Below are 54,452 nucleotides of genomic sequence, written 5' to 3'. Positions count from 1 at the left end.
CAACAGAACGGTCGCCACGAACGGATGCATCTGACCTTGAAGACGGAAACGACGCGACCGCCCGGCGCGAACATTCTGCAACAGCAGGCCCGCTTCGATGAATTCGTCAGCGAATTCAATCACGAACCTCCGCATGAAGCACTCGACATGAAGACGCCTGACGAGGTGTATCGTCCCTCTTCAAAAGCCTGTCACGGGCTGCCGGAGGTCGAATATCCCTTCCACGACCGCGATATCCTCGTCACCGCCTGCGGGCGGATCTGCATGCATAGAAAGAAGATCAATGTCTCCACCGTCATGGCCGGTCAGAGGCTCGGCATCAAGGAGATCGACGAAGGCATTTGGATCGTCAGCTTCATGAGCTACGATCTCGGATACATCGACCTGGAACAGAGAACCTTGCAGACCATCGACAATCCGTTCGGCACGAGATTGTCACCCATGTCTTAGGGACGTTCTGTTACCCATGTCTCCGGGTCGGACATGAATTTTGCTGGTCGGAGTGGCAGGATTCGAACCTGCGACCCCCTCGTCCCGAACGAGGTGCGCTACCAGGCTGCGCTACACTCCGTGACCTGCGGCGCGGTATATAACGGGGCCTTTCCCGGACCGCAAGCATGCGATGGCGATTCCTGCAAATTCCTCGCCTGCCGCGCCGCGGCGCGGCTCAAGCGCCGGCCTCGGCGGCCGCGGCGGCGTCTGCGCGCTGGCGGCACGTGGCGCAAAGGCCGGAAATCTCGAGCGTCGTCGTCCTGGTCAGAAAGCCTTCCGCCTCGGCCCAGGCGCTGAAGCGGTCCTCGATCTTCGAATCGGAGAATTCCCAGACCCCGCCGCAGCTCTCGCAGATCGCGAAGGCCACCATCTCCTCGCCGCCGTGTTGGTGAGGATGCGAGCAGGCGACGAAGGCCTTCAAGCTGTCGAGCCGGTGGACGAGGCCTGTCTCCAAGAGCTTGTCGAGAGCGCGATAGACCTGCAGCGGTGCGCGGAACCCCTCGCCTCGCAGGCGGTCGAGAATGGCATAGGCGCTGAGCGGCTCGACGGCGGCCGTGAGCGTCTGGAGCACCAGCGTCTGATTGCGGGTCAGCGTCGGCTTGGGGGTCATGGCGTCTGCTCCTCCGTCGCTCTGCGGCGCGGAAGTTTCGGCAGCGGCAGAAGGGCGAGCAGAAACAAGATCAAGGCGGCAACGACGATCGAGGGGCCGGACGGCGTATCGTAGCCGAGCGAGAGATAGAGCCCCCCCGTCGAGGCCATCGCGCCGACCAGCCCCGCGACCAGCGCCATCGTCTCCGGCGAGGCGGAGAAGCGCCGCGCCGTGGCGGCCGGAATGATCAGGAGCGCAGTGATCAGGAGGATGCCGACGATCTTCATGGCAATGGCGATGACGAAGGCGAGAAGCAGCATGAAGGCAGCGCGCGCGAGTTCCGGCGATTGCCCCTCGGCGCTCGCCAGTTCCGCGTTCACCGTGCCCGCCAGCAGCGGCCGCCACAGCAGGACGAGCGCCACACCGACGACGGCCGTGCCGCCCCAGATCGCCGCCAGATCGGCCCGCGTGACCGCCAGGATGTCGCCGAACAGATAGCCGAGGAGATCGACCCGCACCCAGGGCATGAAGGCGAGCGCCACGAGGCCGATCGCCAACGTCGAATGAGAAAGGATGCCGAGCAGCGAATCGGTCGAAAGCCCACCCCGTCGCTGCAGCAGAATCAGCGCCAGCGAGACCAAGGCCGCGATCAGGAAGACCGCCGGCAGCGTCGCCCATTCGAAAGCCAGCGCCAGCGCGATGCCAAGCAGCGCCGAATGCGCCATGGTGTCGCCGAAATAGGCCATCCGCCGCCAGACGACGAAGCAGCCGAGCGGGCCGGCGATGACCGCGATGCCGAGGCCGGCGAGAAGCGCGCGGGTGAAGAAGTCGTCAAGCATGATTGTGCTCCATGGAGCGGTCGCTGGTCTCGTCATCGCCGCCGGCCCGCCCGGCCTCGTCGGCCTGGTGCGGCCTTCCGTGCGCGTGGTCGCACGGTCCATCCCCGAGACGATGGTCGTGATGGTCGTGATGGTCGGAATAGCTGATCTCGCCGTCCGGCAGATGGGTGTGGTCGTGGCGGTGGCGATAGACGGCAAGAGCCTCCGCGGCGCGGTTGCCGAACAGCTGCCGATAGGCAGGCGAGGCTGCGACCGAACTCGGGCTGCCCTCGCAGCAGACATGACCATTGAGGCAGATCACCCGGTCGGTCTTGGCCATGACGACGTGAAGATCGTGGGAAATCAGCAGAACCGCGCAGCCCTCGCTGTCCCGGAGCTCCGAAATCAGTTCGTAAAGCGCGATCTCGCCGGAGAAGTCGACGCCCTGCACCGGCTCGTCGAGGACGAGGAGACCCGGCCGGCGCAGCATGGCGCGGGCCAGCAGCGCCCGCTGGAACTCGCCGCCCGACAGATCGTGCACCTGCGCCTTCGCCAGATGGGCGATCCCGACCTTATCGAGCGCCGCCTCGATGGTTCGGGCGGTGACCCGCGCCGTCAGCGTCATCATCCGCGCGACGCTCAGCGGCAGCGAACGGTCGACCGAAAGCTTCTGCGGAACGTAGCCGACGACGAGATCGCGGGCGCGAGCGACATGTCCTGCGTCAGGCTTCAGAATGCCGACGGCGGTCTTGGCCGTCGTCGTCTTGCCGGAGCCGTTCGGCCCGATCAGCGTGACGATCTCGCCCGGGCGGATCCCGAGATCGACGCCGCGCACCAGCCAGCGGCGCGAACGAAACACCCCGACGCCGCGCATGTCGATCAACGGGTCGGCGGGTCGGCGCGAGACTGAGTCTGTCATCTTCTTCAAATCGTCCGTTTCGGGGGTTGCTATGCCATATGTAATAGCATAACGCAAATTATGTAATGATATAACATTGGAGTCCAACTCGATGTCTCATCCTGGAAACCGCGTGGCGCCGCCATCCGGCCCTGCCGAATCCTCCGACCTGGAACCACACCGCCCACGAGCCTGGGTGCAGCGCAGCTTCCGAGGCCGCGGGTCGGGCCTGAAAGCGTCTGTACCCAACGCATCGGTGGGTGCGGGCGGTGGCTTTCTCGCCGCCAAGGCGCTCGTCGCTGCAATGATCGCCGGCATCGCCCTGGCCTCGGCCCCGGCCAAGGCAGACGAGGCGCCGAAGGTGGTCACCTCGATCAAGCCGGTGGATTCGCTCGTCTCGGCGGTGATGCAAGGGGTGGGCGAGCCCTATCTCATCGTCAAGGGCGCCGCCTCCCCACACACGGCGGCGCTGAAGCCATCCGATGCGAGCGCCCTTTCCGACGCGAAGGCGATCTTCTGGATCGGGCCACAGCTCGAGAGCTTCTTGGTCAAGCCGATCGGCTCGCTCGGCAGCGATGCCGAGATCGTCGCCCTTTGGGACGCCGAGGGTGTCGAGAAGCTCAACGCCCGGACGGGCGCGATGTTCGAGCCGGACGATGACGATCACGACCACGCCGCGGCAGAGGACGATCACGACCACGATCACGATCACGAGGAAGGTGCCGCTGACGACGACGACCACGACCATGGCCATGATCACGGCCAGACCGGCATCAACGAGCACGTCTGGCTCGACCCGGAAAACGCCGTCGCGATGACCAAGGCGATCGCCGCGACCCTGGAGAAAGTCGACCCGGCACATGCGGAAGCCTATCGCAACAATGCCGAGGCCTATGTCGCGCGCCTTGAGGCTCTGGAACGGGACGTGAGGGCGGAGCTGCAGGGCTCGCAGAAGAAGCCCTTCGTCGTTTTCCACGACGCCTACCAGTATTTCGAGCAGCGATTCGACGTGCCGGCCGCCGGTGCGATTACCGTCAGCCCCGACCGAGCCCCCGGCGCAGCGCGCATTCGGGAGATCAAGGACAAGCTTGCAGGCATCGGCGCCTCCTGCGTCTTCACCGAGCCGGAGTTCGAGCCGAGCATCGTCACGACGGTCACCGAGGGCACGGCCGCGAAGGTCGGGGTGCTCGATCCCCTGGGCGCCGATCTCCCGGACGGACCAGACCTCTACCCGACCCTCATCCGCAACATCGCCAAGGGGTTGAGCGACTGCTTCGGCAATGGCTGACCCTGCGGATCGGCGAGTTCCGCTGACGGAGGAACCGTTGCAAGAGTAACTCGCGCCATGAATTGCTGCGCTGCAAGAAGTATCCTTCGGCGCAGCAACATCCTGGCGTGACGTCGGTGCGATCAGGGTCTTTAGTCCAAAGTATTATAGCCTGAATTCATCCTCTCGTAGACGATAGGTAGGAATTCGTGGTGGTCCCGATACGGGAGGAGACGGCTCGTGGCCATCACTGTTCGATCTTCAATTCGGGAGGAGAAGCATGGCTATTGATACGTCGGCCTGGAGCCGCCGCAGACTTCTGAAGACGAGCGCTGCGCTCGGAGCCGGTCTGGCGACCCCGCACTTCTTCGTGCGCAACGCCTGGTCGCAGGATCAGGCGTTCTGCAACAATCCGACCGGCGGCAACGTCGTCCTCGGCTTCAACGTGCCGCAGTCCGGCCCCTATGCCGACGAAGGCGCCGACGAGTTGCGCGCCTTCCAGCTGGCGGTCCAGCATCTCAATGGCGAGGGCGACGGCGGGCTCGTCAAGACGCTGCAGCCTTCCAGCCTGAAGGGCAACGGCATCCTCGGCAAGAAGGTGGCCTTCGTCACCGGCGACACCCAGACCAAGTCGGACGCCGCCCGCGCTTCCGCCAAGCGCATGATCGAGGCCGACAAAGCGATCATGATTTCCGGCGGCTCGTCCTCGGGCGTCGCCGTCGCGGTGCAGTCGCTCTGCCAGGACATGGGCGTCATGTTCATGGCCGGTCTCACCCACTCCAACGACACCACCGGCAAGGACAAGCGGCGCTACGGCTTCCGCCACTTCTTCAACGCCTACATGTCCGGACAGGCGCTCGGCCCGGTCCTCGCCGAAGAATACGGCAAGGACCGCAAGGCCTATCACCTGACGGCGGATTACACCTGGGGTTGGACCCAGGAAGAGTCGATCAAGAACGCCACCGAGGCCCTCGGCTGGGAGACGGTCGAGGCCGTGCGCACGCCGCTCGGCGCGGGCGACTTCTCGCAGTATCTGACGCCGGTCCTGAACTCGGGCGCCGACGTCCTGATCCTGAACCATTACGGCGGCGACATGGTCAATTCGCTGCGCCAGGCCGTGACGCAGTTCGACATGAAGTCGAAGCAGGTCGGCGGCAAGCAGTTCGAGATCGTCGTGCCTTTGTTCTCCGAACTGATGGCCCAGGGCGCCGGCGAGGCGGTGAAGGGCATCCTCGGCACCGCCAACTGGGACTGGAAGCTCGACAACGAGCCGTCCAAGATCCTCGCCAAGTCGTTCGGCGAAGCCTACGGCTCGCCGCCCTCGCAGGCCGCCCAGACCTGCTACGTCCAGACGCTGCTCTATGCCAACGCCGCCGAAAAGGCCGGGACCTTCTATCCGCCGGAGCTGATCAAGGCGCTGGAAGACTTCGAGTTCGACGGCATGGGCAACGGCCCGACGCTCTACCGCGGGTCCGACCACCAGTGCTTCAAGGACGTGCTCGTGGTGCGCGGCAAGGAAAACCCGACCAACCAGTTCGATCTCATGGAGATCGTCAAGATCGTGCCGCGCGATCAGGTCACCTACGATGCGTCGATCTTCGGCGGTGATCTAGGCCCTTACGAAGTCAAGGGCTGCGCGGCCTGACGGCCGGTCGATGAGGCCTCGGGCGGGTGGCGGAAACGCCGCCCGCCCGATCGCTCGAAATCGGACGGGCGGTCTTGGTGCCAACGCTGACGCAAAGGTTAGCTGAGGCGCCGGCGCGCAAGGTGGCAGATACCTCTCTCGGAAAGCCGAACGGTGCTGACGATGCGGCACGGCGGTGCACCCGCATCTTTCAGACGTCGGCGGAAGGTTCACTGGTAGGCTCGATGGACGCCATCATACTTCAGATCCTCAACGGGCTCGATAAGGGCGGCGCCTATGCGCTGATCGCTCTCGGCCTGACGCTCATCTTCGGCACGCTCGGCGTGGTGAACTTCGCGCATGGCGCGCTGTTCATGCTCGGCGCCTTCTGCGCCGTGACATTTTCCAGGCTGCTGACGATCTCCGAGCGGGTCCGCGACGAGAGCGTGACCTTCTTCGAGGCCTACAAGGAAATCCCTTATCTGACGCTGTGGTACGGCGACACCGGCCAGGCGATCGTCGACTGGGCGGTGCCCCTGTCCATCCTGCTCGCCATTCCCGTCATGGTACTCATCGGCTTTGCAATGGAGCGCGGGCTGATCCGCTTCTTCTACAAGCGCAGCCATGCCGAGCAGATCCTCGTCACTTTCGGCCTCGCGATCGTCCTGCAGGAGATCGTCAAATACTTCTTCGGCGCCAACCCGATCCCGATGACGGCACCGCCCGCCCTCGCCGGCAGCGCCGACATCGGCGCCCTCGTCGGCGCCTCGAACATCAGCTACCCGATGTGGCGGATCGTCTACTTCCTGTTTTCGCTGGCCGTGATCAGCATGGTCTTCGCCTTCCTGCAGCTGACCACCTTCGGCATGGTGGTGCGAGCCGGCATGGCGGACCGGGAGACGGTCGGGCTCCTCGGCATCAATATCGGCCGCAAGTTCACCATCGTCTTCGGCATCGCATCCGCCGTCGCCGGCCTTGCCGGGGTGATGTACACGCCGATCCTCGCGCCGAACTACCATCTCGGCATGGATTTCCTCGTCCTATCCTTCGTCGTCGTCGTCGTCGGCGGCATGGGCTCGCTCCCCGGAGCGGTGCTCGCGGGCTTCCTGCTCGGTATCCTTCAGTCCCTCGCCTCGATGACCGAAATAAAGTCGATCGTCCCGGGGATCGACCAGATCATCATCTATCTCGTCGCTGTCGTGGTGCTTCTGGTTCGACCCCGCGGCTTGATGGGTCGCCGCGGCGTCATGGAGGCCTGATCGATGAGCGAAAGCGTCATGACCCGCGACAAGAACATGAGCAAGGGCATGGGCCGCAGCCCTGCCGAAAGCCACGCGCCGAAGGGCGAAGGCCTGCGCGGCTTCATGAGTTCGAGCCGCAGCGACTATCTCCTCCTGGCGATCTTCGCGCTCGCCATCCTCACCATGCCGATCTGGCTCGCGCCGATCGGCGCCGGCTATCCGGACATTCTGCAGAAGTTCGCGATCTTCGGGATCTTCGCCCTCGGCTTCAACATCCTGTTCGGCTTCTCCGGCTACCTTTCGTTCGGCCACGCCGCCTTTCTCGGGACCGGCTCCTACGCCGCCGTCTGGATGTTCAAACTGTTGTCGATGAATGCGCTGATCGCGCTCATCTTCGCCATCGCCGTCGCCGGCGTCTTCGCGCTCCTGATCGGCTATGTCAGCCTTCGTCGTTCGGGCATCTACTTCTCGATCCTGACCCTCGCCTTCGCGCAGATGTCCTACAATCTCGCCTATTCGGTGCTGACGCCGATCACCAACGGCGAGACCGGCCTGCAGGTCTCGGGCTCCGATCCGCGCATCCTCGACCACATGTTCGGGTCACCCTCGGGGCGCGGCACGCCGGACTTCTTCGGCATGGAACTACAGGGCTGGCCGGGCTTCTACTTCTGCGCGATCCTCTTGATCCTGGCTTTCTTCCTGACAATGCGCATCCGCAACTCGACCTTTGGGCTGATGCTCTTCGCTATCAAGTCGAACCAGAACCGGATGAACTACACCGGTTTCGCCACCCGGCCCTATCTGCTCGCGGCCTTCGTGATATCCGGCATGTATGCCGGGCTTGCCGGCGGTCTCCTGGCGGTGACCGATCCCCTCGCAGGCGCCGACCGCATGCAATGGACGGCCTCGGGCGAAGTGGTGCTGATGACCATTCTCGGCGGCGTCGGCACGCTGCTCGGCCCGGTGATCGGCGCTGCGGTGATGAAGTATCTCGAGCAGATCTTCTCGTCGTTCAACGAAGGGTTCCTGCACCGCGCTTTCGACTTTCTCCCCAGCGGCCTGCAGGACTTCATGGTGACGATCGTCTCGCCCTTCGTCGGCGAGGGCTGGCACCTGACCCTCGGCCTTATGTTCATGCTCGTGGTCATCTTCCTGCCCGGCGGGATCATGGAGGGCCTTCGCCGCGTGAGCGGTCGCTTCAAGGGCGATCGTGGCGCAGCTGATACCGCCGCCCATGCCGGCCACTGAGGACAGGAACGCCATGACCAGCGAAATTCTCTCGATCAAGGGCGTGTCGAAACGCTTCGGCGGCCTGCGCGCCCTCGACGACGTCAATCTCAACGTCCGCCAGGGCAGCGTCCACGCGATCATCGGGCCGAACGGGGCCGGCAAGTCGACGCTGCTCAACTGCCTCGTCGGGCGCATCATCCCCGACGAGGGTTCCGTCACCTTCGACGGCGGCTCCCTGCTCGGCCACAAGCCGCATCAGATCAACCAGGCCGGCATCGCCCGCGTCTTCCAGACGCCGGAAATCTTCGGCGAACTCTCCGTGATGGAGAACGTCATGATCCCGGCCTTCGCCCGCAAGGACGGGGCGTTCCGCATCAACGCCTGGAGCCGGGCGCGCGAGCGGGGCGCCGTGCGCGAGGAGGCCGAGCACATCCTCGACGACCTCAATCTGTGGGACCAGCGCGACCAGCTGGTCAATTCCATGTCGCGAGGCGACAAGCGGCGGCTGGAACTGGCCATGTGCCTCGTCCAGCATCCCAAGCTGCTGCTCCTCGACGAGCCGACCGCCGGCATGTCGCGCGCCGACACCAACAACACGGTGGACCTTCTGAAGAAGATCGCCGAGCGCGGCATTACCAAGGTGATCATCGAACACGACATGCACGTGGTCTTCTCGCTGGCCGACAAGGTCAGCGTGATGGCGCAGGGGACGGTGATCGCCGAGGGCACGCCCGAGGAGATCAAGGCGAGCCCGAAGGTCCAGGAAGCCTATCTCGGCGGAGCCCATCTATGAGCCAGACACTCGCCCGCCCATCCGGCGCGTCTGCCCCGTCGAACGACGCCGCGGGTCGGCCTTACTTCTCGGCGCGCAACATGCACGCCTATTACGGCGAGAGCTATATCGTCCAGGGCGTCTCCTTCGACGTCCGCCATGGCGAGATCCTCGCCCTCCTCGGCCGCAACGGCGCCGGCAAGACCTCGACGCTGCGGACCATCGCCCGGGCCGGTTCGCCGGAACTGAAGCAGGGCGAGATCTGGCTCGACGGCGAGGCTTTGCACGAGATGCAGTCCTACCAGGCGGCCAGAGCCGGCGTTCAGCTCGTGCCGGAGGACCGGCGGATCATCGCTGGCCTGACGGTGGAGGAAAACCTCAAGCTCGCCCGCATCGAGCCACCGGTCGGCTGGGACCTCGATCGCATCTACGGCCACTTCCCGCGGCTTGCCGAGCGGCGGAACCAGGAAGGCACCACCATGTCCGGCGGCGAGCAGCAGATGCTCGCGGTGGCGCGGGCGCTTGCTCGCGAGGTTAAGCTGCTGCTGCTCGACGAGCCCTACGAGGGCCTGGCGCCGGTCATCGTCAAGGAGATTGAGAAGATCCTCGAGGAGATTAAGGAGATCGGCATCACCACCATCCTCGTCGAGCAGAACGCCATCGCCGCCCTTCATCTCGCCGATCGCGCCATCATTCTCGACATGGGCGAGGTCGTCTTCGACGGGCTGGCGAAAGAGATCATCGACAACGAAGACCTCCGAATGGAGTATCTCGCCGTCTGATCTTGCATGCACCGATCGTCGGCGAGATATCGCCGGACATGACCGATGAGGTTGCGTGTCACGTTCTTGATCCCACACTTGCGCCGTCGCTGCCCGTGGTGGATGCTCGCCGCGACGTCAACGCAAGTCGGGGATCAAGGCGCCGATGCTTCCAAGCGACGATCCGGTTCGCCGCAGTCGCGGCCGGCCGGTCGAGGACAGCCTCCTCGAAGCGGCTTGGCTCTACTACGTCGAAGAATGGAACCAGAGTCGGATCGCCGATCGGCTCGCTGTTTCCCGCGCCACGATCGTCAACTACCTGCAGCAGGCCCGCGAACAGGGCTATGTCGAACTAAGGGTCGATCTGGCGGTGTTCAATCGCCAGCGTCTGTCGGTCGCCCTGCGCGAGCGCTTCGGTCTGGCCGCGGCGCTGGTCGTCCCGGGCCAGTCCGCCTCGCTTTCCTCCGTGGCGCTCGCCGCCGCCCGCTATTGCCCGGACTTCGTCGAGCCGGGAGACGTCCTCGGCGTCTCCTGGGGCGAGACCATCTACGAGATGGCCGAACGGATGCTGCCGCGGGTCATCGCCGATCTCACCGTCGTCCAGATGGTCGGCTCGATGCCGAGCCCCTACATCTTCACCTCCGAAGGCTGTTCGACCAACGTCGCCTTGAAGCTCTCCGGCCGGGTGATGAACCTTTATGCCCCGGCCGCCCTCTCCTCGCCCGAAGCGGCCGCGATCCTGCGCGACGAACCCTTGATCCGCCAGCATTTCACGCTGCTCGAAACGATGCGCAAGGCGATCTTCGCCGTCGGCTCAATGGATGCAGAGAGCCACGTCGTCAGAAGCGGCATCGCCACCCTGGAGGATGTCGAAGACTACGCCCGCAACGGCGCGGTCGGCGTCCTCTGCGGCCGCTTCATCGACGCCTCGGGCACGCATGTCGAAGGCGCGCTCGACGACCGGATGATCGGCGTGACGCCGGATCGACTGGCCGGACTTGCCGCCGGCATGCTGGTCGCCTCAGGCCCGGACCGCGCCCCGGCGATGCGCGGCGCCTTGGCGGCCGGCTACGTCACCCATCTCGTTACCGACGAGCCGACGGCCGAAGCCGTGCTCGAACTGGCGGATTGAAGTTCCAGCCTCGGCGGCGTCAGGCCCTTTTGCGTGCCAGCTCCGGAAACAGCGCGGCAAGGCCGGCTTCGCTGGCCTCGCAGACGCCGCGCTCGGTGATCAGGCCGGAGACGAGCCGGGCCGGCGTCACGTCGAAGGCGTAGTTGGCGACCGGTGTCCTCTCCGGGGCGATGCGCACCCGCTCGACCACGCCGCGATCGCTCATGCCGACGACATGCGAGACTTCCTCGCCGCCGCGCTGTTCGATCGGGATCTCGGCAACGCCGTCCCGCACCGTCCAGTCGACGGTCGAGACTGGCAGTGCGGCATAGAAGGGCACACCGTTGTCCCGGGCAGCAAGCGCCTTTAGATAGGTGCCGATCTTGTTGCAGACGTCGCCCTGAGCCGTCGTGCGGTCCGAGCCGACGATGCAGAGATCCACCATGCCGTGCTGCATCAGGTGCCCGCCGGCATTGTCGACGACGAGTGTGTGCGGCACGCCGTGATTGCCGAGCTCGAAGGCGGTCAGTCCGGCCCCCTGATTGCGCGGCCGCGTCTCGTCGACATAGACGTGGACCGCGATCCCCTTGTCGTGGGCGAGATAGATCGGCGCCGTCGCCGTGCCCCAGTCGACGGTTGCCAGCCAGCCGGCATTGCAGTGGGTAAGGACGTTGACCGGTTCGCCCGCCGGCTTTTGCCGGGCAATCGCCTCGATGAGCGCGAGCCCGTTCTCACCGATCTGCCGGTTAGTCGCAGCATCTTCGTCGCAGATTTCCGCGGCGAGGTGCCAGGCAGCCTGCGCCCTCTCCCGTGGTGGCAGCCTGCCGATCGCGAGGCGCACGCGGTCGAGCGCCCAGCGCAGGTTGATCGCCGTCGGCCGCGTGGCGTGGAGCCTCTCGTAGGCATGTCCCAGCCCGGCGTCGGAGGGATCTTGCCGCAATGCCAGCGCCATGCCGTAGGCCGCCGTCGCGCCGATCAGCGGAGCGCCGCGCACCCACATGTCTGCGATCGCCTTCGCCGCGTCGTCGAGCCCCGAAAGGGAAACGATTTCGAGGGCGTGGGGCAGTTTCGTCTGGTCAATGATCCGGACGCTCTCGCCGTCTCCGCCGGGCCAGATCGAACGGAAGTCGCGGTCGCCGATTCTCATAGAAGGTTCCTTTCGCGGCGGACCGCCCGGGCAAGGCAGCTGAGGCCGTAGATGTCGCCGAATGTCGTGCGGTTGACGAGAAGCTCCCGGCCCATGAGCAGCGCCTTCGCCTCGCAGGCGGCGCGCCTGTCCGGATCGCCGATCGATTCCATGTCCTCGACATGGGCGAGCCCGACGAGGCGGCGGACCATCTTGGCTCCGGCAAAGCCGACGGCATCCTCGAACACCCCTCCGAGGAACCGATGCAGACCGACCGTCGATCCGGTCTCGTCGCCGACATCCTCGAAGAGGGTTCTCGGATAGAGGATCCCTCTGCGCTCCTCGCGCCACAGCCTGGCAAATCTCTCGGCGAACACCGACCAGACGCTTTCCGCGGTCTCGAGCAGCCATTCGCCATAGGTATCGCGTTCGTCGGGATAGGACTCATGCCCGTCCTGCGCGAAGTAGGCCAGGAAGAGATTGGCGAAGAATGCGCCGACGTCGAAGCCCATCGGGCCGTAAAAGGCGAATTCCGGATCAATAATGCGCGTATCCGTCGCCGTGACCATGACGGATCCGGTGTGGAGATCGCCGTGGAGGAGCGCCTCGCTCTTCGTCGTGAAGCAACAGAGCATCTCCTGGACGCCGACCTTCACCGCCCTGTCGCTCTGCAGGGCGCGCGCCGGCCCGTCCATCTGCGGCCGGGTCCAACGGTTCAGCGGCGCGTCGAAATAGGGGTCGGTGAAGACCACATTTTCGGTGATCGCACACAGTTCGACATTGTCGGCGAACAGCGCCATGTCGGCCTTCTTCTTCGCCGTGTCGAGATAGAGGTCCGATCCGTGGAACAGCGTCTCGGCGAGGAAAACCCCGATGTGCTCGGCCAGATGGCCGAAGCGCTTGCCGGCGATCAGCTCTTTGCGGAGGATGATGTGCGGCGCCAGGTACTCCATGACCATGAGCGCGTTGAGCGCATCGAAATGGAAGAGCCGCGGCAGCCGATGGGCCTGGTGTGCCGCCTGGCGCGTCAGGGCGTTCCATTCGAAATAGGCGCGCTTGAGCGGAAGCGGCCAGCTGTCGCCGACCAGCCGCACATACGGGAGCGCCTGCTTGACCACCACGGCGCCGTTCGGCCCTTCGACGATGAAGACCAGGTTGAGATTGCCGTCACCGACTTCACGGGCGCGTATCTCGTCGGGTTTCGCCGTTCCAAGCCGCTCCGCGACCTCTTCTTGACCGACGACGTATTCCTTGACGCTGTCGACGTCGAAAGCCCTGTAACTGCGGTCTTGCGCCAGACGCCCTTCGCTCCTCGCGATCATTCGAACCCTCCCGCTTCCGCCCCGATGTGCAGCAGTCTATCAATACCTGCGGCAATCCGAGCGTCCATAGGCCTTACGTCCCATTTTGCGATTGTCAATTGCAGTTGACTTAAAACACGTTTGGCATACGGTCGCATCCGGGAGGACTGAAACGGAATGACCGAGGGAGAGACTGGCGCGCCGCCCGTGCTGGAAATCACCGGGCTAGAGCGGGCGTTCGGGCAGAACCGTGTCTTGAGAAACGTCGACCTCGCCGTTTCGCCGGGGGAAGTCCTCGTGCTGATGGGCGCGAACGGCGCCGGCAAGTCGACACTCGTCAAGATCATCGCGGGCGTCCTTTCGCCCGACGCCGGGCGCATGACACTCGCCGGGCGGCCGTATTTGCCGGCTCGTCCGATCGACGCCGTCGGGGCGGGGCTCTCTGTCGTCCACCAGCAGATCAACGACGCCGTGGCACCGGATCTTTCGGTCGCGCAGAATCTCCTTCTCGACCGGCTGTGCTCCGGCAGGACCGGCGCGATCTATTCGCCGCGCCGGGCGCGGCGTGAAGCGGAGACGATCCAGGCGATCCTCGGCCTGTCGCTGCCGCTCGATCGCGCCGTCAGCGAGATCCCGCTCGCCGACCGACAACTCGTCGCCATCTGCCGGGCGCTGGCCGAAGAGCCCAAGGTGCTCGTCCTCGACGAGCCGACCTCCTCGCTGTCGCAGCGCGAGGCCGAACGACTGTTCGGCATCGTCGAGATGCTGAAGGCCCGCGGCGTCGCCATCCTCTACATCACCCACCGGATGTCGGACATCCGCCGCCTCGCCGACCGGATCGTCACCTTGCGCGACGGCCGCATCACCGGCGAGTTCCGGCCACCGCTGGATTTCGAGGGCGCGGTGACGGCGATGCTCGGCGCCCCGATCCAGCGCGACGGCGAAGCGATCCGAACCGGAACGCGCCCCGTCCTGTCGCTGGAGAACGTTCGCCTGACGAGCTGGTCGCGGCCGTTTTCCTTCACCCTCGATGCCGGCGAGGTCACCGCGATCACCGGCCTCGTCGGCACCGGCAAGAGCCGGCTTGCCGAGATGATCTTCGGCCTCGGCCAGGCCGTATCGGGCCAGATGCGGCTGATGGGAAAGCCCTACACCCCACGCGACTGCGGCGCGGCGATCGAGGCAGGCGTCTTCATGGCCGGCAAGGATCGGGCGACGAGTTCGATCGTGCCGGGCTTCGACATCGCCCGGAACCTCTCTTTGCCCTTCCTCAGGCATCGCTCGCGGGCCGGCTTCGTCGACCGGTCGGGCGAGCGCCAAAAGGCGCGCCGGACCATCGCCGATCTCTCCATCGTCTGCCAAGGCGAAACCGACGACATGGCGACACTGTCGGGCGGCAACCAGCAGAAGGTCGTCGTCGGCCGCTGGCTGGCGGAAGCCTCAAAGCTCCTGATCCTCGACGAGCCGTTCCAGGGCGTCGACATCAAAGCCCGCGGCGACATCGCCCGACGGCTGCGCGAGACCGCCGGCGATCGCGCGACGCTGGTCCTCGTCTCCGAGATCGACGAGGCGCTCGAAGTCGCCGACCGGATCCTCGTGATGTCCGATCACACCATCGTCGGCGACCACCGGACGGGGCCAGGCTTCGACCTGTCGCGACTTCTCGCCGAGGTCGCCGGCGACCTCGGCGCCGCTCCCGTCCATTCGGAAAACCGTCTCGAAAGTGCCGCTGGATGACGCTCGCCGTCCGTGACCTCTCCATCCGCTACGGGTTCTTCGTCCTCCTCGTCGCCCTGGCGCTGTTCTTCTACGCGGCGCAGCCGGCATTCATGTCGGTGCGCTCCCTGGTCTTCGTCTTCCAGTCGGTGGCGATCACCGCGATCCTCGCCCTCGGCGTGACGGGGACGCTGGTCGTCGGCGGCTTCGACCTGTCGATCGGCTCGGTCGCCGCCTCGTCGATGATGGCAGCCTCCTACGCCATGGTGATCTGGGGCTGGGGGACCACCGAGACGGTCCTTCTATGCATCGCCTTCGGCCTCCTCGCGGGCCTCCTCAATGGCCTCATCATCGTCTACGGCCGGGTTCCCGATCTCCTGGCGACACTCGGCACGATGTTTCTCCTGCTCGGCCTGCAGCTGGTGCCGACCGCCGGCCGCTCGATCGCCCGCGGCATGACGCTGCCCGACAGCACGACCGCCACCGGCAGCTTCGATCCGAGCTTCCTCGCCCTCGGGCGGGCCCGGCTGTTCGACGTCCTCCCCGTCTCGGTCGTCGTCATGCTGGCGCTCGCCGTGGCGATCTTCGTCTTTCTCGAATTCACCCGCTGGGGCCGGGTCATGTACGCCATCGGCTCCAACGAGCAGGCGAGCCGCCTCGCCGGCGCGCCGGTCGCCCGCTACAAGATCGCCGCCTACATGATCTCCGGCGCCTTCGCCTCCATCGGCGGCATCCTTCTCGCCGCACGGGTCGGGCGCGGCGACGTCTCTTCCGGCAACAACCTTCTACTCGACGCAGTCGCGGCGGCGCTGATCGGCTTCGCCGTGCTCGGCGCGGCCAAACCGAACGCGTTCGGCACGCTGATCGGCGCGCTCTTCGTCGGCATGCTGCTGCAGGGGCTGACGATGATGAACGCCCCCTACTACACGCAGGACGCGGTGAAGGGCGGCGTTCTCGTCGTCGCGCTGCTTTTCACCTTTTCGCTGACACGGCGCGCCGGGCGCTGAAGCCAGACAGTCAAAGGACCCGGCGGCCACGGCCGGGCCGTATCGGGAGGAAATGAAGATGGATTTGACGAACGTCACGCGACGCCGGTTCACCCGGCTCGTCATCGGCGGCGCCACGGCGCTGCTTCTCGGCGGTCAGCCCGCCATCGCCCAGGATCGGCCGGCGCCCTTCGACAAGCCGGAGAACGTCTCGATCGCCCTGGTACGCTATCTGTCGACCGGCGACTTCTTCCAAGCCTATCTCACCGGTGCCCAGGAACAGGCCAAGGCCCTCGGCGTCGAGCTTCGCGTCCTCGATTCCCGCCAGGATGCCGCGTTGCAGGCCGACATGGTGGACCAGGCGATCGCCCTTGGCGTCGACGGGATCATCGTCCAGCACGGTCTGACGGAATCGATGACGGCTGCCGTCCAGCGCGCCGTCGATGCCGGCATCAAGGTCGTCGCCTTCGACGTCGACGTCGAGAACGACCAGGTCCCGCAGATCGAGCAGAGCGACCGCGATCTCGCCCGCCTCGCCCTCGAACAGGCGGTGAAGGACAACGGCGAGAGCTTCGAGGCGGCCTATGTCTACGTGCCGGGCATCGCCCCGCTCGACCGTCGCGACGAGACCTGGAAGAAGTTCAAGGACCAATATGCCGGCATCAAGGAGGTCGCCCAGTTCGGCACCCTCGACAACCCGATCGCCAATTCCGTCGCCAACCAGGCCTCGGCCGTGCTGCGGGCCAATCCCGGCGTCACCGTCGTCTTCGCGCCCTATGACGAGTTCGCCAAGGGCGTGAAGATCGCCGTCGACGAGGCCGGGCTTTCCTCCGACATCAAGATCTACAGCGCCGACATCTCCACCGCCGACATCCAGGCGATGCGCGAGGAGCCGAGCGCGTGGGTGGCGACGGCCGCGACCAATCCGCAACTGATCGGCGAGGTCTCGGTTCGGGCTCTGGCCATGTTGCTCGCCGGCGAAGATCCGGGCCACAACGTCGTCGTGCCGCCGACGCTGGTGACGCGCGACATGCTTTTGGAAAATGACGTCAACAACATGGAGCAGCTTTCTCAGAAACTGCCTCAGTTTGCATCAACCGACGTCGCCAAGCCTGAATGGATGCCGACGGTCGGCAAGTAGCCTGCGAGTGCCCGCGCCGCTCGCGTTGTCGAGTGGCGAGGGTCTGCCGATCGCACCGCCGGACAGAGGTCGGGCACCCGGCCTCTGGAGCGCCGAACTAGTCCGGCTGCTGGCGCCCGCGCCTGATGCGCATCTTGTAGGTCATTTCCCCGGCGATGTGCCAATTGAAGGAGGCGATCAGAATGGCGCCAGCAGTGACGTATCGGCGCAGGAGCTGCAGCGACGCGGCACCCGCTGGCAGGCCGAGCTGACGCGCGATGGCGAGCGGCATCTCGACCGCCCTGATCTCCTGCTGCACCTCCTCGATCGCTGCTCCCGACCGGCGCTCCAGAAGATCGAAGAACGGTCCCCGGTGCTCGGCAAACTGCTGCACCAGCGCCTCGAAGCGCTCGGGGACATAGCTCTGGATGTAACAGATCGGCCGTCCGCCCGGAGCGGTCCATCGTACCCCGTCGATGCGTATCCAGCGCTCGCCGGCTCGGCCGCCGACCCGTTCGGCGAGTTCTCCGTCGAGGACCACCGGCTGGTCGCCGAGCACCACCATGGTGGTATCCACCGCCACCTGAAAGAGCTCCTGCAGCGATTCGAAGGATTGATGGTAGCGCCGCTGCGGCCTCAGTGAGATCACCCGGGTCCCCATGCCCTGCCGACGCTCGACGTAACCGTCCTCCGTCAGGCAGCGCAGCGCCTCGCGGACGGTAAAGCGACTGGTGGCGAATTCCTCGCCGAGATCGCTTTCGGTCGGCATCAGCGAACCGACCGGATAGGCGCCGCTCTCGATGCGCCCGGCCAGCATGCGCTGGATGCGCAGATACCGAGGCCCGGTGTTTGCCGCGGCGGCACTGGTCTTAGAGGCCGTTCCCGTATCGCGGGTCATTCCCATCCCTCTCCTGCCCCGAGGCAGTCCGGCCTCATCGCGCCATGTCGCCATCTGCCGAAATGTGTCTGGACAAATCCGAGCCCGACATGGCAATTGATGCTTATCAATCTCCGGCTCCGGGACCAAGGCCAGGAGGCCGGCAGCCTTCGACCCTGTCCCGAACTCGGCCAAACGAGCCGCCAGCGGGGGCGAGTGTGTCGTGACATGCGGCCTTTTCTCGGCCGGAGTAACGTGCCGATGCCGGAACGAACGTGCAGTAAAGAGGACCACCGACATGGCCGATCCAGCCCTGAAAAAAGCCCTCGTCTCCGGCGAATTCATCACGGCACCCGGCGTATTCGAACTGATCTCGGCGATGATTGCCGATAGGCTCGGCTTCAAGGCCCTTTACGTCACCGGCTATGGCACCGTCGCGTCCGCTCTCGGCCTACCGGATGCCGGGCTCGCCACCTACACCGACATGCTCGGTCGTATCGCGACGATCGTCGAGCGCACGAAGACCCCAGTCATCGCCGATGCAGACACCGGCTATGGCGGTCTGCTCAACGTCCGTCACACGGTGCGGGGCTACGAGCAGGCGGGCGTTTCGGCGATCCAGCTGGAAGACCAGGAATTCCCCAAGAAGTGCGGCCATACGCCGAACCGGCGGGTGATTCCGCTGGCCGACATGCTGCAGAAGATCGAGGTCGCGGTCGACAGTCGCAAGAGCGACGACTTCCTGATCATCGCCCGCACGGATGCGCGCACCGCCCACGGCATCGACGAGGCGATCCGCCGCGGCCGGGCCTTCGCGAAGGCCGGTGCCGACGTCGTTTTCGTCGAATCCCCGGAAAGCGAGGAGGAGATGCGGCGCGTCTGCGAGGAGATCGATGCGCCGCTCTTGGCCAACATGGTCAATGGCGGCCGCACGCCACTCCTTCCGGCCGACCGGCTTCAAGAGCTCGGCTATGCGATCGGCATCCATCCCGCCGTAGGCTTCCTGTCGATGGGCGCAGCCTTGCAAAGGGCCTATGCCGACCTTCAGACCAATGGCGAGACTACCGACGCCGTCGACCTCTACGACTTCTCCAGGTTCAGCGAGCTTCTCGGCTTTGCGGACGTCTGGGAGTTCGAGAAACGTTATGCTCGGCCCGATACGACGGCCGCAGAGTGAGCCGTCGGAACACCAGGGCCTTCCCCTAAAACAGACGACGGTCTCGAACGTGGGCTGCCGCTCCGCCTCCGATCATTCCACGGCGCAGGCCATCCCGATCGAGCCTCCGTCTGCTATGATCCAGATGTGACGACATGAGGGATCTCCCGATGGGCCGCGGTCTCGACAGCTTCGATCGGTTCGACTGGCCAAGTCTTCTTGCGGGCCGGGACATCCTCCTCTGCGCGGCGCGCCACGCGGAAGCCTTGAAGATCGCCGACGGCCTCGAAGCGGCGGGCGCGCGCGTGACGATCGTCGAAGATCAGACGATGGTGCCGGATCGCCTGGCGCGGGGCAGATTTTCGAGCGTCATCGTCGCACTCGACGGCGACGCCGGACCGTCAATGCAGCTCTGCGCTGCCGTTCGAGGTGTCAGCGCAAGGCTGGTTCTGCTTGCGCCTGTCGGAAGACACGCGGCGCTTCGCACTGCCTGTGCCGAAGTCGAACTCGCGGAGCGGACGATTTCCGAGCGGGCTCTGGTTCTCTTCCTCGTAGGAACGCCCGACGAGTAGCGCAGCTGCCGTCCGCGAAGCGCGGGACGTCGGTTGACGCAAGGCCGCCGCCATCAGGGGCGGAAGACACCGTTCACTGCAGGCAGAGCGCCAGGGACTCGCCGATCTCGTCAGACGTGTAGGGCTTCTGGAGAATCGGCACGCTGGTCCAGCGCCGATCGACGCCGTCTCGCCCGTAGCCCGTCGCGAAGATGAACGGAATTCCCATTTCCGCGAGGCGTTCGGCAATGGGATAGACCATCTCGCCGCAGACGTTGACGTCAAGCACCGCACAATCGATGCCGACGCCGGAATCGAGGAGTTCGCCCGCCGCGCGAAGGCGCATCGCCGGTCCCACGACCAGGCAGCCCAGATCCAGCAACATGTCCTCGAGTTGCAGCGCCACCAAGCTCTCGTCCTCGACGACGAGGACACGCATACCCTCGATCCGCACCCCCATTTGCGCCACCTCAACCTGCAAAGCCCGCGGCCTCCGTCAATCCCACCTCGAATGTGCAAATGAGACCGGCTTCAGTAAGTTCAATAGCCAAGCTGCCCCCAAGCTCACCTTCGACGATGCTTCTCAGAATACGCAGCCCCATACCCGGGCGCAGCGAGGTGTCGAATTTCCTCGACCGAACTTCGCGCCAGGTCATCGCCAGCCTGTCCGGCGCCGCGCGATCGAAGACCCAGCCGATCTCGACACGACCGTCGGCGTCACACAATGCCCCGTACCGACGGGCATTGGCGAACAGCTCATGGCTGACGATGGCCAAGGCGACGCCGGTCTTCGGCGAAAGCAGCAACTCCTCGCCGCGGCACTCGATCCTGGCGGGGTCGATCCCCTGCACGTTGTCGCAGAACAGGGCCGTCAGTGGAACGGCTTCCCAGCGCCGGTCGGCGAGAACGTTGTGGACCCGGCTGAGAGCCATGATCCGCGCCTCGAAAGCATAGCGCGCGTTGTCGAGATCGCCTGGATCGCGAAAGCTCTGCCGGGCCATCGACTGAATCGTGGCCAGGGTATTCTTCACACGGTGATTGAGCTCGTCCATCAGCATGCGCTGATGATGCACCGCCCGCATCGCCTCCGTCCGGTCGACGCCCTGGACGAAGACCCCATAGATCATCCCGTCCGCGTCGCGGACGGGATTGCAGAAAAAGTCGACGTAGGACGTCTCCTCCAGATTGTCGGAGACGCGACGAATGCGGATCGCCAGTCCCTCGCGGGTCACGCTCGCGCCCGCCTCGATCGCCTCCGTCAGCATGGCCACGAACTCCTGGCCGGCGAGTTCCGGAACGGCTTCGAGCAACGGCCTTGCGACGATCGGGCGCTGGCCGACGAAGCGGGAGAACGTATCGCTGACGAAGGTCGCCAGCATCTCCCGCCCTTCGAACACCGCGATCATGCCAGGCGCCTGGCTGAACAGACGGTGAAACTCCTCGTTCTCCGCGAGGGTCTGCTGATAGGCCTCCTCGACGGCCTCGGCGTTTCGCCAGAGCGCCAATTCCGCCGTCGCGGGATGACCAGCGACGTGGCCAGACGGTCGCATCTTGGCGATCTCGGTCACGTCATTGGTATTCTGAATCACGTGGACGACGCGGCCGTTGGAATCGAGAAGCGGCGTGTGCGTCGCGCTCCAATAGCGCAATTCCCGTCCGCCGCCTTGGGCGGCCGGCCGATCGAGTTCGTAGGGAATGAGCGCGATCGTGTCCGGCTCGCCTGTCTCGAACGCCGTCACGATCGAGGCGTTCAGCCGGTCCTGCGCTTCGCTGCGCTCCGGGAACATGTCGAACAGCTTGTTACCGATCAGCTCTTCCCGAGACCGCATCGTCACTTTTTCGTAGGCGCGATTGACCGCCACGAAGCGAAGCTCGCGGTCGAGTATCATGTGCGGCGACGTGCTGAGATCGAACACGCGAAAGAAGTCCACTGCCGAACCATGGTCGATGGCGGCGTTCGATCGGCCGCCCACCCTTGCATCCGGCGTTCTTGCATCAGTCATTCGATGAACTCTTTCCGCACGGTCGCAGCCCAATCTTCGGTGCTGCGCCGCCGCGGCGTATGAGAGACATGCTTCTGTACGCCCATCAGGAGCATCGGGCGAAAGCGCTCCTGCAAGCAACTGCATCGGCGAAGACAACGACGGGCCATCGAAACGGAGCGTTCTCGTTGATCTGCATGTGTTTTGTGGCCACTCGAAGGAAGGGTTGCGCGCCTCCCACTCGGGGAGCACGCGGCGCGACCATGACCGGCTTGAAAACAACTGACATCGTCGGCATCGGCCGCCCGCCCTCGGCACATGAAAATCTCCGCTCCCTTCCATCCCAAAGGCGTCTGGCGTCGCGTCGCCTTTGCGTCCGGTCGAAGCTTCGCACGACACGAAACCTACCCGGCATTCGGAGTGATCGGACAATATGGAAGGCATAGTCAATCCGACTATCCCATTGCAAACGTTCGCGAGAATTTCGACGAAGATGGTTCACGAGACCGCAGTGCGCAAGCGCCCTCGCAGGACGGCGAATCCCGTTTGAAAAGAATGCGCTAGGGTGATGCGTAGGGTTCCGTCAGTCGGTCTCGCCCGGTGAGGTCGTCGAAGGTTTCGACTGTCGGCCGTAACTCGCAAAGCCCTTTAGCACCTCGCCGATCTCGGCATCCGACAGGATCACCGGGCCACCCTCGATTTGCAGGCTGTGATGATATTGCTTTGCCAGGGTCTCGAGTTCCACGGCCCGCCACATCGCCTGATCGAGATCGCCGCCGAGTGCTACCATGCCGTGGTTGGCCATCAGGCAGGCGCTTCGGTCCGAAAGCGCCTCGAGCACCCGCGCCGAGAGCTCCGCCGTGCCGTATCGGGCATAGCCGCAGCACTTCACGTCGTTACCGCCGAAGGCCGCGACCATGTAGTGGCATGCCGGGATCGAGCGGCGGGTGATCGCGATCGTCGTCGCAAACGTCGAGTGGGCATGGACGATCGCGCCTGCGTCCGGCCGTGCCCGCAGGATGTCGCGGTGGAATCGCCACTCGGTCGACGGCTTCAACGGGCCGGACCAATCGCCGTCTTCGCCGTCGAGCGGCATCCGGACGATCATCTCCGGCGTCATCTGGTCATAAGGCGTGGCGCTCGGCGTCAGAAGCATCGCGTCGCCGACACGCGCCGAAATGTTGCCCGAGGTGCCCTGGTTGAGGCCAGAGCGGTTCATCTCCAGGCAAAGATCGATGATCTCCTGGCGCAGTGCGCTCTCGCCTCGCATGTCTTCGCTCCCCCTTGCCTCGCACGCATCTTATTAGCCGGCGGCGGCGCGTTGGCAAACCGCAGTTTTCATCAGAGCGAACCGTCCGAAAACGAGCAGCCACTCCGCGCGGCGCGCCCCGCGAGGTGGCTGGAAGACCCCGATTGCAGCGAGTGAACAGATGTCATAAAACTGTCATGCTTGGCCACAGCGACGCCGTTTTGCCTCTCCGGCAGCGGCGTCATCAAACTGTTGCACGGCCTCGCCAATAAGCGGACACCGCAAGCGCAATAGAGGAAACCCCAATGTCCATCCGCAGCCTGATTCTGTCCGGCGTTCTCGCCGCGACCACGGCCCTGCCCGCCTTCGCGCAGACCGAGATCCAGTGGTGGCACGCCATGACCGGTGCCAACAATGAGGTTGTCGACACCCTCGCCAAGGAATTCAACGACAGCCAGGCCGACTACAAGATCGTCCCGGTGTTCAAGGGAACCTATCCCGAGACCCTGAATGCCGGCATCGCCGCCTTCCGTGCCAAGCAGACCCCCGGCATCATCCAGGTCTTCGACGTCGGCACCGGCGTAATGATGGGCGCCGAGGGCGCAGTGAAGCCGGTCGCTGAAGTGCTCGAGGCCGCCGGCGAGACGTTCGACAAGTCGAAATATCTGCCGGGCATCGTCGCCTACTATTCCAAGCCCGACGGCACCATGCTGTCCTTCCCCTACAACTCCTCCTCGCCGATCCTCTATTACAACAAGGACATCTTCGAGAAGGCCGGGCTCGACACCGCCAATCCGCCGAAGACCTGGCAGGAAGTGTTCGAGACCGCCCGCAAGATCAAGCAGTCCGGCGCAGCCGACTGCGGCTACACCTCGACCTGGCTGACCTGGATCCATCTCGAGAACTTCGCCGCCTGGAACAACGTGCCGTACGGCACCGAGGAGAACGGCCTCGCCGGCACCGACGTGAAGCTCGAATTGAACGCGCCGATCTATGTCGAGCACTTCAAGGAGCTCGCCTCGCTCGCCAAGGACGGCGTGTTCCGCTATGGCGGCCGCACCTCCGAGGCCAAGCAGCTGTTCCTCTCCGGCGAATGCGCGATCCTGACGGAATCCTCCGGCGGTCTCGGCGACGTGGTCAAGTCCGGCATCAACTACGGCATCGGCCAGCTACCTTATGACGAGACCGCCGAGGGCGCGCCGCAGAACACCATTCCCGGCGGCGCCAGCCTGTGGGTCTTCGGCGGCAAATCCGACGAAGAGTACAAGGGCATCGGCGAGTTCTTCAAGTTCCTCTCGCAGACCGACGTGCAGCAGCGGCTGCACGAGAAGTCCGGCTACCTTCCCGTCACCGAGGCGGCCTACGAGGCGACCAAGAAGTCGGGCTTCTACGAGAAGAACCCCGGCCGCGAGACGCCGATCACCCAGATGATGGGCAAGGAGCCGACGGAGAACTCGAAGGGCGTGCGTCTGCCCAACCTGCCGCAGATCCGCGACATCGAGAACGAGCAGTTCGAGGCGCTTCTCGCCGGCAAGCAGGACGCCCAGACGACGATGGACAACATCGTCCGGCTCGGCAACGAGGCGATCGCCGAAGCGCAGTAAGCCGCCTCGGACGACGATGCGGCGTCGCCTTTTGGCGGCGCCTGCCTCATTCACCCGCCGGTTCGATCCTTCTCGCACCCTTGCGCGAGAAGGCTCCGGCGGCCCCGCCCCTTCAGCCTGCCCTCCACCCCGCAAGGCCGCGCGTTGCAAAAAGCCGTCTTTCCGAACAAGCTCCTCCCCTATCTGCTGCTCGCGCCGCAGGTGGCGATCACGCTGGTGTTCTTCTACTGGCCGGCGAGCCAGGCGCTCTACCAGTCGATGCTGAAGGAGGACCCCTTTGGCCTGAAGAGCAAGTTCGTCGGCCTTCAGAACTTTGCCCAGGTGCTGGGAAATCCCGACTACCTGAACTCCGTCAGGGTGACGGTGGTCTTCTCCGTCTCGACGGCAGTGCTGGCGATGGCACTCGCCCTCTTCCTCGCGACCGCCGCCGAAAAGGTGGTCCGAGGCAAGGGCTTCTACCGCACCATGCTGATCTGGCCCTATGCCGTGGCGCCCGCGGTGGCGGGGCTTCTATGGCTGTTCATGTTCAACCCGTCGATGGGCACCTTCGCCTATCTCCTGCGCGATGCCGGCTATCGCTGGAACCCGCTGCTCGACGGCGATCAGGCCATGCTGCTGGTGGTGGTCGCCGCGGCCTGGAAGCAGATCAGCTACAATTTCCTGTTCTTCGTCGCCGCGCTGCAGTCGGTTCCCCGCTCGCTGATCGAGGCCGCCGCGATCGACGGCGCGTCCTCGACCAAGCGCTTCTGGACGATCGTCTTTCCGCTGATCGCCCCGACCACCTTCTTCCTCCTGGTCGTCAACACCGTCTATGCCTTCTTCGACACCTTCGGCATCATCGACGCTGTCACCGGCGGCGGCCCGGCACAGGCGACGCAGACGCTGGTCTACAAGGTCTACAACGACGGCTTCGTCAATCTCGACCTCGGCGGCTCGGCGGCCCAGTCGGTGATCCTGATGGCGATCGTCATCGCGCTCACGGCGATCCAGTTCCGCTATGTCGAAAAGCGGGTGCACTATGCTTGAGAGAGCGTCCCGATGATCGAAAGACGCGGCCTCGGCCGCCCGATGGCCCACCTCGTCCTGATCGTCGGCCTCTTCATCGTCGCCTTCCCGATCTATTACACCTTCGTCGCCTCGACCCAGTCCCTGACGACGATCCTGCGTCCGCCGCTGCCGCTGACGCCGGGCGACCAGATCGGGGCGAATTACGGCGAGGCGCTGTTCGGCGGCATCGGGCGGATCGGCGGCGTCGCCGTGACGACGCTTCTGTTCAACACCCTCGTCATGGCGCTCGGCATCGCGCTCGGGAAGATCTTCATCTCGATCCTCTCCGCCTTCGCCGTCGTCTTCTTCCGCTTCCCGCTGCGGATGGTGTTCTTCTGGCTGATCTTCGTGACGCTGATGCTGCCCGTCGAGGTGCGCATCCTGCCGACCTACAAGGTGATGGTCGATCTCGGCATGATCGACACCTATGCAGGGCTGATCCTGCCCCTGATCGCCTCGGCGACGGCGACGCTCCTCTTCCGCCAGTTCTTCATGACCATCCCCGCCGAACTCGTCGAGGCCGCCCGCATCGACGGCGCGGGGCCCCTGCGGTTCTTGAAGGACATTCTCCTCCCGCTCTCCAAGACGAACATCGCGGCGCTGTTTGTCATCCTCTTCATCTACGGATGGACGCAATATCTCTGGCCGCTGCTGGTGACCAACGACAACCAGATGAACACGATCGTCATCGCCTTGAGGAAGATGGTTTCCTTCGCCGATGCCGACACGCCGTGGCACATGGTGATGGTCACCTCGATCCTCGCCATCCTGCCGCCGGTGCTGGTGGTGGTGCTGATGCAGCGCTGGTTCGTACGCGGCCTGGTCGAATCGGAAAAGTGACGTGGCGAAGATCGAACTGAAAGACGTCCGCAAGGTCTATGCTGGGAATGTCGAGGCGGTGAAAGGCGTCTCGCTGTCCGTCGAGGACGGCGCCTTCGTGGTGCTGGTCGGGCCGTCGGGCTGCGGAAAGTCCACCCTCTTGCGGATGGTCGCCGGGCTGGAATCGATCTCGTCGGGCACCGTCCAGATCGGCGACAGGGTGGTCAACGACCTGGAGCCGGCCGAGCGGGACATCGCGATGGTGTTCCAGAACTACGCGCTCTACCCGCACATGACGGTGCGCAAGAACCTCGAATACGGCCTGAAGAACCGCAAGATGGCTCCTGCCGAAATCGCCCGCCGGGTCGACGAGGCGGCGAAGATGCTGGAGATCGGCGCGCTTCTCGACCGTCGGCCCGGCCAGCTTTCCGGCGGCCAGCGCCAGCGCGTCGCCATGGGCCGGGCGCTGGTGCGCGAGCCCGCCGCCTTCCTGTTCGACGAGCCGCTGTCGAACCTCGACGCGAAGCTTCGTGTCCAGATGCGCGCCGAGATCCGCCGGCTGCAGCGCCGGCTGCGGACGACCAGCCTCTACGTGACCCACGACCAGTTGGAGGCGATGACGCTCGCCGACACGCTGGTTGTGCTGAACGCCGGCAGGATCGAACAGGCCGGCTCACCGATGGAGGTTTATGAGCGGCCGGCGAGCCTCTTCGTCGCCACCTTCATCGGATCGCCCGCGATGAACCTCCTGCCGCTCGGCGAACAGGGCATCCCTGGTCTGACGGCGCCGGAGGGTCTGTTCTCCAGGACGCGCCCGGCCGAGACGCTCGGCATACGTCCGGAGCACATGCGCGTCGTTGACGGCGAAGCACCGCGGCCGGAGGAAATGCGGTTCGACCTCACCGTCTCGGGTGTCGAAGTCGTCGGCGCCGAGAGCTTCGTCTACGGCACGCTTCCGAAGGGCGGGTCGGAAATCGCCGTGAGGGTGCCGGGCTACAGCCACGCCGAGCCCGGGACACCGCTCACGGCCGCCGCCGACACGTCGTACCTCCACCGCTTCGACCGCGAGACCGGCCGGCGGATCTGATCCGGCGGCGTCGGAACGTTGCAACAGATTGCCCGACTCGCTAAGCAGCCTGCGAGCGGCCGGGGGCGCGCGTTTCAGGCCCGCGCTGGCATTCTCAGCGGGCCGGGAAGCCGCCCGTCACGGCCGGATCTGCACGTCACAGGAGCTTTCCACCATGCGCATCGACGCCATCAAGCGCGGCATCAATCCGCCCGAGGACATCAACGTCATCATCGAAGTCCCGGTCGGCGGCCACCCGATCAAGTACGAGATGGACAAGGAAGCCGGCTGCCTCGTCGTCGACCGCTTTCTCTATACGCCGATGACCTATCCGGGAAACTACGGCTTCGTGCCGCACACCCTGTCCGACGACGGCGATCCGATCGACGTCCTGGTCTGCAACACCCGGCCGCTGTTTCCCGGCTGCGTCATCAATTGCCGGCCGATCGGTGTCCTCATCATGGAGGACAACAAGGGCCAGGACGAGAAGATCATCGCCGTTCCCTCGCCCGAGCTCACCCAGCGCTACGCCAAGGTGTTCGAGCCGACCGACATGCCGGAGATCACGCTGAAGCAGATCGAGCACTTCTTCGAGCACTACAAGGATCTTGAGCCCGGCAAGTGGGTGAAGATCGGCGACTGGGGCGGCTCGGACATGGCGCGCCAGCTGATCGTCGAAGCCGTCGCCCGCGCCGACGCGGAAAAGTCGAAGACCTGAGACCGGCGCAACGGACCGGCGCGCCCGCCGCGGGCGGAAGAACGTTTCGGTCGCCCCAGATGCAACCGTCGTTGGGCCGGGCATGGAGGGTGATTCTCCCTCCATGCCCGGCTTTGTTTTGCATGGAGCAGTCAGACCGTCGGCCGCGGCGGGCGATTCGTGCCCGGCGACCGCCTGATTCTCTGCTTGGATCGAAAAATCTGCCCCATTCCCGCTCACCACGCTGGCCAGCGTTTGTGCACCCACCAGTCTTGACGTCTGCACGCTGCTCGGATTTTATGCCTTTTATATCAATGCACTAGACGGAATTCAGCAAAGCCCGAGGGGCGCCGTCCACAGGCTGCTCGAAAATCTGTCGCCGAATTGCCCCGCCCCCCTTTTCATTCATCCATCTGTCGCATACATAGCGCTCACCGACGGCGCCGAGGGGCGACGTTGCTGACGCGGGGTGGAGCAGCCCGGTAGCTCGTCAGGCTCATAACCTGAAGGTCAGAGGTTCAAATCCTCTCCCCGCAACCAAAATTTGGTAGTTATGCCAGTGAGATAGCCCGCCTTGAGCGGGCTTTTTCATGCGCTATCGGCTATTGCACATGGTCACCGGCTATTCCCCAGCATTACCAGTGGGTTCCGTCCGCGTTGCGCCGGAGTGACAACCGCTTCCGGCTACTCCGCGTCACATGCTCGGCACATGCACCTGGCCTTTTGTTCGAGCTCTGTTCCAATCAAGCCAGGGAAGGATCATCGAGAGACCGCGTGTTCCTCGACTGCAATCGCCGATAATCGGGGCTCTCTTGCGTGAGTGAGCCGACACTGCGGGGAATCAGCATGGAAGACGCTTCGGGTCCCGCCCAAAGCGGCCCGGACCAAGGACGTCGAGTCGCGGCCAAGCTGCTAAGCATCAGGTTGCCGAGCAAGCCACAAGTCTCGACGCGTAGGTCTCGTGGATCGCCGTCGGTCCCGAAGCCGCACATCGAGGTTAGCACAGATCGCGTTCCGCTCGAGGAGGGCGTTGATCAAAAGAAATATGACTCTGACGGAACCCGCGTCTAATGGCGGGTGCAAAGGAAAGAGGCCGGCGGTCGACCTGTCCCTGGAATTCTCGACCGGCTGCCACCGGCAGCCCGTTACAGGGGCGATCGGCGTCCAAACGGGGCTCTGACTCATTGATGTTCGAGCGTGCCCTGAGGCGTATTTTCTCAGGAATCAGCCTAATGCATCACATTCTCAAGGCGACGTCGCTTGTCCCGGAGGGGCTGACCGTCGAGGCGGTCGGCGAAGATGACGATGCGGTGGTCATCACCCAAGGTCGTGGCGTGCGGCGAGACCGGCGTCAGGAATGAGGGCTCGAACGCCTATCAATGGGTGTTTCGCCCGGCCGACGCCGTTGTTCATCGTGCCGCCCTGACCAGAGGTGCCGTCGTCGTCCGGGAGACGATGGAAGGGCACCGGCCAGAAGTCTGGTGTTCGGATCGCTATTCGGCACAGCAGGGCCATGGCGAGGAGCATCAGACCTGCCTCGCCCATCTTGCCCGGGACGTCGCCTTAGGCCTACGAGGCGAGCGAGGACATCCCGCCATCGCGGCTGCGGCTTTTGCTGAGACGAGCCTTCGCCGAGGCCAGCGGCATCGATACCTTGGCGGCCTCGACGATCGCCGCCAAGCGCCGCGCCCTGGAGCGAAGTCTCGCCGATATCTTGTCGACGCCGACCGCCTGCGATCGGGCCCATAAGGTTCGGCAGAAATTTTCGCGTGTCCGCGACCAGTTGCTGACCTTCGCGGCCTATCCGGTCTCGTCGAGCCGACGAACAACGCCTGCGAACGCGCCCTTCGCCCGGCCGTCATCCAACGCAAGGTCACCAACGGCTACCGCGCCATGTGGGCCGCCGAGGGCGAGGCCGACGTCCGCACCGTCGTCGACACGGCGAGACTGCATCCTCGAACCGACACCTTCCAGACCATCCTCAAAACCGTTAGCGCCTGACCCCTACGCCGAAAAATGGGGGTGGGCAATTACAGCGGACAGCACCTTACGACGACGTTGCGCCGGTGCGGCCGGATCGAGCGGAAATAGATCGTTCAATATTTACAAATTTACTCAAGTCGACAGATCTGCATTCGCTTGCGCATGTTCGGTTAAATATAATGAAAAAAATGCCGTTGCAGGGGACTAGACTTTGGAAGAAGCTCGCCCCACCTTGTCGGCATCGGTCGCAATTCCGTGGCCGACGATAGGTTTCGTCGCAGGCGTCCGCTCTGAGCGGTCGCCGGCGGGATTGCAGTCCCACCAGCGACCTGACCACACTGACCTGTTAGAGAGGATCAGCATGGCTACGTGCCTTTTGGCGCGCACGGACGACCCGTGCAAGCGCAATTTCCCCAACAATTCCGATATCAACGGCCCGCACTCGAGTGCCAAGACCGCGGTTCCCGCGATGATTTCCGGGACCCTGGTCGATCCGTTCTTGCCCACCGGTGGCGACGCGTCGGCCTCCAACACGTGCCACCCGGTTTCCGGCGATCTCGCAAGCGCTCTCCAGAGCGGCTCGCAGCTCCAGCCCGGTTGGCCGTCGCTCGGCGTGCGTGTTGTGGCAGGCCGGCCCTACATCACGGGCTTCGGCCCGATCCGCCGCATCGACGAATTCGACGACGTTCCAGACGAGATCAAGCAGCGGATGATGCACCGGACCCCGGCTGCGGGCGGCGTGAACCACACCTCCGACGCCGACGACAATGCCTCGCTTCTAGGGGGCAGGCGGACCGAGACCGAACTCTCCGCAAAGGGGAAGTCCTTCCCCATTGATCCGTGCTCCCTCGAAGGCCGAGCGCCGGTGGCAGAGCCGCGCCCGGCCGAACCCGTGCAGTCCGCTGCTTCCAGCGTGCCGGCGGCCGCTTACGGTCCGGTCTTTTCGCCTGAAGAAATGCGCGACAGCCGGCGAATTCTGCGCCGCCTCGATCGGTCGCAGACCCGTGACGCCGCGGGGCATCGCATGCTCGATCTCGGCCAGACGCCGTGCCCCATGTGCGACGAGTACGTGGCCGCGGTCTGCGCCAAGCTTGCCGCGATCGGTCTGGTCGGTATTACCGAGAAGCCGTCCGGGCTGATCGTCATTCGGCTCCGCAGATAAGAGCGCTGCGTCAGGGATCGACCCACCACGCGATTTCGATCCCCAAGCTGCCTCACGGCCGGGCACGAAAGCGATCCCATTTTCGCTGACGCTGATCCGCGTTCTGCATGGACGCCTTTTCGGCGACCCGCGAGGTCGCCGCTTCCACCTTTGTGACAGACGCGGCTCCCGTACGGTCTCGATCGATCGTGCGAACGGACCCGGTCTCTTTCCCGCTAAAGCCCGGCGCCGCCGGCAGGAGTTTCACATGGTTCGTACGCCCAAGTCCCCGTCTCGCTCCCATCGTCATTTCGCCAGCCGTATCCGTCCCGAGGAGCAGGGCGGCGATCGTCCGGCGGAGTTTGGTCCGTTGGACGGCTCCGGTTCCCGCCGTGTCGATCGTCGTGATCGCTTCGACGCGGAGGCGTTCGGGCCGAGCGCTGCGCCCGGCACTCCCGGGATTGATGCGGTCACGGCTTTCGTCGATACGACGGCCGCCGAACTCGTCGACGCCACGATTGCGGCGGGTGAGAGCCTCGATCCGGACCCCATGCTCCGCGAGCTGTCGTCGCTTGCGAGCATGCTGCGCTCTGTCGTCGGTCGTGTCGGCACGGTGATTCCGGACGTGATCGCCGGGGCGTTGCGTCAGGATCCGGCGTTGACTGTGCTGCGCGAGTACCCCTTGCCGATGACGCGGAGCGCGACTGAGCTGGTCAGAGCAAACCGGAAGGACATCGTCGCCACGCTGCCGCACGATCAGCATGTTATCGCGACCTGGATGGCAGATCTCATCGTTATTGACGAGACCACCCGCCATGCGTCGATCCATGAAGTGAAGCGGGGGGGATCCGTTTTCTCGGGGGCACGCTGTGGGGACACGATCGATCGCCTGCGCATCGTCGCGCTCACTGCGCGGCGGGCACTCGATGCAGACGGCTATGACGTCGCGAGCGTCTCCGTGAGCGTGATCGACCGCTACGGTCGCGCGGGGCACGAGAAGAAGATGTCCGTCGGACCCGACGAACTCGACGACGTGTTCGGCATTCCTTGCCGGGCTTTTCTCGATCGTCTCGACGCAGCTGTTCGTGCGGCTTTGCTCGTGCGGATCGCTCCGGCAATCCGTGATCTCGCTGCGAAGCTCGCCGAGCTTGGCCTGATCAGCGACGTCAAAGACGATGGTGGAGCGGATGGCCAGGGCGGTCTCGCCGCCGAAGACGATCCGGAGATTATCGGACGTGGCCCCAAGGCTGCGGGACCTTCGGAGACCCCCATTGATTTGTCCCGGTTCATTGGCATCGCTGAGCGCCGGCGACAGACCGAGCCGCGCCGCATGAACTAGCAGCGCGCTCGAAGCGCCGGTACCCACCGGCGGCTTCGTACTCACCTGCTGCACCGCAAGCCGCCAGCCCGCTGCTAGGACCGCGAGGTCCGCCGGGTCGGGTCGGTCCGGCATTCGCTTCTTCGCGGAAATGCCGGACCGGCACCGGTCGCCGCGGTGCTGATTTCTCCCTCACTTCTCAAAGGATCACACGACATGACCAACAGACCCGATCATCAGGATGATCGCGAGCCGAGCAATATGCACGCCGCCGATCGTCAGACGCTTGTTCCGGAGGCGTTCAACGCAAGCTCCGACCACGATCACTTCACCGCACGGATCCTCCCGATCGACGCGGCGACACTGTTCGGCGCCGCGATCCGCCTCGGCCGTCTCGGCGTACTGTCCGAGACCGAGAACCTGCGGCTGATGCGACACGTCGCGGTTCACGCCGATGAAGGCGATCCGACTGCGCGTCTGGTGCTGGATTACTTGCGGGCCCGTGCGGACGAGATCTCGAATTCGCCCGACGCGGCCGGAAGGGAGGAGCTGTGATGCGCGCTCCTTATCATGCCCCCGGTATCTCCTTTGGTGGCGAAGCGGACGACCGGCGAACGCTGCAGAGCCTCATTGACGACCTCCGCCGGTACGCCGAAGGCGGCCCGACGTCCGCTGAGCTCGCCGCGGCGCCGCTGATCTCGGATGCGGTCTTCGTTGTCGACCCCGTGGCCATCAGACTCGCCGGCATTGTCACCGGACATCCGCGCGTCGGGCCAGGCGCCGCTGTGACGTCGCGGATCTACGCCATCGATCGGCGTTCTCGATGGGTGCGGACTTATTCGCGACTATGGCGCGTCGATGGGCCGCTTGTCGCTCCGTTCAGCGCTTCCGAAAGCGGCGGCCACTGATCCCGCTTCCACCCTGCATTCCTGCCACAGAACCCAGTGTCCCGCACGTCGCCACATGCGCCTTGTTCCTCAAGAGAGCGCATCAGGCGTTCAGTTAACAGAACACCCACCCCCGCATTGCCAACCGATCGCTGCTCCTCTTCGTCGCCGCCGGTTCGTCGACCGGCCGCGGCCTGGCACGGCCGATCCTGGCGAAGCCGATACCAAATCGACCAGGAGTCCTGACTTGAGCAAGTTTTCTCAACTCCCCCGGCAGCCTCTCGGCCTGGACGATCCGTCTGCCGACCTGTCCGAGACACCGCGCGCTGTGCAGGCTGATCCGCGGTTGGCGCCGGCTCAGTGGCTCTGTGATCGCGGGCTTCGTCCGCTGTCCGACATCGCAGTGCAGCACACATGCGTCGGGCGCAGGATCTGCGCGATCGTTAAGCTGGACGACAACTGGTTTGATGCTGCTTGCGCTGCGATGACTTCGCTCCTGGGCCGAGATGTCGAGATTCGCGCTGCTGTAGAGCTTTGTTCGCACCCGACGAATGCCGCGACAATTCTCAGGAGGCTATCGCGGTATCACGTCGTTATCTGCTGCAATGGCGGGGAGACGGTCGGCGGTCCTGCCGCGCTGCTCGCGGACGTGCAGATCGAGCTGCGTCCGCTCGAGCATCTCGAAGCGCTGCTCGACGCAATCTGGCCGGGCGAGCCGTGCCCGCGCATCCCGACGCGGATTGACTTGGTACTGCTACCGATCGCGATCGCCCGAGCGTCGAGTCCTGGCGAAGCGGTCGACTGGCTGCGGCGGCTGCGGGTCGCGCAGTGGATCGAAGCTAGGCAGCAGGATCGGATCGCGCGCGAGAGGGCAGCGCATGAGGCACCGTGCTCCCGCTCATCCTCCTCGACGACGAATTGGCGGGCACCCTCTGTGATCGAGCCGCTCTATCCGACCGAGCCTCTCCTTACCACGACCCACGGCTATGGCGATGCCGCCGCGTGGGGTCTCGATCTTGCCCGCGACATCAAGGCCTACCAGAACGGCGAGCTTGTCTGGGATGACGTTGACCGCGGTGCGCTCCTCGTCGGCCCACCTGGGACCGGTAAAACCCGGTTTGCGTCCGCGCTCGCCGCAACCTGCGCGGTCCCGTTAATTGCGACGTCTTATGCGCAATGGCAAGCTAGCGGCGAGGCTCACATGGGGACCCTGATCAAGGCGATGCGTGCGAACTTCGATAAAGCCGCCGAAATCGCACCGGTTGTGCTTTTCGTCGACGAGATCGACACTCTGCCGCGCCGCGATATGCAGCCGGGATCCGACCATGCCAACTGGTTCCGCCCCATCGTCAACGCCCTTCTCGAGTGCGCGGACGGTAGTCTGCGGACATCGGGCATCGTCGTGATCGGAGCTTGCAACGACGATCGCGGACTCGATCCCGCGCTTACCCGTGCAGGCCGCCTGGATAGGCGCTTCGTCATCGGGATGCCCGATGCAGAAGCGCTGGGCGGCATCCTCCGAGACTACCTTTCTGACCCGCATGACGCTGCTATCGATGACGTTGCGACCGCGCTCGCTGGCAGTCTCACCGGGGCGGATATTGCTCGGCTTGCACGCGAGGCGCGCCGGTCCGCCCGGCGTGAGAAGCGGCCAATTACCGCCCGCGATGTGCTTGATCTAGCCTTGCCGCCAGAAACCCGGGGCCCCGCGATTGTATGGCGTGTCGCTGTCCATGAGGCCGGCCATGCTGTTGCGATGATGTCTGCCGGCATTTTGCCGGAGTGTCTGTCGCTTGTCGCGCGACAGGACCTGGCAGGTTCGGTGTCATACTTGCGTGTTGCGAACGAAGCGCGACGTATCGATCTTGAGCGGGACATCCTGCCGCTGCTGTGTGGCCGCGCCGCCGAAGAAGTGGTTCTCGGAATGCCTTCCGCGGGCGCTTCTGGCGATCTTGCCGAAGCGACCACCATTCTTCGAAAAATCCGCGAAGAATTCGGCCTCGGGGCGTTCCTCATGCCAGGCATGTCAGACTGCCAGACGGTGGAGTCACACCTCCGGCGGCTTTATGGAGACGCGATCCTAATTGTCCTCAGGCATCGAGCAGACATTCTCGCACTCGCGGAGCTCGCCGTTGCGAAGCGCGTACTGCCGAGAGAAGTGCTGCGGGCCTTTGCGGCTGAACGGGGATTTCCCGGCGCCTGAACTGCGACCGTCCCATCGCACATGAATCGCCACAGATGATAAAGAAAACGGAGGTTTCGCGGCCTGCGTTCGTCCCCAACGGCTGCGAGTGCCGATCCGGCCATCGCCCTTTTTGGCCCACCTTCTTTCCTCGCCAATAACAGCCGCAACGAAAGCACGCTCGCCTTCTTAGTAGCGAGTCTGGAAATCGGCCCCGAGAAAGCCAATAATGAGGTCAATCGCCTCGTAATCGCTTAAATACTCGTTCGCACAATCATCCGTATCATCGAGGCTTGCTCCCTTGCGATTGAGAACGATCGCGACGGTGATGTCATCGGCTATCTTCACCGCGCTTCTTTTCTGCAGCCGTCTCGATCGGCCAGCGTTTGGGGACCGCGTGGGGATCACGGCGCCGCGTCCCGGCCGCATCCGCCTTCTTGGTCGCGGGCGCCATGGCCGGACTTTGCGTCATCCTGCGCAGAATGGCCGTCGGCGGAGACATCGCATGGGTTCAGCTGAATTTCCTCTGGATGCATGGGCTTGGCTTCCTCATCGCCTATCTTGCCATTTTGTTGTCGAACCGCATGCAGAAGCGCATGTTTGAGGATCTAACAGTCGCCTTGTTTCTAAGGGGAGTGAAAGCGGTGAGGGACGTGGCCATGAACGTCTGGACGAGCAGCAGCCAGAACGGGGCGTCTGGTCGTGAGTGAGCAGAGCTACCTCGTCGTCGAGGTCAGCGGTGCGCTGACCGTCGACCAGCATCGGGCATTGGTCGCTGTGAGCGATCCAAAGCTCGTCGAGATCGGTCTTGGAACCGGCTTCGGCGCCGAGCGTGTGCTGAAATTCTTCGCTAGCGTCAGCAAGCCGGCTCTCGCACAGCTGAAAGCGCTCGCGCAGAGACTGACCGACGCGCATCGCGTCACTGGCGTGAAGATTTCGCGCGATGGCGTGGAGATCGGCTCGATGCATGCCGACGACGTCCAGAAGATCGAACAGTTCATTATCAGGACGCTGGATCGGCTCGATGCGGATTGAGGACAGCCTCGCCTTCCGGGCAGCCGTTTCGGATCCTGGGCTGGGAACCGTGCTCAGCGTCGAACCCTACGATTTGCGCTCGGCGATCGAAGGCATCGACCGCCCGGTCTATGTCGTGTCCTGCCATACCGATCGGCGGCGGACAATGTGCGATACGCTCCCGTCATTCATTCTCATCCTCCACAACAGCTATGTCCTGTCGCTCGTCGACAATCTCGGCGCCGCGTGGCTTTACCACTTGCACCGGGACGCGATCGATCTGAGGCCTTTTTCGACCGGCTTCGCCAAGAAATTCGTGGCCGAACAGCTCTATCGGATTGCGCCGAGCAGCATGGCGCGCATTCTGTTTCTCGAAACGGTGCTGGCCTACGAACCGGCCTGGCGTGTTCCGCTCTTGGCCAGAGACGACGATGTCAGCCTGCGCCGATCCTCGCAGCAGCTGAGCCGTCTGACGGCCGATTTTCTTCTCCACCACGAAATCGGACATACGGCGGTCCGCGACCGGCGCTTCGATCCCTTTGTCAGCGAGCGGGTGCACGACGCCTTGGGGAGCCTCGGCGAAATCCAGCTCGATGATCAGCATCGCCTGATCCTGCGGGAGGAAGCGGAGGCCGACCTTTTCGGTCTGAACTGCTGCTTCTCACGCTACGCGCCCGGCATGAGCGAGCGACACTTGCGAGAATATCTCGATTTCGCCGCTCGTTTCGTGATTGCGATCAATCTCTTCTACGCTGTGTCTGACGACATTCATCGCCTGAATGTCGACGGATCCCATGGCGGGTCGTCCATTGAAACCGCCTTCGAAATCGCAAGCCATCGCCTTGCGATCATGTCGGCGCATATCGAGAGCTTTCTGCTGGGCGAAGACACGGCTCCTTGTGCCCCAAGCGACGAATTTCTCGGATTGGACGATCCCTCGATGCTCTTCGATGCATTCATGGCGGCCGGTCCGGCAATGACTGAGTGCACCCACGAAGATCTTCGCCATGCATCCCAGATTATCGACCTTGGGCTTCAAGCTGGCGGCGATTTCGATGCCATCATTGGCGGGTACAGAAAGACCTGGGTCCTTGGTGACGATCCGGTGGCCACGCTGCGAGAGGACTGCGGCACGAGTTTTCTCGTTTGAATTGTCTGTATGACCGACCAAAATTGAGCATGCTACAAAACTCTGTAGGGCGGTGGTTCACCGGCAGTTTCGCCTCTATCGCGGTCATTCGGCCTACTCCCAGACAACGCCTGAAAGCCGACAGTCGTTCACCTGACACTATACCGAGCGAGTGGCGGAAATGAGTTAAGCCTGGACTGTTACCGCCGTCGCTGATGACACCCGATGCTCCAGGCTTGCATCCTCCGGCCTGGTCCTCATCGAGACGATCTGTTGAACCGCTCCTACTGCTCGAGATCGCCGTCGTCAGATATCCACTGAGCGGGGATCAGAAAGTCCGCAGCACCGCGCCAGTTCTCGACTTCCTTGATCCCCTCGATCTCGCCCCAAGCATGCCGATCGGCGTGGTCGAGCACGATGATCTGCAGACTGGACTCAAATGATTTGTGCGCCCGGACCAGACTGGCGAAGATCTTCCGGGTGCTCTCAAGATCGCTGAGGCGACGTTTCCGACGCCGGACTGCCTCGGGCGATCCCTCAGCAGCGCCGGGGACGTCTTCTCCCGTAACGATCTGCTCAAAGGTGTCGCTCGGGAAGTAGACTTGGCTGGGCTGGTCGATGACGAGGAAGGTTGGTACCGGATTGTTTTGGCCCCGGGAGAGGAATACTCCGTGCAATGCGAGCAGCGCCGCTAGGTGGTAAGCCATCCAGTTCTCGCCACTGCCTATCTCCCAGAGATAGTCTGAGCCTTCCGTGCCTTCCTGATCGAAGCGCAAGTTTAGTTCGCGTTCATCGAGTACAGGACGACCGTCCGCGCCCGCAATCCCAAGATGCTGAATGAAGCGCACGATGTAGCGCGACATTCTCGCTTGAACCTCCTGGGTCCGTCGGCGGCGCTCGCCCTCATTGCCCTGATGCTCGATCTCCCGAATTTCACCTCGAAGCTTATCGAGGCGGGCTTCTAGGCCATCGTCGCCTTGAATCTCGCCCAGCATTCGCAATGCCTGCTCGGTCGATCCGATGAACCGGTAGATATTTTCGAGGCTTTGGGATTGACCGCGCTCCTTATCGACCGCGACCTCGAACTCCCGGCGGGTTCGCTGCAGCGTCAATAGGTCCTTTTCCGCCTGCAGAAGGGAGGTCTGGACCGCGATTAGGTCTCGATCTACCATCGGGCGCGCCGTGATCGCTCCGGTGGATAGGTTTTCTAGTTCGGCGATCGGTTCGTTCAGTTCTTCTAGCGCATACTTTGCCGCCTCGGTATCAGAGCCGCACAGCACGCAAGACTCGGCGGCGATGTGAGCCTTGAACCAGCCCACGCCCTTCACGCTGGCTGACTGTTCGGCGAGTACGTCTGCGTAATCGACGACAGACCGAGAGAGGCTACGCAACTTGCGAAGACGCCGTCGCTCCCCGTTGATTTTCTTATCGAGCGCCTCCTCCCGCCGGCGGATCTCATCGAGCCGGTTGACCGCGACCGATATTCGACCCGGCGCCGCCACGGACTGACCGCCGGCGGCCACGACATCTCTGAGTACCTTTAGCAATCCCAGAAGATCGCCGGGCGGGTCGCCGGGCGGCAGTAGGCTGAGTTCCTGAGCGCGAAAGAAGGAGCCGCGGGCGTTGGCGCTCCAGTTATCGAGGGAGTTGCGGCGGGTGCGAAGTTCGGTCTCCAGCTTGCGCTGCTCGTCGCGCAACAGCTTAAGGCGATGGGCCCGGACTAGGTCCTCGTTGGTTACCACGCCCATCGCGAGCGGAAGGACGTGACGCAGGGTCTCGCGATGGTGTGAAGAGTCCGTCTTGAAGAACAAGGTATGTGGGTTGGCGACAATATGCTGTGGTAGCAAATTGAACGCGGCGAGATCGCGGAAGCTCGCTCGACCGCCGAAGCCCTTGTCCTTCTCAGGATCGAGAGCAAGGTTCGACAGCCCTGATCGGAGATCGAACAGGACCTTCAGCCTTGCGACGTTCGAGTTCGCGAGCGGGCGCGCCGGCAGCATCTGACCGACGTCGTCTATATCTTGGATCCATATTTCTTCGGAGACGTGACGGGCTGCGGGCTTCGGGCGGGCGATCCGCATCAGCCCGTTGTCCGTTTCGATAGTCAGGCCGAACCAGGACACGGCATCTCGAATGGTACCGACTGCGATTGAGCAGGTGCTAGATCCCAGCACATAGTTGATGATGTTGACGATCGACGATTTGCCGGTGCCGCTCCACCCGGTCACCACCGATACGGCTTCGGGATCGAAGGGCAGAGTCCGCGGCTGGAAGCTGACATCCTCCGCCCAAATGATGATTTCACGGATGAAGAGTTTCATAGGTCAGAACTCTATGTTCAGTTGACGTCGGACGGCGTCGAAGCCGTCCGTTGCGAACCAAGTCCCCAACCGCCTTGCGGCGCTGAGCATATGGGAGACCGGGGCGTCGAGATCCCGGATGGCCGGTGGAAGAGCGCTGCCGCCCATAGCGCGGAATCGAGGAAATCCGTCTCCGCCCTCGCGAGCTAGGAGCCCCGAAGCGACTGCGACCTGAAGCGCCTTCAGCGCGGCGTCGGCATGCGTCTCGACGCGACCCTGGAGGCCGGTGAGGAGAACGGGCTCTTCGGGGACCGCCTTCAATAGTCCGCTGTCGAATTGCATCGCCCGAATTTTGGTCACCGTGGCTCTGTGGAGCAGCATTGCGGCACTGACGAAGAATACGGGCAGGATGGGCGGCTCGCCCCGAGCAGCTCCGGCATGACTGTGCGCCAGATGCCAGAAGGCTCGCGAGACAAGGGCAGGGTTTCGGGCGAGAAGCTCCTCGTGATCAATCTTCACAGGGGGGATCCGGAGAGTAGGTGGGGTCCCACCAGACCTCGTTCTCGTCCGCAAGACGGTGGTAGTGGCCAGAGGTCATATAGGTTTCGCCACATGGCTGCCCGTCAAGCGGTTCTTGATACTCGTAGGTCGCGTCGGCTAGGATGGTCCGCCCGACTTCCGTTGCGGGCAAAAATTTCATCTCTCTGGCGCGCCGCCGCATTAAGGTCCGCCAACGACCTCGCAGGCGTTCGCCGCGGTCTTGCCATTCCCGGTCCGCGACTTCGCCCTCAACGACCAGCCGGTGCTTCTCGATATTGAATTTCAGGAAGTGGTCGACAGCGTCAATGATGTCGTCGTTCTCCGCTTCGATTCGACCAAGGTGTTCAACAAAAGTTCGCGATAGGGCGCCCGCTCTATCCGCTTCGGACACCATGATGTCCGAGGCCGCCCTGGGTAGGAAACGGCCACGCGCCTGACGGTCTTGGAGCGCGTCCTTCTGCAGCAGAACGGCGTCACGGGTGATGAGGCCGGGCCGGCTGGCGCTCCATTCCTCCCGCACTAGCCGCGTCAGCCACCCGAAGAGACTATCGAGGATGTCTTCCGCATTGACGCGGCGGCTGAGGCCTAGCGCATTGGCCATGGCCGCCCGGTCCGCAGCCGGGTCGCCGGCCTCAACGATCTCAATACGGTCAATGAGAGCGATCAGGTCCTCGTCGGATCGTTGTAAGACCCGGTTGATGAGAACCTGGGCCTGGCCGGTTTTCTTGTCCTTGCCTGACAACCCCTGCTCGCGCAGAGCGGACAGAACGTCCGCCGACGTCGCCTCCTGCCGCATCCGCTTCTTCACCAGTGTCGCGATTGGTGTGTTGACAGGCCTGTTCACAAAAAACAAATACCGCACGCATGGAACCGCGTCCCGCGCCTCGCGCTGTAGCAGCCAAATCTCCAGTGTTCGCCAGATCGCCTTACTGCGGTCAGCAAGCAGTCTGGCACTAGGGGCGGCCGTGCTCTTGTCCTGCTCCTGCAGAAAGGTCTTCCCGTCCTTCTGGACGGCGACATCATCCAGATGTTCGACGGCCACGACGGCACCAGCACCGGCATGAGCGAGATGATGGAACGCTCTCTCGAGTTGAAGGATGTAGCCAGCAGCCTGAGGCGCCGCCGTGTTGTTGATTGCCACCAACCCCGATCCTTACCTAACGGTGACCCGCATCGCCGGACAATGGCTAAGTCTTACAAAACTCTTGCAGGAACGCCAACTGCCGGACGCGTCGAGCGTCAAGATGCGCTCAAATTGCTCCTCCTCGGAAAGCGCGCGAACTGGCGTGCCCCATATGGCTTGATTCACATTTAATGCGTCAGTGCCTGCCGAGTGAACATATCTAAACCGCGAGAATGGAAGGGCGAGCAAGAGGCGTCGGGTGCTTGGTTTGAAACGGTTACGGCTCATCGCCACCCGAACCAAGTATTTTGATATATTCCTGGATCGTCATGATTATATAAATTTGCCAATCCAAGAAACAGCCGTCCAACCTTCGGAATCGACCAGCCTGTATTTGTGATATGCAAGTAAATAGGAAATAACGAGCTAATGAACTATCGACACGCATTTCATGCCGGTAACCATACCGAGATTTTCAAACATGCCGCGCTATCGATCGTCCTTGACATGCTGCGCCTCAAACCTCGTCCGTTCATGGTCCTCGACACGCATGCCGGCCTCGGCGTCTATGATTTGGCATCGCGCGAGGCGGCTCGGACCAACGAGAGGGCGGAAGGAGTGGAGCGCCTCGAGAACGGGGGGCTTCGGTCGGCGCCCGGCTATGCCTCTTCCCTGGCGGCGACTAGAGCTGATGCAGAGAACCTGTACCCGGGTTCTCCTGAGATCACACGCCTCGCGCTGCGCGACGTCGACCGGTTGATCCTCTGCGAGCTTCATCCCGAGGACGGGGAAGCGTTGCGCCGGCGATACCGATCCGATCCGCGTGTCTCGGTCCATCTGCGCAACGGCTATGAGGCGATCGGGGCACTCCTACCGCCTGCCGAGAGGCGAGGACTGGTCTTCGTGGATCCCCCATTCGAAAAGACCGACGAGACGGGGGCCATCGGGAGAGCGCTCGCGAAGGGGCGTCGTCGCTGGGCGACCGGCATCTACGTGGTCTGGTATCCGATTAAAGGATCGGAGAACGGAAAGGAGATTGAGGCCGCGGCAATCGAGGCGGGCTTCGCTGATGTGCTCCGAGCCGAGTTCTGCCCCTTCGCGCGAAACGGACTGGAGTTGGCGGGAAGCGGGCTCGTGATCTGCAACCCTCCCTGGACCCTCGATCGCAGGTTGCGGGAGCTCTGCGAGGAACTTTCGACGATCCTCGGGCATGGCGACGCCACGTGGAGCGTCCGTCCCGCCTTCAACGAATGGGGCGGCGAACGATCCTAGTGGATGCACTCGCCGGGTCGGGGTTCGTCTGCCTCCAACGCATGGATCGCCACGATCAGGTCGCGCCATCGCCGGCATATGACGTGGTCGCCTCGTTCGAACGCTCGATCCGCTCTGGCGTCCGCAACATCAAGCGCGCTCTCGGATCCAAGATGGTTCAAGAGCGTCATCGCACGGATCCACGCCGATCGGCGCAGACCGTAGTCATGGGGGCATGGGTTGTGATCGGCGTTCTGCACCACTTCTATACTATATGACGACATACGCACTCCAGCGCTCAGGAATCGACACTTTTCATGTATAACGACGCGTTGAGGTCGCCAATTCGACGGCTAGACGCTATCATCTTTTGACAGTACGAGCGTGCGAAAGAGGGAATCAAGTGTCGTTTTTCGGATTGGCGATCGACGATGCGAACCTGGACGGGCCCGCTCCGTCCGGGGCAGTGGTACGTCCTCCGCGATCCGCACCGTCGGTGGTTAGACGAGCCAGCTTTCCCTCGAACCTTACCGCGCTTTTGGCGGCCTGCGCCGAGCGGCCGGAACAAGTGCTGTTCCTCGACGTCGAGACGACGGGGCTGAGTCACTTCTACGACGAGATCACTGTAGTCGGCTGGTCCTACAAAGGGCGTGCCTCAACGATCGTAAAAGGCGACTGCCATCGCGCACTTGTCGAAGATGCGCGCAACGCGGTCGCAATCGTCACGTTCAACGGAATTCGCTTTGATAGTCGGTTTCTGCGCGCGGAATATCCTGACGTCGTCCTGCCGCAGCACCATCTGGACCTTATGTATCTCTGCCGTAGGGCAGGTTTGAAGGGCGGGCAGAAGGCGATCGAGAAGGCATTGGGAATTGAATTGCGGACGAACGTTAACGGGATCGATGGACTTGCGGCCGTCACTCTTTGGCACCGCTACGTGCGTGGAGACGTCGGGGCTCTTGAGAGCCTAGTCCGTTACAATCGTGCCGATATCGCCGCGATGGGAGCGATTCTCGATCGGGTACTCGTCTGCTTGGACGTTGCGCCGGACCTATTCGTTGGCGACGTGTGCTTCGAGAAATGGGCAGGCCCTTGTGGGTCGGAGGAACTGCCGACGTTCGAGCCGAGAAAGGCCGACGATTTGCGGCAGCTCGATTTCAAGTCTCTGCTTGGCAAAGGTCCGGCTGCAAATGCACGGATCGTTGGCATCGACCTGACCGGTTCCGAGGCGCGTGGTTCGGGCTGGTGCCTACTCGACGGCGACAAATGCCAAGTCTCCACAATTTTTACTGATCGCGACCTGATCGACCGGACGATGTCTTCCAGACCCGATCTGATCTCAATCGACTCACCGCTTTGCCTTCCATCCGGTCGGATAAGCGTCGACGATGCTGATCCGGGACGCGAGAGGTTCGGCATCATGCGGGAGTGCGAGCGTGAGCTGAAGCGGCGCGGTGTGAACGTGTATCCCTGTCTCCTGCCAAGTATGCAAAAGCTGACTGCGCGTGGAATGGTGCTGGCGGAGGAGTTCCGACGTCGAGGAGTCCCCGTGATCGAGAGCTATCCTGGAGCCGCACAGGACATCATGCGCATACCTCGCAAGGGCGCTGGCGTGGAATGGCTTCGCCTCGGTCTAGAGGAGTTTGGTCTTCAGGGTGATTTCGGGGAGGCGACGCACGACGAACTCGACGCAGCGACATCTGCGCTTGTCGGCTCGTTTCACTGGGCGGGATTGTCGGAATCTTTGGGAACGGCGGACGAGCCCCCGCTGATCATCCCAATGCTATCCGGTGCGCCCCATCGACTCCTAATCGGCATCAGCGGTCCGATCGCCGCAGGCAAGACGACGCTTGCGCGCGAACTAGAGGCATTGGGCTTTGCCTACACTCGCTTTAGCGAAGTGATCGACGACGAACTTAGGGCAAGAGGTCTTCCTCTGGATCGGTTCGAGAGGCAGCGACTCGGTGCGGAGATCAACCGGACGGGACGGCAGCGATGGCTTGCCGGGCGCACCCTCGCCCGCGTTGGAGGCGCCGAGCGGGTTGTCGTTGACGGTCTACGCTTCGCAGACGACCATGCGTTCTTCGCGGAACACGCAGGCGGCTCCTATCTCCACGTCTTCGTGGACGCGGACGAGGCATTGCGGCGGGAGCGGTACGCGCTGCGGTCCCACGGAGACTTCGATGTTGCTGCTAGCGGCAACGTGGAGAGCGGGATCGGGACGCTAAGTGAGCTTGCGCACTGCCGATTCCTAAACTACAGGACACGCGACGCCGTTGCAGTCGAGGCTAGAAACCTCGTTACTATCGTTATGAAAGGTGGGTCATGCCTGTCTCGATAGTTGTTGGGGGCCAATTTGGATCCGAGGGAAAGGGAAAAGTCGCGCTAGAGATTGTCCGGCGCGCCGACGGTCGATCGACGGTAGTCCGGGTTGGGGGGCCGAACTCCGGCCATACAGCCTACGATCGCCACGGGCGCAGATGGGCCCTACGTCAGATGCCGGCGGCCTGTGTAGACCTAAACGTGGACGTTGTGTTTCCAGCGGGTTCGTACATCGACATTGAGCTTCTGAGAAGCGAGATTGACGCGCTCAGCTTTCCCGAGGACCGCATCCATATCCATCCGTTCGCGAACATCATCACGGACCAGCATCGAGCGTGGGAGCAATCTTCAAACCTCACGGGCCGGATCGGATCGACTGGATCTGGTGTCGGAGCCGCTGTCATGGCAAGCGTAGCCCGCACCGCTGAAAACTTTCCCCTCGTTGCCGTGCATGCTCAATTCCAGGGTCAACTTGAGCCAATGATCCGGGACACCTCTACAGTTTTAGACGACATACTGCGGCGCGGAGACCGCGTCGTAATTGAAGGCTCCCAAGGCTTCGGCCTATCGTTGCTTGATGGGGGCATCTGGCCGAAGGCGACGGCTCGCTCGACGACGGCCGCGGCGGCTCTTTCCGAAGCGGGAATCGGCATCGCACATGTTGATGATGTTGTGCTCGTGCTTCGAAGCTTCCCAATCCGAGTGGCAGGTGAGTCCGGCCCCCTTTCTCGCGAGACGACGTGGCAACGAATCGCCGAGCGCACCGGCAGATCAGATGATATTCGGGAATATACTACTGTCACGAAGAAGTTGCGCCGTGTCGGCGAGTTCGACGTGGAGCTCGCTCGTAAGGCAATCATGGTCAATGCTCCTCATCGACTCGTATTGAACCACCTAGATTACGTTGGACCCGCCGAAGAGCTGAACTTGCAGTCTGGAGCCGCCAGACGTTTCGTAACGGACGTTGAGGCATGGATAGGTCGTCCAGTAAGTTGGCTTGGCTTCGATCCTTATTCGGTTGTCGACAGAACTCGGATGTTCGCTTGACCATGACTGGTCAATCCAATTTCGAGCCTTTCGAACTCTCGTGGACCGACGACGAGGCCGATAAGTTATCGAAGAGGTTCTTTGAGGAGGACCCATTCCACGACGGCCGAGAACGCAAGATCCATCCCTCGCTTCTATCTGCGGACGACATCGTCGAGTACGTGCGTCGAACCGCCATGGTCACACCTTTTTACGGCACGAAAAAAAAATTGAAGCATGCTTCCTACGAAGATTGCATTGGCAAGAAGGCGTACATCTACGGCAAGGAAGGTATAAAAGAACTCCGACGAAACAAGGACGGCTACCTTAAAATACCGGCAAACGAGATTGTCTTCGTTGAAAGTGGCGTGCAGTTCCGTTTGCCCCGCTACATTGCGGCTCGCTTCAATTTGCAAATAAAGCATGTCCACCGCGGCTTGCTGCTGGGAACAGGACCGCTCGTTGATCCTGGGTTTCGCGGCCGGCTGTTAATCCCGCTGCACAACTTGACCTCAGAGCACTACTACATCCATGAGGATGATGGGTTCATCTGGATCGAGTTCACTCGCACAACTTACGATCAGGACCGCCCGTCGCCCTACGGTGACTACCCCACCTACAAAGCGATCTCCGATGGCAAGAAATGGCTCGATAAGGCAGCCTTTGACGACTATAAGCAGCGGTCTGTACTGATCCGCAGCTCAATCCGCCCCTTCGTTCGGCGCGTCGAGAAAAAAGCCGACGCAGCGTTCGATCGCGTCAAAGAACTTCAGCGTTTTGGTCTTATAGCGGCATTGACCCTCGTAGTAACCTTTGGACTAATCATGCTGAGCGAAATCTATACGAACCGTAGCTTTATGCAGAATGCCTATGGTCTTTGGATGGCCGAGGGTATGGTCCCTGCGCTAAAAGCCGGCGATCTGGAGAGCGACGTGCAGCGTCTAGATGAACTTACCCAAAGCCTGCAGATGCAGATCGACACGCTTCGTGCGGAGAACGCCGCTCTGCGAGGGCAGTTCAAAGCTTCCGCCGCGCCATCGGCAGAGCCTTCCTCTTCGCGCTGAGATTGTCTTCATTGCAAAACAGATACACTGGCGACATAGGCGACTACGTAAAATTGTCTCTCGTTCGACGGCTGGCAGTTGGACGTCGATTAGGGGTTGCTTGGTACCTTCACCCGGACGAAGATCACAATGAAGATGGGCGCCATGTTCGCTACTTGCGAGACGCTGATCGCTGGCGTGGACCCGATCCCAAAGTTTTCGAGTACTTAACCAGAATTGCCGACGGGCCAAGGGTGGTCAACGCTTTGCAGGATGCGTTCGACAATGGGACAATTTTCGCCTCTGAGACTGTTCCGGGGCGGAATCTGCCCAGACGTCTGCGGTGCGCGGAACGGGCGTTGTGGTTCGAGCGAGCGCGGACGGCGCTGGAGGACGCCGAGATCATATTCGCAGATCCCGACAACGGACTGGTCTCCGACGACCCCGGCCGACGTCTCGAGCCCCACTTCGCCAAGCGTATGCCGGTCGCCGAAGTTCTGGCTCTCGCGGACGGACGTCCAACGATTGTCTACCACCACAACAGTCGCTTCAAGGGCGGCCACGACGCCGAGGTCGACTTCTGGATGAATCGCTTGGGACGCCGTAGCATCGCGGTTCGCTGCAATGCTTATAGCTGCCGCACCTTCTTCGTGATCAATCCCGATGCTGAGATCAGGGAGAGGGTCGTCGGCTTTTGTCGAGACTGGCGCGACCACAAAGTCTCACTTCACGTAAACGCGGCTGCCCGGTGCCTATGAGGGCGACTGGAAAGGCTCCGAGCCTTCGGGTCGACGAGCAGTTCCCGTCAACTTTGGGCACGTTAGCGGACCCTGACCTCGAGGCCGACAAGTTCCTTCTTGCCCTCGGGTGTCAGGCCGAGGATTCCTCAATATAGCATGGAAAAGATGTTAAGAGGAAAGCTGATGGTGCTGTTAAAACAACTCGATACTGACAGAATATCACGTGTAATAATCGAAAGTTCGGACGGCGCATGCGACGCCAGATGACCAGATGTGTTGGTTCGTGACAAAGTCAAGAACCGCCTCCTTCGTAAACTCTATTTGCGTAATTGTTTGGTTTTCTTTGCGGTCTTTTGCCTTTTGCCAGCCAGTATAGATCTGTTTGAAATTTAAATTTACTTTTGCGTAGGACAAGAAGTTCCATTGGTAGTATTCCAAGTCGCAGCCTAGCTCAAATATCCTGAGCTGTTCGATGATCTGGTCGATATCTCCATTTGGCGCGACTTTGTGGAGACCCAGCTCTTCTATCAATGCTCGTTTGGCGACACCGACGATATCGATACGGCCGTCGACGACATTTGATGTTGGTCTGATACCTTCGACCACCGCGATGTCGTATTCGCCTTTTCGGAACGTCTCGTCGTTCCCACGGCGTCCGACAACCAGTGTCTTTCCGTCGTCGCAGATGACGTTGATGCAAATTCCTACGCCGGATGACAGGAACGGAACCGGTTTCAGCGGCCAGGTCGCATCCTGCAGAGCTCGGGCTCGAAATCCAGCACCTCCTTCTTGCTTCGCGACGACGTTGTACCGATATTTTGACTGAACAAATCGGCAGGTGATGCTGCGTCGCTCTTCTTCATCGGCGGCAAGGTCGTCTACGACGGATGCTAAACATAGGGTCGGATTGTCGCTCCAGCCGCGAATCCCAGCCTTCTTCTTGATGTCGTTTTGTCGGAAGGCTTCGTCGGCGATCCGCCTGAACGCCTCCGGCGGATTGATCTCGCCCTCTGAGACAAGCAGCGTCACCTCGTCCGGTGAATATCCGCAATTTCCCGCCTTCTCGACTTCAAGCCACGTAGAGCAGCGATCGCCGACTTTGAGAGCCTCGTTAATTAGCGGACCGAATTCATAGAGGGCGAGCCCGCGCAACCGCCAATCTGCGATCAGATGGGGATTGCCGCTGATCCTGTTGAGCTCGGGATCCTCAATAACCGCCTCGACCTCATCGACGCCCAGCCCATAGCTTCGCAATAATCCCCTGATTTGAGCTGTCTCGTGGGTCCGTCTATCGCCGGTCTCGACGCGCTGGATCTGCTTCTCGCTGATTTGGATGCCGGCCACCATCTGCGTCCATTCCGCGGCCATGGAGCGCGAAAGCCTTTCCGGCTTCGACTGCGCATAGAGTTTTCGAAATACGGGGTCAGCTGTGGGGGCCATACCGCGGAGCCCGACGGTTTCCCGCAAGGCCAAGAGCAATCGTCCGAGCCGAGATGGGGGCCGGTCGATGTCCGCGCTACGAGGATCTTTCTGTTCTTTGTTCATCCGCATCGCCCCCAGTCAAACTACGGGTCCTGTGCGCCCCGACGAGAATGAGACTTTTTGAGTGTCGCCCAATACAACCTCGGAGCGACATCATGAAGGTAAGACATGCATGTGACAGAAGCAACTCCAACACCAAATCTGCGGTCGAAGATATCGGAGAGGTAGCCATTATCGGTGGCGGGCTGGCTGGTCTCCTCGCGGCGCTCGCTGTTGAACCATTTTCAAAAAGTGTCCGGATCTTTGAACGAAGGCTGGATGTGGTACAGGGCGATACAAGCGCAAGAAGCACGCAGAAATATGGATATGCGATAGTCTCAGGTGGACTCGATAGCATCCAGGAGCTCTCACCTTCACTCTTCGAAGCCCTGACGTCAGGAGGAGCCTGTCTTGTCGATGCATCCGCGCAGGTTCGATTTTACGAAGGCGCGGTCATCTCCCCGACCTTGACCTCGAACCTCCGTATATTGACCGCCAGCCGAACCCATATCGCTGAGGCGATCCACAAGCAAGTCCAGCTTTATCCGCGGATACGTGTCGAACACGCTGTCGTTGAGCGTGTCTTCCCCGCGGGGATTAAGGCTGTCGTCGAAACGAATGCTGAAAAGATGAGTTTTGACCTGGTGATCGACGCGAGTGGAAGACGACCGATGAGTGACAATCATCGTCCGTTTAGTCACAACTTTTACTCGGCGGGGATCACGACTCCGGTGTCGTATGAACCAGATGTCACAATCAGAAGTATAGTTGTAGATAGTTGGACGGACCATGACCAAGATTGGGCTCTGCTAGTTGGTAACATGCCCCCACCTGAGGGTCGCGCCGGCAGTCAGATCATGCGGATCGAGAACGGCCAGGTGCAGGTCGCCGTTGCGGAACGGTTTTCGCGTGGTTCATCAACAACAACAGCTTCCGAAATTATCCAGGCCAGTTTGCCTGCGGCGATTGCGTCGAAGGTGACCAATTATCTCGACGGTCGCATGCTCAGGCAGCAACGTTATCGCTTCGCCTACAGAACTCAGATTGAGCGGACGAAACGACATCCCGTGTCTTTCTTAGTGCTTGGGGACGCTTTGATGAGCACTAACCCGATTTATGGGCTAGGCATAGCGTCTGCGGCGATCGAAGCTCAAGCATTGAGGAACGCTGTGAAGGAATGTCTTCGGATCAACGATACAACATTAATCGTCTCCAAATATTATTCGTCGATACGCAGAACAACCAACCTCGCTTGGAAGGTTTCTAGTTGGACGGACAAATGCTACCGGCTCGGAAATGATCGGCTATCCGGTATCGTAAAACTCCTGACACCGGTGAGGTCTGCAGCGATGAAGGACCCAACTGCTTGCAGTCAGTTGTACAGAGCGGTGGCCTTATCGACTTCAGCCAGTTTTGAAAGGACTATTCTCCATATGGTTTTCGCAGCGTTTAAGAATTGGATTTGGCGTTTCGCGCGGTCAATCTTGCCGACGCCCCGTGGAAACCGAGATATCAATACCCCACGAACGGCGCCCCAGATCAAAGATGACGAACCCAGGTTATAGCCGGCGTATGCCATACGGAGGGCTTCAAGTTTCGAATAACCCACAGCGATACGTTTGGCGACATCGTCTTCCGTTCGTTGATCGTTCCGAAACCGTCCCAGGCCGTGCCCTGATGGTGGTGTGACCTGCCACTGAACTTTCATCCAGCGGCGATTAGAGCCTCATCCGTTTGTGCTACGCCTTGAGGGGCGGGTTGAGCAACCGGCGGAGGCGCGGAGCCATCCGATCACTGTGCGCGAGAGCCGGTTGCGATGACGATTTCGGCGAATTCCGCCGGGGTCAAGTAGCCGAGCGACGAGTGTGGCAGCTGGGTGTTGAAGTCGTCCATCCATGCGGCGATCAAGTTGCGGGCATGGTCGGGATCGAGGAACAGGCTCTTGTTCAAGAGTTCGTCGCGCATACTGCTGGCGAGGCCATCTACGAAACCGTTCTGCATCGGGCTGCCGGGCGTAATGTAGTCCATTCCATCTGGTGATCCTCCGACCAGGCGAGAATGGCATTCGAAGTAAACTCGGTGCCGTGATCGGATACTATCATGCCGGGTCTGCCGCGGGTGGCGATCAAGGCCGTCACTTCGCGGGCGATACGACGACCTGAGATCGACGTATCCGGGATCACCCCGAGGCACTCGCGCGTGACGTCGTCGACGATATTGAGAACGCGGAAGCGACGCCCGCAGGCGCGCTGGTCGTGCACGAAATTCAGCGACCAGTGGGCATTCGGCTGGGCCTCGACGAGGAGCGGCGTCCGGGATACAATGATACGCCGACGTGAACGGCGCTTGCGCACGGTCAGCCTTTCTTTAAGGCAGAGACGATAGATCCGGTTGATCCCCAACGCTCGCCGTCACGCCGCAAAAGGACGAACAGACGACGATAGCCGAAACGGCGACGCTCGTTGGCCAACTCTAGTAGCTTGCCGCGAAGTTCGGTCTCCGGTGGTCGGCGCGATTGGTAGCGGACCATCCGCGCCCTTCCAGCCAGACTCTTGCTCCTTCAGAACCCTGATGATGTGCTCTTCCGCGAACCGTTTACACTTCATGCTGTCCGTCCGTGACGAGGGCGGACTCTGATCATTCCTGGAGGAAAAACTCAGGGGCAAGTCACGATTGAGATGAAGCCGGCCGCCTGTTCCGATTTTATCTGGTTTTTCTCCAAGGGTTGCTGATGTTCCTCACCCGCCGGGATAGCATTCCTGACCGGGCTTTTTCGTCTTCGGATAGATTGCCATTAAGCCGCGGCCTGGTCGCCGATGATCGCGTCCATCAGCTTGCGCTTCGTCGTGACCCACCTCTCGCCCACCTTTCGTGCCGGTAGCGCGCCGGTGGCGAGCATGTGGAAGGTCTGTCGCTCCGTTCTGTTGATGATCCTGGAGATCTCCTTCGTGCCCCAGACCGGGACGTCGAGATCATTGGCTTCGTTCAGCATCGCATGAACCTTCTGTTGAGCTATGACACCATAATGGTGTCCTGGCGAATCAAAGTCAAGACATGGTGTCGATTTGGTGCTATGGAGTTTGATCAGAGTGAAGGGGTACTCCGATGGCTGATGAAGAAATTAGGATGACGCTTCGGCTGCCGGTCCAACTTCGCGACCGCATCTCCGCAGCTGCAGCAGTTCGAAATCGGTCGATGAACGGCGAAATTGTCGCCCGCTTGGAAAGCAGGATCGAACCAGACGAACAGGATGGATCGTTCCGAATCTGGCTCCCCCATCGACTTCTCGAGCGGATCTTGCATCAGGCCGAGCAAAACGAGGAGGATCCAAACCTACTTATCGTCGGAGCTCTCAAGGAACACTTCCCCGAGACTGGATCAGCGCTTGATGCCCTCCGAACTGCTCGCCAGAAGATGGAAGAGGAGCTCCTCAAGTCGAGCGATTCGGAAATGCGTAAGTACGCCGAGCACAGCATCCGGCAAATTGACGAGATGATTGCGATCGCGAGCGATGCGGCCGAAGAGAAGCGAGCGAAGAACGCCCAGCCACTCCCCTGGAGACACAGCACATGAGTGTCCGCAAGCGCACATGGAGTAACGGGAAGGGAGATGTCCGCACCGGCTGGCAGTACGACTTCTGCGATCTGAACGGGAAGCGGCAACGAAAGCAGTTCAGGACGAAGCGGGAGGCCGATGCGTTCCGGGTGAAAATCGAAGGGCAACTCGCCGGCGGTTCATTTCGCGGGGAATCTCAAACTACTACCGTCCGCGATCTGGCTCTTACCTATCTAGCGCATGCGGAGGGGCGATCCATTCGCGGAGAACGCTTCACTCGCGGCCATCTGCTTACTGTGACAGGGCATATCTGGAACTACATCTGCCCCGATGCAGAGCACCGGGTCAAGCGGAAGGTGAAAACGCAGGTCAGGCTGTTCGAAGACGGGGTTGGTCATCTCAAGCTCGCGCACCTCACGACTCGGGCGATCGGGGACCTTCGGGACAGGCTCCGCAACGTGGGTGTCGGCGTGATAACCACGCGGAAGATCCTTTCCACTCTGTCGGCCATGCTTGCCTTCGCCGTCTCTAAAGACCTTGTCGCATTTAACCCGGCCACGGGCATACGGGTGATTGGCCGACGAGACGAGGGTGCCAAGAAGATCGTTCCACCGTCCAAGGAAGCGATGCGCGCCATCATCGCTGTGGCGGATCCGGACTTTCGTGTGCAGATCATTTTTGCGGCCGCGTCTGCAGTAAGGGCGGGCGAGCATCACGCATTGAGGTGGCGCCACATTGATTTCGAAGCTGGCGAGGTAGCTATAGAGACGCGCGTAGATGTCTGGGGCGAGGAGGACACGACCAAGACCACTGCGGGCGTTAGGACAGTGCCTCTGGCATCGTCCGTGCTCACGATGCTCAAGGAATGGCGGTTGCGGTCTAGATTCGGAAGAGACGACGATCTCGTTTTTCCGAATCGGCGCGGCGGCTACCTGGGCCACGGTAGCATGGTGAAGCGGAAGTTCTACCCGCTCTTTCGCAAACTGGAGAAACTCCACCAGACGGCCCCCTCAGAGCACGCTCCGGCGCCGAAGCGATTCAACTGGCATGCCCTTCGGCACTTCGGGATATCCACATGGATCGAGGCCGACCTGAAGCCGAAGACAATCCAAACCTTCGCCGGCCACTCAAGCCTTCAGGTGACGATGGATTGTCCTCTTAATCTTCTTTCCATGCTATTTTTGGGAAGGAGGACCGAACCATGGGACCGTCACCATCAAGGAAGTCCGCAGGGCCGCGTGATGCGGCCACCAAGGTTGCGCATCATCGCCTGAGTG

At 62.5% G+C, this 54,452-nt stretch carries 50 protein-coding genes, 2 tRNA genes and 2 pseudogenes; 37 read left to right on the top strand and 17 right to left on the bottom strand.

The features are described from left to right. Positions 1-450, top strand: a 450-nt coding sequence (locus GTK09_RS24105; protein ID WP_163465959.1) for an integrase core domain-containing protein, incomplete at its 5' end; no start/stop codon positions are given. Positions 451-494: 44 nt separating this feature from the next. Here GTK09_RS24105 and GTK09_RS24100 read toward each other — a convergent pair. The 4 genes from GTK09_RS24100 to GTK09_RS24085 all read right to left on the bottom strand — a co-directional run bounded on the left by GTK09_RS24100 (position 495) and on the right by GTK09_RS24085 (position 2,818). Next, positions 495-571 (bottom strand) — tRNA-Pro (locus tag GTK09_RS24100). A 96-nt stretch (positions 572-667) separates the two neighbouring features. Further along, the gene (locus GTK09_RS24095) at positions 668-1,102 is read right to left on the bottom strand and encodes a Fur family transcriptional regulator (RefSeq protein ID WP_163465958.1); all 435 of its coding nucleotides are present in this window, start codon (positions 1,100-1,102) and stop codon (positions 668-670) included. Further along, positions 1,099-1,920 carry a metal ABC transporter permease gene (locus tag GTK09_RS24090; protein WP_163465957.1) on the bottom strand — a complete coding sequence of 274 codons (822 nt, stop codon included), beginning with the start codon at positions 1,918-1,920 and terminating at the stop codon, positions 1,099-1,101. The genes GTK09_RS24095 and GTK09_RS24090 overlap by 4 nt, the downstream gene beginning before the upstream one ends. Next, positions 1,913-2,818: an ATP-binding cassette domain-containing protein gene (locus GTK09_RS24085; RefSeq protein WP_163465956.1), complete on the bottom strand. Its 906-nt coding sequence runs from the start codon at positions 2,816-2,818 to the stop codon at positions 1,913-1,915. The genes GTK09_RS24090 and GTK09_RS24085 overlap by 8 nt, the downstream gene beginning before the upstream one ends. 283 nt (positions 2,819-3,101) lie before the next feature. On the opposite strand from GTK09_RS24085, the gene GTK09_RS24080 reads away from it, so the two are divergent. From GTK09_RS24080 to GTK09_RS24050, 7 genes are all read left to right on the top strand, one after another. After that, positions 3,102-4,085 (top strand): zinc ABC transporter substrate-binding protein, encoded by a 984-nt coding sequence (locus GTK09_RS24080; protein ID WP_163465964.1) that lies wholly within the window; start codon positions 3,102-3,104, stop codon positions 4,083-4,085. Positions 4,086-4,344: 259 nt separating this feature from the next. After that, positions 4,345-5,709 (top strand): substrate-binding protein, encoded by a 1,365-nt coding sequence (locus tag GTK09_RS24075; protein ID WP_163465955.1) that lies wholly within the window; start codon positions 4,345-4,347, stop codon positions 5,707-5,709. A gap of 224 nt (positions 5,710-5,933) precedes the next feature. Continuing rightward, entirely contained in the window at positions 5,934-6,947 is a 1,014-nt protein-coding gene (locus GTK09_RS24070; RefSeq protein ID WP_163465954.1) for a branched-chain amino acid ABC transporter permease, read from the top strand. Between the two features lie 105 nt (positions 6,948-7,052). Next, a complete protein-coding gene (locus tag GTK09_RS24065) occupies positions 7,053-8,177 on the top strand; it encodes a branched-chain amino acid ABC transporter permease (protein ID WP_163465963.1) in 1,125 nt (374 codons plus the stop codon). Between the two features lie 13 nt (positions 8,178-8,190). Continuing rightward, positions 8,191-8,952 (top strand): ABC transporter ATP-binding protein, encoded by a 762-nt coding sequence (locus GTK09_RS24060; protein WP_163465953.1) that lies wholly within the window; start codon positions 8,191-8,193, stop codon positions 8,950-8,952. Next, on the top strand, positions 8,949-9,713 hold the full coding sequence (locus GTK09_RS24055) for an ABC transporter ATP-binding protein (RefSeq protein WP_163465952.1): 765 nt from the start codon (positions 8,949-8,951) through the stop codon (positions 9,711-9,713). Before GTK09_RS24060 ends, GTK09_RS24055 begins: the two co-directional genes overlap by 4 nt. A 145-nt stretch (positions 9,714-9,858) precedes the next feature. Then, complete coding sequence (locus tag GTK09_RS24050) at positions 9,859-10,824, top strand: sugar-binding transcriptional regulator (RefSeq protein WP_163465951.1); 966 nt, start codon at positions 9,859-9,861, stop codon at positions 10,822-10,824. Between the two features lie 19 nt (positions 10,825-10,843). On the opposite strand, the gene mtnA is transcribed toward GTK09_RS24050, so the two are convergent. Together mtnA and mtnK are read right to left on the bottom strand one after the other, a co-directional pair. Further along, the gene (gene mtnA, locus GTK09_RS24045) at positions 10,844-11,950 is read right to left on the bottom strand and encodes an S-methyl-5-thioribose-1-phosphate isomerase (RefSeq protein WP_163465950.1); all 1,107 of its coding nucleotides are present in this window, start codon (positions 11,948-11,950) and stop codon (positions 10,844-10,846) included. Further along, on the bottom strand, positions 11,947-13,251 hold the full coding sequence (gene mtnK / locus GTK09_RS24040) for an S-methyl-5-thioribose kinase (protein WP_163465949.1): 1,305 nt from the start codon (positions 13,249-13,251) through the stop codon (positions 11,947-11,949). Before mtnK ends, mtnA begins: the two co-directional genes overlap by 4 nt. Positions 13,252-13,407: 156 nt before the next feature. Between mtnK and GTK09_RS24035 the strand changes: the two genes are divergently transcribed. The 3 genes from GTK09_RS24035 to GTK09_RS24025 are packed head-to-tail and all read left to right on the top strand — an operon-like array spanning position 13,408 to position 17,073. After that, on the top strand, positions 13,408-14,967 hold the full coding sequence (locus tag GTK09_RS24035; protein ID WP_163465948.1) for a sugar ABC transporter ATP-binding protein: 1,560 nt from the start codon (positions 13,408-13,410) through the stop codon (positions 14,965-14,967). Next, positions 14,964-15,953 (top strand): ABC transporter permease, encoded by a 990-nt coding sequence (locus GTK09_RS24030; protein WP_163465947.1) that lies wholly within the window; start codon positions 14,964-14,966, stop codon positions 15,951-15,953. Before GTK09_RS24035 ends, GTK09_RS24030 begins: the two co-directional genes overlap by 4 nt. A gap of 58 nt (positions 15,954-16,011) precedes the next feature. Continuing rightward, positions 16,012-17,073, top strand: coding sequence for a substrate-binding domain-containing protein (locus tag GTK09_RS24025; protein WP_163465946.1), 1,062 nt, complete (start codon positions 16,012-16,014; stop codon positions 17,071-17,073). 97 nt (positions 17,074-17,170) lie between these two features. Here GTK09_RS24025 and GTK09_RS24020 read toward each other — a convergent pair whose 3' ends face one another. Continuing rightward, on the bottom strand, positions 17,171-17,950 hold the full coding sequence (locus GTK09_RS24020) for a GntR family transcriptional regulator (RefSeq protein ID WP_163465945.1): 780 nt from the start codon (positions 17,948-17,950) through the stop codon (positions 17,171-17,173). A 277-nt stretch (positions 17,951-18,227) separates the two neighbouring features. Between GTK09_RS24020 and GTK09_RS24015 the strand changes: the two genes are divergently transcribed. Further along, positions 18,228-19,106, top strand: coding sequence for an isocitrate lyase/PEP mutase family protein (locus tag GTK09_RS24015; RefSeq protein ID WP_163465944.1), 879 nt, complete (start codon positions 18,228-18,230; stop codon positions 19,104-19,106). A gap of 149 nt (positions 19,107-19,255) precedes the next feature. After that, positions 19,256-19,657, top strand: coding sequence for a hypothetical protein (locus tag GTK09_RS24010; RefSeq protein ID WP_163465943.1), 402 nt, complete (start codon positions 19,256-19,258; stop codon positions 19,655-19,657). A 73-nt stretch (positions 19,658-19,730) separates the two neighbouring features. Here GTK09_RS24010 and GTK09_RS24005 read toward each other — a convergent pair whose 3' ends face one another. The 3 genes from GTK09_RS24005 to GTK09_RS23995 form a co-directional block, all read right to left on the bottom strand. Next, entirely contained in the window at positions 19,731-20,075 is a 345-nt protein-coding gene (locus GTK09_RS24005; protein ID WP_246218103.1) for a response regulator, read from the bottom strand. 31 nt (positions 20,076-20,106) lie between these two features. Next, positions 20,107-21,639: a sensor histidine kinase gene (locus tag GTK09_RS24000; protein WP_163465942.1), complete on the bottom strand. Its 1,533-nt coding sequence runs from the start codon at positions 21,637-21,639 to the stop codon at positions 20,107-20,109. A gap of 562 nt (positions 21,640-22,201) precedes the next feature. Next, positions 22,202-22,888: a class II aldolase/adducin family protein gene (locus tag GTK09_RS23995; RefSeq protein ID WP_163465941.1), complete on the bottom strand. Its 687-nt coding sequence runs from the start codon at positions 22,886-22,888 to the stop codon at positions 22,202-22,204. 284 nt (positions 22,889-23,172) lie between these two features. Between GTK09_RS23995 and ugpB the strand changes: the two genes are divergently transcribed. From ugpB to GTK09_RS23930, 13 genes and pseudogenes are all read left to right on the top strand, one after another. Further along, a complete protein-coding gene (gene ugpB / locus GTK09_RS23990) occupies positions 23,173-24,471 on the top strand; it encodes a sn-glycerol-3-phosphate ABC transporter substrate-binding protein UgpB (protein ID WP_163465940.1) in 1,299 nt (432 codons plus the stop codon). 144 nt (positions 24,472-24,615) lie between these two features. Next, the gene (gene ugpA / locus GTK09_RS23985; protein WP_163465939.1) at positions 24,616-25,497 is read left to right on the top strand and encodes a sn-glycerol-3-phosphate ABC transporter permease UgpA; all 882 of its coding nucleotides are present in this window, start codon (positions 24,616-24,618) and stop codon (positions 25,495-25,497) included. Positions 25,498-25,509: 12 nt separating this feature from the next. Next, on the top strand, positions 25,510-26,358 hold the full coding sequence (gene ugpE, locus GTK09_RS23980; protein WP_163465938.1) for a sn-glycerol-3-phosphate ABC transporter permease UgpE: 849 nt from the start codon (positions 25,510-25,512) through the stop codon (positions 26,356-26,358). A 1-nt stretch (position 26,359) separates the two neighbouring features. Further along, positions 26,360-27,424: a sn-glycerol-3-phosphate ABC transporter ATP-binding protein UgpC gene (gene ugpC, locus GTK09_RS23975; RefSeq protein WP_163465937.1), complete on the top strand. Its 1,065-nt coding sequence runs from the start codon at positions 26,360-26,362 to the stop codon at positions 27,422-27,424. Positions 27,425-27,578: 154 nt separating this feature from the next. Further along, the gene (ppa, locus tag GTK09_RS23970; protein WP_163465936.1) at positions 27,579-28,121 is read left to right on the top strand and encodes an inorganic diphosphatase; all 543 of its coding nucleotides are present in this window, start codon (positions 27,579-27,581) and stop codon (positions 28,119-28,121) included. Positions 28,122-28,563: 442 nt separating this feature from the next. Beyond that, positions 28,564-28,640: transfer RNA gene (locus tag GTK09_RS23965), tRNA-Met, on the top strand. Between the two features lie 692 nt (positions 28,641-29,332). After that, positions 29,333-29,461, top strand: coding sequence for a hypothetical protein (locus GTK09_RS27885; RefSeq protein WP_281353513.1), 129 nt, complete (start codon positions 29,333-29,335; stop codon positions 29,459-29,461). Next, positions 29,427-30,101, top strand: a pseudogene (locus GTK09_RS27635) (IS66 family transposase); the annotation flags it as partial. The gene GTK09_RS27885 and the pseudogene GTK09_RS27635, both read left to right, overlap by 35 nt. Before the next feature lie 343 nt (positions 30,102-30,444). Beyond that, entirely contained in the window at positions 30,445-31,245 is an 801-nt protein-coding gene (locus GTK09_RS23950; RefSeq protein WP_163465934.1) for a hypothetical protein, read from the top strand. A gap of 247 nt (positions 31,246-31,492) precedes the next feature. After that, complete coding sequence (locus GTK09_RS23945; protein WP_163465933.1) at positions 31,493-32,563, top strand: hypothetical protein; 1,071 nt, start codon at positions 31,493-31,495, stop codon at positions 32,561-32,563. A 195-nt stretch (positions 32,564-32,758) separates the two neighbouring features. Further along, on the top strand, positions 32,759-33,097 hold the full coding sequence (locus tag GTK09_RS23940) for a hypothetical protein (RefSeq protein WP_163465932.1): 339 nt from the start codon (positions 32,759-32,761) through the stop codon (positions 33,095-33,097). Further along, positions 33,097-33,450, top strand: coding sequence for a DUF6634 family protein (locus tag GTK09_RS23935; RefSeq protein ID WP_163465931.1), 354 nt, complete (start codon positions 33,097-33,099; stop codon positions 33,448-33,450). Before GTK09_RS23940 ends, GTK09_RS23935 begins: the two co-directional genes overlap by 1 nt. Before the next feature lie 226 nt (positions 33,451-33,676). Next, complete coding sequence (locus GTK09_RS23930; protein ID WP_163465930.1) at positions 33,677-35,632, top strand: AAA family ATPase; 1,956 nt, start codon at positions 33,677-33,679, stop codon at positions 35,630-35,632. A 168-nt stretch (positions 35,633-35,800) separates the two neighbouring features. Here the strand turns inward: GTK09_RS23930 and GTK09_RS23925 are convergent, their stop codons facing one another. Beyond that, positions 35,801-35,959, bottom strand: coding sequence for a hypothetical protein (locus tag GTK09_RS23925; protein WP_163465929.1), 159 nt, complete (start codon positions 35,957-35,959; stop codon positions 35,801-35,803). 89 nt (positions 35,960-36,048) lie between these two features. On the opposite strand from GTK09_RS23925, the gene GTK09_RS23920 reads away from it, so the two are divergent. Genes GTK09_RS23920 through GTK09_RS23910 form a run of 3 tightly spaced genes read left to right on the top strand, consistent with a single transcriptional unit; the run spans position 36,049 to position 37,775 of the window. Next, positions 36,049-36,321 carry a hypothetical protein gene (locus tag GTK09_RS23920; protein ID WP_163465928.1) on the top strand — a complete coding sequence of 91 codons (273 nt, stop codon included), beginning with the start codon at positions 36,049-36,051 and terminating at the stop codon, positions 36,319-36,321. Further along, on the top strand, positions 36,314-36,646 hold the full coding sequence (locus GTK09_RS23915; protein WP_163465927.1) for a hypothetical protein: 333 nt from the start codon (positions 36,314-36,316) through the stop codon (positions 36,644-36,646). The genes GTK09_RS23920 and GTK09_RS23915 overlap by 8 nt, the downstream gene beginning before the upstream one ends. Further along, on the top strand, positions 36,636-37,775 hold the full coding sequence (locus tag GTK09_RS23910; protein WP_163465926.1) for a hypothetical protein: 1,140 nt from the start codon (positions 36,636-36,638) through the stop codon (positions 37,773-37,775). Before GTK09_RS23915 ends, GTK09_RS23910 begins: the two co-directional genes overlap by 11 nt. 263 nt (positions 37,776-38,038) lie before the next feature. On the opposite strand, the gene GTK09_RS23905 is transcribed toward GTK09_RS23910, so the two are convergent. The 3 genes from GTK09_RS23905 to GTK09_RS23900 are packed head-to-tail and all read right to left on the bottom strand — an operon-like array spanning position 38,039 to position 41,735. Next, positions 38,039-40,075 (bottom strand): DUF3732 domain-containing protein, encoded by a 2,037-nt coding sequence (locus GTK09_RS23905; RefSeq protein WP_163465925.1) that lies wholly within the window; start codon positions 40,073-40,075, stop codon positions 38,039-38,041. Between the two features lie 3 nt (positions 40,076-40,078). Continuing rightward, the gene (locus GTK09_RS27630) at positions 40,079-40,573 is read right to left on the bottom strand and encodes a three component ABC system middle component (protein WP_312869951.1); all 495 of its coding nucleotides are present in this window, start codon (positions 40,571-40,573) and stop codon (positions 40,079-40,081) included. After that, on the bottom strand, positions 40,563-41,735 hold the full coding sequence (locus GTK09_RS23900; RefSeq protein WP_246218101.1) for an ABC-three component system protein: 1,173 nt from the start codon (positions 41,733-41,735) through the stop codon (positions 40,563-40,565). Before GTK09_RS23900 ends, GTK09_RS27630 begins: the two co-directional genes overlap by 11 nt. Positions 41,736-42,146: 411 nt before the next feature. Here GTK09_RS23900 and GTK09_RS23895 point away from each other — a divergent pair, with 411 nt between their 5' ends. The 5 genes from GTK09_RS23895 to GTK09_RS23875 all read left to right on the top strand — a co-directional run bounded on the left by GTK09_RS23895 (position 42,147) and on the right by GTK09_RS23875 (position 48,117). Next, positions 42,147-42,989, top strand: coding sequence for a 23S rRNA (adenine(2030)-N(6))-methyltransferase RlmJ (locus GTK09_RS23895; protein WP_163465924.1), 843 nt, complete (start codon positions 42,147-42,149; stop codon positions 42,987-42,989). Positions 42,990-43,371: 382 nt separating this feature from the next. Continuing rightward, the gene (locus GTK09_RS23890; protein WP_163465923.1) at positions 43,372-45,309 is read left to right on the top strand and encodes a ribonuclease H-like domain-containing protein; all 1,938 of its coding nucleotides are present in this window, start codon (positions 43,372-43,374) and stop codon (positions 45,307-45,309) included. Beyond that, positions 45,294-46,337 carry an adenylosuccinate synthetase gene (locus tag GTK09_RS23885; RefSeq protein WP_163465922.1) on the top strand — a complete coding sequence of 348 codons (1,044 nt, stop codon included), beginning with the start codon at positions 45,294-45,296 and terminating at the stop codon, positions 46,335-46,337. Before GTK09_RS23890 ends, GTK09_RS23885 begins: the two co-directional genes overlap by 16 nt. Then, positions 46,334-47,380, top strand: coding sequence for a hypothetical protein (locus GTK09_RS23880; RefSeq protein WP_163465921.1), 1,047 nt, complete (start codon positions 46,334-46,336; stop codon positions 47,378-47,380). The genes GTK09_RS23885 and GTK09_RS23880 overlap by 4 nt, the downstream gene beginning before the upstream one ends. Positions 47,381-47,718: 338 nt before the next feature. Next, positions 47,719-48,117: a hypothetical protein gene (locus GTK09_RS23875; protein WP_163465920.1), complete on the top strand. Its 399-nt coding sequence runs from the start codon at positions 47,719-47,721 to the stop codon at positions 48,115-48,117. 201 nt (positions 48,118-48,318) lie between these two features. Here the strand turns inward: GTK09_RS23875 and GTK09_RS23870 are convergent, their stop codons facing one another. Next, positions 48,319-49,644 (bottom strand): helix-turn-helix domain-containing protein, encoded by a 1,326-nt coding sequence (locus GTK09_RS23870; RefSeq protein WP_163465919.1) that lies wholly within the window; start codon positions 49,642-49,644, stop codon positions 48,319-48,321. A 92-nt stretch (positions 49,645-49,736) separates the two neighbouring features. Between GTK09_RS23870 and GTK09_RS23865 the strand changes: the two genes are divergently transcribed. Next, positions 49,737-51,185, top strand: coding sequence for a hypothetical protein (locus GTK09_RS23865; RefSeq protein WP_163465918.1), 1,449 nt, complete (start codon positions 49,737-49,739; stop codon positions 51,183-51,185). 139 nt (positions 51,186-51,324) lie between these two features. Here GTK09_RS23865 and GTK09_RS27625 read toward each other — a convergent pair. Beyond that, positions 51,325-52,153, bottom strand: a pseudogene (locus tag GTK09_RS27625) (IS3 family transposase); the annotation flags it as partial. Between the two features lie 261 nt (positions 52,154-52,414). After that, positions 52,415-52,612: a DNA-binding protein gene (locus tag GTK09_RS23855; protein WP_163465917.1), complete on the bottom strand. Its 198-nt coding sequence runs from the start codon at positions 52,610-52,612 to the stop codon at positions 52,415-52,417. Between the two features lie 113 nt (positions 52,613-52,725). Here GTK09_RS23855 and GTK09_RS23850 point away from each other — a divergent pair, with 113 nt between their 5' ends. Both GTK09_RS23850 and GTK09_RS23845 read left to right on the top strand, forming a co-directional pair. Next, entirely contained in the window at positions 52,726-53,193 is a 468-nt protein-coding gene (locus GTK09_RS23850) for an Arc family DNA-binding protein (protein WP_163465916.1), read from the top strand. Further along, positions 53,190-54,449, top strand: a complete 1,260-nt coding sequence (locus GTK09_RS23845) for a site-specific integrase (protein WP_163465915.1) — start codon at positions 53,190-53,192, stop codon at positions 54,447-54,449. Before GTK09_RS23850 ends, GTK09_RS23845 begins: the two co-directional genes overlap by 4 nt. Positions 54,450-54,452 lie beyond the last annotated feature (3 nt).

Origin of the sequence: Jiella pacifica, from assembly GCF_010500815.1 — a bacterium.
Classification (GTDB): domain Bacteria; phylum Pseudomonadota; class Alphaproteobacteria; order Rhizobiales; family Rhizobiaceae; genus Jiella; species Jiella pacifica.
Note: the sequence above shows the minus strand (reverse complement) of the source record. Positions and strands in the feature narration are given on the sequence as shown.

Coding starts and splice junctions, on each gene's coding strand:
- GTK09_RS24085 (WP_163465956.1), bottom strand. CDS start 2,818: ATGACAGACTCAGTCTCGCGCCGACCCGCCGACCCGTTGATCGACATG.
- GTK09_RS24035 (WP_163465948.1), top strand. CDS start 13,408: ATGACCGAGGGAGAGACTGGCGCGCCGCCCGTGCTGGAAATCACCGGG.
- GTK09_RS24050 (WP_163465951.1), top strand. CDS start 9,859: ATGCTTCCAAGCGACGATCCGGTTCGCCGCAGTCGCGGCCGGCCGGTC.
- GTK09_RS24015 (WP_163465944.1), top strand. CDS start 18,228: ATGGCCGATCCAGCCCTGAAAAAAGCCCTCGTCTCCGGCGAATTCATC.
- GTK09_RS23905 (WP_163465925.1), bottom strand. CDS start 40,075: ATGAAACTCTTCATCCGTGAAATCATCATTTGGGCGGAGGATGTCAGC.
- GTK09_RS24005 (WP_246218103.1), bottom strand. CDS start 20,075: ATGCGTGTCCTCGTCGTCGAGGACGAGAGCTTGGTGGCGCTGCAACTC.
- mtnK (WP_163465949.1), bottom strand. CDS start 13,251: ATGATCGCGAGGAGCGAAGGGCGTCTGGCGCAAGACCGCAGTTACAGG.
- GTK09_RS24060 (WP_163465953.1), top strand. CDS start 8,191: ATGACCAGCGAAATTCTCTCGATCAAGGGCGTGTCGAAACGCTTCGGC.
- GTK09_RS24065 (WP_163465963.1), top strand. CDS start 7,053: ATGAGTTCGAGCCGCAGCGACTATCTCCTCCTGGCGATCTTCGCGCTC.
- GTK09_RS24080 (WP_163465964.1), top strand. CDS start 3,102: ATGATCGCCGGCATCGCCCTGGCCTCGGCCCCGGCCAAGGCAGACGAG.
- GTK09_RS24075 (WP_163465955.1), top strand. CDS start 4,345: ATGGCTATTGATACGTCGGCCTGGAGCCGCCGCAGACTTCTGAAGACG.
- GTK09_RS23885 (WP_163465922.1), top strand. CDS start 45,294: ATGCCTGTCTCGATAGTTGTTGGGGGCCAATTTGGATCCGAGGGAAAG.
- ugpB (WP_163465940.1), top strand. CDS start 23,173: ATGTCCATCCGCAGCCTGATTCTGTCCGGCGTTCTCGCCGCGACCACG.
- ppa (WP_163465936.1), top strand. CDS start 27,579: ATGCGCATCGACGCCATCAAGCGCGGCATCAATCCGCCCGAGGACATC.
- GTK09_RS23945 (WP_163465933.1), top strand. CDS start 31,493: ATGGTTCGTACGCCCAAGTCCCCGTCTCGCTCCCATCGTCATTTCGCC.
- GTK09_RS23940 (WP_163465932.1), top strand. CDS start 32,759: ATGACCAACAGACCCGATCATCAGGATGATCGCGAGCCGAGCAATATG.
- GTK09_RS23850 (WP_163465916.1), top strand. CDS start 52,726: ATGGCTGATGAAGAAATTAGGATGACGCTTCGGCTGCCGGTCCAACTT.
- GTK09_RS24030 (WP_163465947.1), top strand. CDS start 14,964: ATGACGCTCGCCGTCCGTGACCTCTCCATCCGCTACGGGTTCTTCGTC.
- ugpE (WP_163465938.1), top strand. CDS start 25,510: ATGATCGAAAGACGCGGCCTCGGCCGCCCGATGGCCCACCTCGTCCTG.
- GTK09_RS24070 (WP_163465954.1), top strand. CDS start 5,934: ATGGACGCCATCATACTTCAGATCCTCAACGGGCTCGATAAGGGCGGC.
- GTK09_RS24090 (WP_163465957.1), bottom strand. CDS start 1,920: ATGCTTGACGACTTCTTCACCCGCGCGCTTCTCGCCGGCCTCGGCATC.
- GTK09_RS23935 (WP_163465931.1), top strand. CDS start 33,097: ATGCGCGCTCCTTATCATGCCCCCGGTATCTCCTTTGGTGGCGAAGCG.
- GTK09_RS23950 (WP_163465934.1), top strand. CDS start 30,445: ATGGCTACGTGCCTTTTGGCGCGCACGGACGACCCGTGCAAGCGCAAT.
- GTK09_RS24010 (WP_163465943.1), top strand. CDS start 19,256: ATGGGCCGCGGTCTCGACAGCTTCGATCGGTTCGACTGGCCAAGTCTT.
- GTK09_RS24055 (WP_163465952.1), top strand. CDS start 8,949: ATGAGCCAGACACTCGCCCGCCCATCCGGCGCGTCTGCCCCGTCGAAC.
- GTK09_RS23895 (WP_163465924.1), top strand. CDS start 42,147: ATGAACTATCGACACGCATTTCATGCCGGTAACCATACCGAGATTTTC.
- GTK09_RS24095 (WP_163465958.1), bottom strand. CDS start 1,102: ATGACCCCCAAGCCGACGCTGACCCGCAATCAGACGCTGGTGCTCCAG.
- GTK09_RS23870 (WP_163465919.1), bottom strand. CDS start 49,644: ATGAACAAAGAACAGAAAGATCCTCGTAGCGCGGACATCGACCGGCCC.
- GTK09_RS27885 (WP_281353513.1), top strand. CDS start 29,333: ATGCATCACATTCTCAAGGCGACGTCGCTTGTCCCGGAGGGGCTGACC.
- GTK09_RS24020 (WP_163465945.1), bottom strand. CDS start 17,950: ATGACCCGCGATACGGGAACGGCCTCTAAGACCAGTGCCGCCGCGGCA.
- GTK09_RS24025 (WP_163465946.1), top strand. CDS start 16,012: ATGGATTTGACGAACGTCACGCGACGCCGGTTCACCCGGCTCGTCATC.
- GTK09_RS23845 (WP_163465915.1), top strand. CDS start 53,190: ATGAGTGTCCGCAAGCGCACATGGAGTAACGGGAAGGGAGATGTCCGC.
- GTK09_RS23910 (WP_163465926.1), top strand. CDS start 36,636: ATGCGGATTGAGGACAGCCTCGCCTTCCGGGCAGCCGTTTCGGATCCT.
- GTK09_RS23855 (WP_163465917.1), bottom strand. CDS start 52,612: ATGCTGAACGAAGCCAATGATCTCGACGTCCCGGTCTGGGGCACGAAG.
- GTK09_RS23995 (WP_163465941.1), bottom strand. CDS start 22,888: ATGCGAGGCGAGAGCGCACTGCGCCAGGAGATCATCGATCTTTGCCTG.
- GTK09_RS23865 (WP_163465918.1), top strand. CDS start 49,737: ATGAAGGTAAGACATGCATGTGACAGAAGCAACTCCAACACCAAATCT.
- GTK09_RS24000 (WP_163465942.1), bottom strand. CDS start 21,639: ATGACTGATGCAAGAACGCCGGATGCAAGGGTGGGCGGCCGATCGAAC.
- mtnA (WP_163465950.1), bottom strand. CDS start 11,950: ATGAGAATCGGCGACCGCGACTTCCGTTCGATCTGGCCCGGCGGAGAC.